Raw genomic sequence first — 56156 nt, forward strand, 5'->3', positions numbered from 1 at the left:
CGGCCGGGCAACCAGGAGCCCAGCGATGAACCGTCCGCAATACATCCTGCAGCCGGTCAACCCGTACTTCATCGTCTTCAGCCTCGCCGCCGCGTTCCTGCTGAACCTGATGCCGTGGGGCCGCCTGCCCGGCGTGCCCGATTTCGTCGCGCTCGTGCTGCTGTTCTGGAACATCCATCAGCCGCGCAAGGTCGGGATGGGCGTCGCGTTCGTGCTCGGCATCCTGATGGACGTGCACGACGCAGGGCTGCTCGGCGAGCACGCGCTCGCCTATACGCTGCTGTCGTACGGCGCGATCACGATCCACCGCCGCGTGCTGTGGATGCCGATCGGCGTGCAGGTGCTGTATGTCACGCCGCTGCTCGTCGTCGCGCAGCTGGTGCCCTTCGTGATCCGCCTCGTGATGGGCGCCGCGTTTCCCGGCTGGCGCTATCTGGTGGACGGCTTCGTCGAGGCCGCGCTGTGGCCGATCGCGAGCCACCTGCTGCTGATGCCGCAACGCCGCCCGGTCGACCCGGACGATACGCGCCCCATCTGAGCCGCACCGGGACCGACCTTGAACACCCACCGCCCCCACACCCGCCGCGCACCGCGCTCCGGGGCGGCCCCTCGCCCGCGCGCGCTCGCCGTGCGTGGGCCGGATCAAATGTAACCGCATGACCGAATTCAACGACACCCAACAGCAGCTCTCGAAGTTCCGCCTGCGCGTCGCGGCGGCGGGCGTGTTCGTGTTCGTCTGCTTCGGGCTGCTCGCGAGCCGCTTCTTCTACCTGCAGCTGATGCAGCATGGCAAATACGCGCTGCAGGCCGAGGAAAACCGCATCTCGGTCGCGCCGATCGTGCCGAACCGCGGGATCATCACCGACCGCAACGGCGTGGTCCTCGCGAAGAACTATTCGGCGTACACGCTCGAGATCACGCCGTCGAAGCTCGACGACACGCTCGACAACACGATCGACAAGCTGTCCGAGATCATCCCGATCGACGCACGCGACCGCCGCCGCTTCAAGAAGCTGCAGGAAGACTCGAAGAACTTCGAGAGCCTGCCGATCCGCACGCGCCTCACCGACGCGGAAGTCGCGCGCTTCACCGCGCAGCGCTTCCGCTTCCCCGGCGTCGACGTGCGCGCGCGACTGTTCCGCCAGTACCCGCTCGGCATGACGGCCGCGCACGTGATCGGCTACATCGGCCGGATCTCGAAGCGCGACCAGGATCGCATCGATGCGATGAGCGACGACAACGACAGCGATCAGGAACATTACGATCCGCGTCGCGACGCGAACAACTACAAGGGCACCGACTACATCGGCAAGATCGGCGTCGAGCAGAGCTACGAAGCCGAGCTGCATGGCCTCACGGGCTTCGAGGAAGTTGAGGTGACGGCCGGCGGCCGGCCCGTGCGCACGCTGTCGCGCACGCAGGCGACGCCCGGCAACAACCTGGTGCTGTCGCTCGACATCGGGCTGCAGCAGGTCGCCGAGCAGGCGTTCGCCGGCAAGCGCGGCGCGCTCGTCGCGATCGAGCCGAAGACGGGCGACGTGCTCGCGTTCGTGTCGTCGCCGAGCTTCGACCCGAACTCGTTCGTCGACGGCATCGACCAGCAGACCTGGGACGAGCTGAACAACTCGTCCGACAAACCGCTGCTGAACCGGCCGCTGCACGGCACCTACCCGCCCGGCTCGACGTACAAGCCGTTCATGGCGCTGGCCGGCCTGACGCTCGGCAAGCGCACGCCGGGCTGGGGCTTCCAGGATCCCGGCTACTTCACGTTCGGCGGCCACACGTTCCGCAACGACGTGCGCTCGGGCCAGGGCTGGGTCGACATGAACAAGGCGATCATGGTGTCGAACGACACCTACTTCTACATGCTCGCGCGCGACCTTGGCGTGAACGCGATCGCGAACTTCATGAAGCCGTTCGGTTTCGGCCAGATCACCGGCATCGACATCCAGGGCGAGGCGCGCGGGATCCTGCCGTCGACCGACTGGAAGAAGAAGGCGTTCAAGAAGGCCGCGCAGCAGAAGTGGTTCGACGGCGAGACAATCAGTCTCGGGATCGGCCAGGGCTACAACTCGTACACGATCCTGCAGCTCGCGCATGCCACCGCGACGCTCGCGAACAACGGCGTCGTGATGAAGCCCCACCTCGTGAAGGAAGTCGAGGATCCGATCTCGCGGGCACGCCACCTGACCGTGCCGAAGGAAAGCGAAGTGATCCCGCTCAAGCAGGGCGACATCGACGTCGTGAAGCGCGGGATGGAAAACGTGATCGAGAATCCGTCCGGCACCGCGTACAAGGTGTTCCGCGGCGCCTCGTACCTCGCGGCCGGCAAGACCGGTACCGCGCAGGTGTTCTCGCTGCAGGGCTCGAACTACAAGGGCCACCTGCTCGCCGAACACCTGCGCGACCACGCGCTGTTCATCGCGTACGCGCCGGTCGATCATCCGCAGATCGCCGTCGCGCTGGTCGTCGAGAACGGCGGCTGGGGCGCGCAAGCCGCGGGCCCGATCGCGCGCCGCGTGCTCGACTACTACCTCGTCGAACGTCAGAACCCGAAGAACGAGGCCGCGGCCGTGGCCGCCGCCGCGTCGGCGACCGAGCCGGTGAGCGTGCCCGTGGTCGGCGACGCATCGAAGCCCGCCGCCGTCGCGGCCGGCTTCACCGCGCTGCCGCAGCCGGTCGTGCCGACCGCGGCGAGTGCGGCGAGTGCGGCGAGTGCGGCGAGTGCGGCGAGTGCGGCGGACGCCGCGTCGGCGCCCGATGCATCGAGCGCGGCGCAGCCGTCCGACGCGAGCGCCGCGGCGCCGATGGCCGCCAGCCTGCCGCCGATCCGGCGCCCGCACCGGCCGCACCGGCCCGCGAGCGGCGCACAGCCGGTCGCCACCGCGCCGCGCGACGACAACTTCCGTGCCTCGGCCACCGCGAAAGCGGTGAACGCCGGCACCGCTCATTAACGGAGAAAGGCATGCAATTCGACAAGCGCGCCTGGCTCGACAAGATCAAGCAGATGTTCGCGGGTTTCGACCGCCCGCTCGCCCTCATCGTGTTCCTGCTGCTGTGCGTCGGCATCGTCACGCTGTACAGCGCGGCGATCGACATGCCGGGCCGCGTCGAGGACCAGCTACGCAACATCCTGCTGACGTTCGTGCTGATGTGGGTGATCGCCAACATCCCGCCGACGACGCTGATGCGCTTCGCGGTCCCGCTCTATACGTTCGGGGTCGCGCTGCTGGTCGCGGTCGCGCTGTTCGGGATGACCAAGAAGGGCGCGAAGCGCTGGCTGAACGTCGGCGTCGTGATCCAGCCGTCCGAAATCCTCAAGATCGCGACACCGCTGATGCTCGCGTGGTACTACCAGCGCCGCGAAGGCGGGCTGCGCTGGTACGACTTCGTCGTCGCGTTCGGGATCCTGCTCGTGCCGGTCGGCCTGATCGCGAAGCAGCCCGACCTCGGCACCGGCCTGCTCGTGTTCGCAGCCGGCCTCTTCGTGATCTACCTCGCCGGCCTGTCGTTCAAGCTGATCGTGCCGGTGCTCGTCGCGGGCGTGATCGCGGTCGGCTCGATCGCCGTGTTCGAGGAGCGCATCTGCCAGCCCGAAGTGCAGTGGCCGCTGATGCACGACTACCAGAAGCACCGCGTGTGCACGCTGCTCGACCCGACCTCCGACCCGCTCGGCAAGGGCTTCCACACGATCCAGGCCGTGATCGCGATCGGCTCGGGCGGCGTGCTCGGCAAGGGCTACCTGAAGGGCACGCAGGCCCACCTCGAATTCATTCCGGAGAAGCACACCGACTTCATCTTCGCGGTGTTCTCCGAAGAATGGGGGCTCGTCGGCGGCCTCGTGCTGCTGACGCTGTACATGGCGCTGATCGCGCGCGGGCTCTACATCGCCGCGCAGGGCGCGACGCTGTTCGGCCGGCTGCTCGCGGGCTCGCTCACGCTCGCGTTCTTCGTCTACGCGTTCGTCAACATCGGGATGGTGAGCGGCGTGCTGCCCGTCGTCGGCGTACCGTTGCCGTTCATGAGCTATGGCGGCACCGCGCTGGCGACGCTCGGCGTCGCGATCGGGATGATCATGAGCGTCGGGCGACAGCGGCGGCTGATGAAGAGCTGACGCTGCGGCATGGCACGCAGCTGCAAGCAGTCGCAGCAATGAAAAACGGCGCCGTGAGCGCCGTTTTTCGTTGGGCAGGCCGAATGCGGCGGATACCGCCGTCACTGCGGTGTCGCGCGTGGGCTCACGTGGTCCGCACCGGCGCCCGATGCCGGCTCCGGCGTCTTCAATCGCGCGCTCAGCTCCTTGAATTTCAGCTCGGCCGTCTCGTCGCCCTGCGCGGCCGCGGCCGCATAGTACGCGCGCGCGATGTTCAGGTTCTGCGTGACGCCGTCGCCGCCGCGCTCGTAGAACGACGCGGTCACGTACTGCGCGGTCGGCTCGCCCGCGTCGGCCGCCTGCTTGTACCACGCGAACGCCTGCCGGTTGTCGCGCGGTGTGCCGCGCCCGTCGAGGAACTGGTTCGCGAGCGACAGCGCGGCCTGCACGTGCCCCTGCTTCGCCGCGCGCATGAACCAGCGGTGCGCTTCGGCCGGATTGCGCGCGACGAATTCGCCGTCGTCGAACATCCGTCCGTACACGTACTGCGCATGCGACATGTTCGCGTCGGCCGCCCGCTTCAGCCAGCGCAGCCCTTCGTCGACGTTCGCGGTCACGCCGACGCCGGTGAGCAGCATCATCGCGTAGTTGAACTGCGCGAGCCGATCGCCGCGTTCGGCTGCGTCGTGGAACTGCACCAGCGCCGCGCGATAGTCGCCGGCGTTGTAGGCGGCCACCGCCGCTTGCGTCTCGTGTGCCGGGTCCGGTTTCGCGCGCGGCGCATTCTGCGCCGACGCCGCGACGCACACGACCCACAGCCCCAGCATCGCGCCGATCCGCCCGCGCGCACCGGTCGTGCGCCGCGCGCGGCCCGTCCCCGCGCCATCGCCGCCGTTCATGACCGCACCTCCTGCAGCGCCTGCCGCGTCGCGCGCAGCAGCCAGGTCACGTCGGCCGACAGCGTGACCATCCGGTAGCCGGCCTCGCGATACTGGCGTGCGATCGCTGTATCGCTCGCGAAGATGCCGACCGCGACGCCAGCCTGCTTGCCGGCCGCGAGCACGCGCGCCATCGCGGTCTCGACATCCGGGTGACGGCTGTCGCCGAGATGCCCGAGGCTCGCCGCCAGATCGGCCGGGCCGACAAACAGGCAGTCGACACCCGGCGTCGCGGCGATCCGCTCGACTTCGTCGATGCCGCGCGCCGATTCGATCTGCACGATCACCGCAATCTGGGCGTTCGCCGTCTGCAGGTAATCGCGGCGCATGCCGAACGCCGCCGCGCGCACCATGCCGGCCACGCCGCGCAGCCCGTCCGGGGAATCCGGCGACGGGAAGCGCGTGAGCCGCACCGCGTGCGCGGCCTCGTCGGCCGTCTCGATGCACGGGAACATCAGCGTGCGCGCGCCGGCGTCGAGCGCGCGCTTCACGAGCCACGGCTCGCGCCCCGGCACCCGCACGACGGGCTCGCTCGGCAGGTGCGCGGCGGCCAGCGCGCGCAGTTGCGACGCGACGTCCCGGCTGTCGTTCGGCGCGTGCTCCATGTCGATGCAGAGCCAGTCGTAGCCGGCGTGCGCGAGCGCTTCCGCGGCCGAATCGCAGCCGAGCGACAGCCACAGGCCGTATAGCGGCTCGTCGCCGTCATGCAGACGTTGTTTGAGGGAATTGGTGAGCGTGCTCATCGATACGGCCTCCTGGCGGACAGGCAATCGAACGGAACAGGCAACGGGGGACGGCCGGACGGCAGCAGCCCGATCGCGGGCGCGCAGGCTGCGCCACGCAACGATCATAGCGCGCCGTCGGGTGAAATGTGGGGAGACAGGCGAAGCGGGCCCGATCGGGCACCGCATGGCGGGCGACCGGCGGCGGGCGACCGGCGGCCGGCCGCCGAGCGCATGCTCGGGCCGGCAATGCCGCGTCAGCGGGCGGGATCGCGCTCGACGTCGGCCCAGCAGTTCGGCGTTTCGTACAGGCGCACGCGCTCCAGCCGCAGGTTCACGCCGTAGTGCGCGTCGTACACGTTCGCGAGGATGTCGAACGCGATCGCCGCGAGGTTCTCGACCGTGGGGATCCGGTCGAGCACGACTGTCTTGTGGTCGGCCATCTGCTCGAGGAACGAGCGCACGACTTCGTCGCGCGCGTAGACCAGGAACGCGTGGTCCCACTTGTTGACGAGGTGCTCGACCGCGAGCGCCTTCACGTCGGCGAAATCCATCACCATGCCGCGGTCCGGCGCCCCCTCGGTATCGACGAGATCGCCGCGCAGCGTGACTTCGAGCACGTAGCGATGGCCGTGCAGGTTCCGGCACTGGCTGCGGTGATCGGGAATGCGGTGGCCCGCGTCGAATTCGAGTTTTCGGGTAATCAGCACGATGTCAAAGGCCGTGGCTCAGGGAATGTTCAGGTATTTATGGGTTTGCATCGACAGCCGCCACTGCGGATGCCGCTTGCACCAGTCGATCGCGAGCTTCGTGTTGAGATCGCGCGACGGGCCGTCCATCGGCTGCACGAGAAAATACTCGAAATCGAGCTTCGCGTAGTCGGCAAGCCGCTGGTTGTCCTGCGGGATCACGACCTTCAGTTCGTTGCCCTTCGTGACGACGAGCGGCGCGTCGGCCTTCGGGCTTACGCAGATCCAGTCGATCGTCTCGAGCACCGGCAGCGAGCCGTTGGTCTCGATCGCGATTTCGAAGCCCGCCGCGTGCAGCGCGTCGACGAGCGGCTGGTCGAGCTGCAGCATCGGCTCGCCGCCCGTGCAGACGACGAAGCGATGCGCTTCGCCGTCCGGCCACAGGCCGGCGATCGTCGCGACGAGCGCTTCGGCGTCCTTGAACTTGCCGCCGTTCTCGCCGTCGGTGCCGACGAAGTCCGTATCGCAGAAGCGGCACACGGCCTCCGCACGATCCTCTTCGCGGCCCGACCACAGATTGCAGCCGGCGAACCGGCAGAACACGGCCGGACGGCCCGCGTTCGCGCCCTCGCCCTGCAACGTGTAGAAAATTTCCTTGACCGCGTAAGTCATCGTGCTTCGTCCGGCTCGCGCCGCTCGTTGTCGATCAGAATCCGTTATTCATCAAGCGCTGCCGGCGCACCCGCGTCACAGCGGCGCTTCGGTCACCCGCTCGCCCTTCAGGTAGGCCTCGTAGCCGCGCTTGCGCAGCTTGCAGGCCGGGCATTCGCCGCAGCCGAAGCCCCAGTCGTGCAGTTCCGCGCGCTCGCCCACGTAGCACGTGTGCGTCTCGACGCGGATCAGCTCGACGAGCGCGTCGCCGCCGAGTTGTTCGGCGAGCTGCCAGGTCTGCGCCTTGTCGAGCCACATCAGCGGCGTCTCGAGCACGATGCGCGTGTCCATCCCGAGGTTCAGCGCGACCTGCAGCGCCTTCATCGTGTCGTCGCGGCAGTCAGGGTAGCCCGAGAAATCGGTCTCGCACATCCCGCCGACCAGCACGCGCAGCCCGCGGCGATAGGCGATCGCGGCCGCGATCGTCATGAACAGCAGGTTGCGGCCCGGCACGAACGTGTTCGGCAAGCCATTCGCCGTGGTCTCGATCTCGATCGTGCGCGTCATCGCGGTATCGCTGATCGCGCCGAGCACCGACAGGTCGATCATGTGATCGTCGCCGAGGCGGCCGGCCCAGGCGGGAAACTGATGCTTCAGCGCGTCGCGCACGCCTTCGCGACATTCGAGTTCGACGCGGTGGCGCTGGCCGTAATCGAAGCCGAGCGTCTCGACCGTCTGGTAGCGTTCCAGGGCCCAGGCCACGCACGTGGCCGAGTCCTGCCCGCCGGAAAACAGCACGAGCGCGCCGTCTTTAGCGTCTGTCCGAATCACCGTGATACTCCGTGAATGTATAGGCTCGCGTCGCGCTGCGCCCCGGGGCCGGCTGCCGCCGGGCGGCCCGACACGTGCCGGCCTGCGCCGGCTCGACCAGTATAGGCAGCGCCGTCGTCCGCGAACGCGGCGGAGCGCTTATACCGCCCATCGCGCGGCATCGGTGCCGCGCGTCACGGCGGCGCCTGCGGGCAGCCCTGCCGTGCGCATGAAGCGATGCGCTAAGTCATTGAGCGGGCACGGATTTTATCACGCTCCGGCGAATGCTGCCGGCCGCACGCCGATGCCGCGCAAACCCACCACAAACGAAAAACCCCAAGAACCTTCCGATTCTTGGGGTTGGAACTGCTGGTGGCCTGGGACGGAATCGAACCATCGACACGCGGATTTTCAATCCGCTGCTCTACCAACTGAGCTACCGGGCCAACGAAGAAGAGAAAGTATATCCAGCCCTCTTACTTTGCGCAAGTAGTTTTCGCAAAATATTTTACGCGGCGCCTTCCGACGGCTTCTTGCCGAGCTCGACGCCCAGCTGCTTGAGCTTGCGATACAGGTGCGTGCGCTCGAGGCCCGTCTTCTCCGCGACGCGCGTCATGCTGCCGTTCTCGCGCGCGAGGTGATATTCGAAGTACGCGCGCTCGAACGCATCGCGCGCTTCGCGCAACGGGATGTCGAACGGAATCGCGGCCGTCTGGCCCGCGAGGCCGAGCGCCGCGGCCATGTCGTCGCCGAGCGTCGGCAACGCGGCCGCGGACGCGACCGCCGCCGGACCCGAAGCCTGGCCGCCGCCGGCCTTCGCCGCCGAGTTGACGGACACCGGTGCCGCGCCGCGCACGAGACCATGCTCGACCGACTTCAGCAGCTTCTGCAGCGCGATCGGCTTCTCGAGGAAATCGAGCGCGCCGATCTTCGTTGCCTCGACGGCCGTGTCGATCGTCGCGTGCCCGGACATCATGATCACGGGCATCGTCAACAGGCCCTGCGCCGCCCATTCCTTGAGCAACGTGACGCCGTCGGTATCGGGCATCCAGATATCGAGCAGCACGAGATCGGGCGCCTGATTCAGACGGTATTCCCGCGCGGCCTGCGCGTTCTCCGCCGCCTCGACGACATGTCCTTCATCGCTGAGGATTTCCGAGAGCAATTCCCGGATGCCCATTTCATCATCTACCACCAGGATGGTTGCCATTTACGCTGCCTTTGTCTGCACACTTGCTTTTGTCTTAGCGGGGGCCGTCCCGACCTGCGCGCCGGGTTCGGCGCCTGGCGTATCGCTCGCCATCTGCAGGAACAGGATCGACACCTGCGCACCCTCGACGGTCTCGCCGTGCATGCGATTGCGCAGATCGATCCGCGCGCCGTGCTCATCGACGATTTTCTTGACCATGGCCAATCCGAGCCCCGTGCCCTTCGCCTTCGTCGTCACGTAAGGCTCGAACGCACGGGTCAGGATGCGTGCCGGAAAACCGGGCCCGTTGTCGGACACGGTAAGACGTACCGCGACGCGCGTTTTGCCCTCGGCGTCGGGATCGCCATATTCTACTGTCTTGGTTTCGATCAACACACGCGGATGCGCGACTTCCGCAACCGAATCCTGCGCATTCTGCAGCAGGTTGTGGATCACCTGGCGCAGTTGCGTCGCGTCGCCGCGAATCACCGGCAGCGACGGCGCGAGTTCGGCGACGATCGCGCTCTTGCCCTCGCCGACACCATACAGCCCGAGCACCTCGCTCGCCAGTTCGTTCAACTGCAGGTTGCCAAGCACCGCCGGCGGCGTGCGCGCATATTCGCGGAAGTCGTCGACCATCCGCTTCATCGCGGCCACCTGGTTGACGATCATCGTCGCGCCGCGCTTGAGCACGTCCGCATCGGGCGGCGCGAGCTTGTCGGACAGCTTCATCTGCAGCCGCTCGGCCGACAGCTGGATCGGCGTCAGCGGGTTCTTGATCTCGTGCGCGAGCCGCCGCGCGACCTCGCCCCATGCGACCGAACGCTGCGCGGAAATCACGTCTGAGATGTCGTCGAACACGACGACATAGCCGGACGTCTGCGGATCGTCGGCCTCTCCCTCGACCGTCGACACGAGGCGCGTGCCGCGCACGAGCAAGGTCAGCGGATCGGCTTCGCCCGGCACTTCGACCGCGAACTGCTGCTGCCAGTGGCCGCGATCGCCGCTGGCGCCGTCGGAAGCCGCCTCGCGATCAGCGAATGCCTTGCGCACCATCGCGCCGAATTCCGCCACGACGTCGATCCGGTCGAGCGCCGTGCCGATCATCGCGCTGAACGGCTGCCGGAAGATCCGCTCGGCGCCGCGGTTGGCCGTCGTCAGCCGGAACTGGCGGTCGAGCACGAACACGCCGGCGGTCAGGTTCGCGAGGATGCTCTCGAGATACGTCTTCGAATGCTCGAGCGCGATCCGGTTCTTCTCGACCGCGAGCCGCGCCTCGGACAGCTGGCGCGTCATCGCGTTGAACGACTGCGTGAGGAAGCCGAGCTCATCGCGTGACTTGATCTCGCGCTTCGGCGTGTAGTCGCCTTCGGTGATCTCCTTCGTGCCCTGCGCGAGCAGGAACAGCGGCCGCGCGAGCTGCTGGCCGAGCGCGAGCGCGAGCATCATCGCGATGAAGGTCGCGAGGAACAGCGCGAGCGTCAGCGTGCCGATGTACATCTTGCGCAGCCCGGTGCGGCCGAGCGCTTTTTCCTGGTACTCGCGATACGCGCGCTGCACCGCGTCGGCGTTGTGCGCGAGCGTGGGCGGCACCGGCTGCGTGAGCTGCAGGAACCGCTCCGCCGGCTGCAGCAGCGACGTCGTCGCGTCGGGAATCGGCCGCACGACGCGCAGCCGCAACGCGCCCTTCGCGCCATGCGCGCGCGGGTCGCCGTCGACTTCGCCCTCGATCGCCGCGTATGCGCCATGTTCACGCGCCTGGCTCAGCATCAGCGGCGTCGGCAGGTCGTCCGGAATCAGCACGGCGAAATTGCCCGATGCCTGCGCAACGATGTGCAGGTCGGGCGCCGCACCCGAGCCGCCGCGGCTCGGCTCGACGATCGTCGCGTCCTGCACGCCGAACTGGTCGCGCAGGCGCAAGAGCGTGAGCGTCGTGCCGTTCGTGTTCGCATCGACGCTCGCGAGCTGGTCGGACATCAGGCGCGCCTTCGTCTGCAGGTCGGACAGCGACGCGTCGAGCATCCCGCGGCCGAGGTTCAGGCCGGCCGTCAGCGCAGTTTCGACGTTCACGTCGAACCACGACTCGATGCTGCGCGACACGAACTGGTACGACACGATGTAGATGATCCCGCCCGGCACCACGCCGACGAGCGCGAAGAACACCGCGAGCTTCGCGAGCAGCCGCGTGCCGAACTTGCCCTTCCTCAGGCGCACGACGATCATCCCGATCAGCCCGAGCACCACCAGCAGGAACACGAGCGCGACGATGATGTTCATCGCGTACAGCCACGAGTAGTAGCGGTCGAAGAACTCGGTGTTCGCGCTCGCGGCCGCGAGCAGCACGAGCAGCAGCAGCGCGGTGAGCGCGACGGTCGATACGATGACGCGAACGAGGAGGCTCTTCCCGCTGGCCGCGCGGCGCACTTTATTTAGCACGTTCGGTCACCGTGAAGTTGAAGCGCTTCCAGTCCGAGCCGAGCGTCCAGTCGCGGTTGTTCACCGCGTCGACCTGGAACGGCTTCGGCATCAGCGCCGTATCGAGCTGCATGCGCACCGAGGCCATGTAGGTTTCGCCGGCCCGCACCTGGTTGCGATCGATCACGTGCCACGACGTGATGTGCCGGACGACCGCGAGCGCGTCCCTCAGCGACGGGAAGCCGAGTTGCAGCCCGCCCGTCGACACGCGGTACTCGCGCGTGAGCGGCTGGAACGACAGGCGGATCGTCTGCGACACCGACACCGGCTGCTCGTCGAACCAGTACCAGCGCGCGCGGCTCAGTTCGAAGTCGGTCGTGAAGTAGAGCGGGATGCCCTTGTTGACGGCATCCTCGAGGTTCGGGTTCAGCTCGAAATCGAAGCGGGCATCGAGGCTCCAGCCGCTTCCGTCAGCCTGCAGCGAGGCGCGCTGCACGGCGATCGACTCGGCGCGCGCCGGCCGAACGACAGTCAGGCACAGCGCCAACGCGACCAGCAGGACGGCCGCGAGCCGAAGTGGAAAAAGGTGTTTGATCGTCACCGTTTCTGAAACCGCGCGTAGAAAAATCCGTCGTGATCGGTGTTCTGGTCGAGTGCGCCGGCCGCTCCGGCATGCACGCCGCCCGGCAGCAGTTGGCCGGGCGCGTCCAATCGTACCGCATCTTCACAGGCCGCTTCAAACCAGCGGGCCTGCAATTCGCCCTCCTCGGGAAAGATCGAACAGGTCACGTAGAGCAGTTCGCCGCCCGGCTTCACGAGCGGCCACAACGCCGTCAGGATGCGGCGTTGTTCCGCGACGAGTGCCGCGATGTCGGCTTCGCGGCGCAGCCAGCGGATGTCGGGATGACGGCGCACGATGCCCGACGCCGAGCACGGCACGTCGGCGAGGATGCGGTCGAACGGCCGGCCGTCGTACCACGCCTGCGGTGCGCCGGCATCGCCGACGCGCACGTCCGCCGCGAGCGACAGGCGCGCGAGGTTCTCGCCGATGCGCGCCGCGCGGGTCGCGTCGCTTTCGAGCGCAACGACCTCCGCGCCAGCCAGCTCGAGGATATGGCCGGTCTTGCCGCCCGGTGCCGCGCATGCGTCGAGCACGCGCATGCCGTCACGCGCGCCGAGCCATTCGGCGGCGAGCTGCGCGCCGGCATCCTGCACCGACACGACGCCGTCCGCAAAGCCCGGAATGCGATCGACCGGCAGCGCCGATGCGAGCCGCACCGCATGGCGGCCGATCGCGGTCGCGTCGATCCCGTTCGCGCGCAGCGTGTCGAGATACGCGTCGACGCTCGCGCGGCGCGCGTTCACGCGCAGCGTCAGCGGCCCCTGGCGCTCGCCGGCCGCGAGGATCGCCTGCCAGGTGTCCGGCCACGCGCGCTTCACCGCATCGATCCACCACGGACGGTAGTTCCAGCGGGCGACCGGATCGTCCTGCAGCGCCGCGACGAGCGCGTCGCGCTCACGCTGGAAACGGCGCAACACCGCGTTCACCAGCCCCTTCGCGAACGCGAATTCGCGCCGCGCGCCGATCACGGTCACGGCCTGGTCGACGATCGTGAACGCCGGATACGCGGCCGTCTCCTCCGGATCGAGCAGCAGCGCGAGCGCGCCGGCGAGTACTGCCTGCACGTGCGCGGGCGGCGCCTTGCCGACGAGCCGGCCGATCAGCCAGTCCGCACTGCCGAGGCGACGCATCGTCCTATATGCGACGTCCTGCGTCGCGCCGCGCGCCAGCGTCTGCGTGCCGGCCGGCATCTGCGCGAACACCGCGGCCAGTGCCGCCGGCAGCGCGGTGCCGTGCCGCACCGCATCGACTGCCTGCGCAGCCGCGTCGAGCGCGAAGCCCAGCGAATCGGGCGCGAGACGCAGCGCGGACAGGCGCGCAGGGCGGCCGGAGGAAGACGGAGCGGAGGAACGGGTTCGTGTCATCGGAGCAAAATCGGCAAACGGGCGCCGCGAGCGGCGGGAACCCTGCGGCCGTGCGCGGCCGCCGCGATTCCAAACCGCGCATTGTAGCGTGAGGCCATGCGGCCCCTTTATGGGACGCACAAATGAAACACCCCGCAGCGCGAGGCGTGCGGGGCGATGTGTCGAGCGCGACGCGACTTAGTCGAAGCGGCCGGTACGCGCCATCTCCATCAGGCGCGCGATGCGCTCCTCGGTCGCCGGGTGCGTGGAGAACAGGTTCTGCAGGCCGCCGCCGTGCAGCGGGTTCATGATCATCATCTGCGCGGTGGCCGGATGCGCTTCGGCCGCCTGGAACGGGATGCCCGCCGCATAGCGATGGATCTTGTCGAGCGCGGTGGCGAGCGACTGCGGATCGCCGGAGATCTGCGCGCCGCCGCGATCGGCCTCGAATTCGCGCGCCCGCGAGATCGCCATCTGGATCAGCGCGCCGGCGATCGGCGCGAGCAGCGCGACCGCAATCCCCGCGATCGGATTGGCCGGGCGGCCGTTTTCGTCGCGACCGCCGAAGAACATCGCGAAGTTGGCCAGCGCCGAGATCGCGCCCGCCATCGTCGCGGTGATCGTCGAGATCAGGATGTCGCGGTGCTTCACGTGCGCGAGCTCGTGCGCCATCACGCCGCGCATCTCACGCTCGGACAGCACGCGCAGGATGCCCGTCGTCGCTGCGACCGCCGCGTGTTCCGGGTTGCGGCCCGTGGCGAACGCGTTCGGCGCGTCCTCGTTGATCAGGTAGACGCGCGGCATCGGCAGGTTCGCGCGCGTGGCAAGCTCGCGCACCATCCGGTAGAACTGCGGCGCCGTGTTCTCGTCGACTTCCTGCGCGTTGTACATGCGCAGCACCATCTTGTCGGAGAACCAGTACGAGAAGAAATTCATGCCGAGCGCGAACAGCAGCGCGATCGTCATGCCGCGGGTGCCGCCGATCATGCCGCCGATCACGATGAACAGGGCCGTGATCCCGGCCATCAGCATCGCCGTTTTGACCCAATTGAACATACCCACTCCTTATCCGTCAGGGGACCCGTCGCGCATCACAGGGCGCGACGGAAAATTGTAAGCGATTTGTTAGATAAGGTCTTGTTCGAAAAATTCAATCTCAGCGTTGCGATGTTGCAAGCCGAAGGCCCAAGCCGACGAAAGCGCTGCCGACCGTACGGTCGAGCCACTTCTTGACGCCCGGCTTGCCGGAAAAGCGCTGCGTGACGCTACCCGCGACCCAGGCGACCAGACTGGTCCAGACCGTGCTCATCGCAACGAATACCGCACCGAGGGTCAGGAACGCCCAAGCCTTGTGCGGACTGTCGGCCGACACGAACTGCGGGAAGAACGACACGAAGAACAGCACGACCTTCGGATTCAGCACGTTGGTCCAGAAGCCCTGCATGAACAGCTGGCGCAGCGGCTTTGCGGCCGTGCCCTGCGCGGCTTCGGCGCCCGACGGCTCGGCGGCCTGCTTCGTGATGATCATCCGCGCGCCGAGGTAGATCAGGTAGGCGGCGCCGACCAGCTTGATCACCGTGAACGCGGTTGCCGATGCCGCCAGCAGCGCGGTCAGGCCGAATGCGCATGCGAGCGCGTGAACACAACAGCCGGCCGAAATGCCGAACGCCGACATCAGCCCTGCGCCGCGCCCCTGGGCGACGCTGCGGCCGACGATGTAGGCCGTATCGGGGCCGGGCGTGATGTTCAGCAGGAACACCGCGAACACGAAGAAGCCGAAATGGGTGATGCCAAGCATGAAGACCTCGAAACCGAACAGCGCGAGGAAATTCTACGCGCGCCTGCCGCGCCGTGCGACTCGGCCGTTCGGCCAATTGCGTGCGGCCGGCAGGTCGGGTCGAATGACGCTCAGGCCCCGTCGGGCAACGCGAAGCGCTGGCCTGCGGCGAGCGGCGAGCCGGCCAGGAATTCGCGCGCGGGCAACCGCTTGCCGCCCGGCTTCTGCAGTTGCGTGACGCGCAGCGCGCCGCTGCCGCACGCGACGATCACACCTTCCGGCGCAGCGTCGACGATCGTGCCGGGCGCCGCGTCGCCGCGCGCCGCCACGGGCTCGGCCGCCCAAAGCTTGATGGCCGCGCCGTCGAGCGTCGCGACGCCACCCGGGAACGGGTCGAACGCGCGCACCTGGCGCGCGAGCACGTCGGCCGGCTTGCGCCAGTCGAGCGCGGCCTCGTGCTTGCCGATCTTTTCCGCATAGGTCACGCCGTCGGCCGGCTGCGGGGTGGCGGGCAGCGCGCCGTCGCGCTCGAGCCGCACCAGCGCGTCGACGATCAGTCGCGCGCCGTCGGCGGCCAGCCGGTCGTGCAGGGTGGCGGTCGTATCGTCGGGCGCGATCGCGACGCGCGCTTCCTCGATCATCGCGCCGGTGTCGAGGCCGACGTCCATCTGCATCAGCGTGACGCCCGTCTCGGCGTCACCGGCCTCGATCGCGCGGTGGATCGGCGCGGCGCCGCGCCAGCGCGGCAGCAGCGACGCGTGGATGTTGATGCAGCCGGCGCGCGGAATGTCGAGCACTTCCTGCGGCAGCAGCAAGCCGTACGCGGCGACCACCATCACGTCGTGCGGGGTCGTGCGCAGCAGTTCGATCGCGTCGGCCGCCTCCGCCGGGTACTTGCCCGCACGGCGCAGCGACGGCGGCTGCGCGACGGGCATCCCGTGCTCGACGGCATAGCGCTTCACGGCGCTCGCCTGCAGCTTCATCCCGCGCCCGGCAGGGCGATCGGGCTGGGTGAGCACGAGCGGCACCGGAAAACCGGCCTCGTGGATCGCGGCGAGTGCGGCCGCGGCGAATTCCGGCGTGCCGGCAAAAATCACGCGCAACGTATGGGTCATGAAAGCGTTCGGGAGCGGGCTGGGCGAACGCGCGTCACATCGCGCGTTCGAGTTTCTTCATCTTCGTCTTGATGCGCGTCTGCTTCAGCGGTGACAGGTATTCGACGAAAACGCGCCCCATCAGGTGATCCATCTCGTGCTGCACGCACACGGCCAGCAGGCCCTCGCAGTCGAGCTCGAAGGTCTCGCCCTGCTCGTTGAGCGCCCGCACGCGCACGTGGTCCGGGCGCTCGACCTCGTCGTAGATCCCGGGCACCGACAGGCAACCCTCCTCGTAGACCTGCTTCTCGTCGCTCGACCAGATGATCTCGGGATTGATGAACGCGCGCAGCTCGTTCTTCTCTTCGGAGATGTCGATCACGATCACGCGCTCGTGCACGTCGACCTGCGTCGCCGCGAGGCCGATCCCCGGCGCTGCGTACATGGTCTCGGCCATGTCGGCGATGAGCTTGCGAATTCGGTCGTCGACCTTGTCGACGGGCTTGGCGACCTTGTGCAGCCGCTTGTCGGGGTAATGAAGAATGTTCAGCAATGCCATGGTGTTCGGTATTCGGTATTCGGTGGAGCGGCGGGCCGCATCGGCCATCCGGCCGGCTGGCGCCACTGCCGGGATGCAATGAAGATGAGGCGGACGCGCGGCATATCAACGCCGCAGGTCATGCCTCCTGCAAATGGCCGGACGCCGGTGGCGCGCGGCCCTGTCGAGTATTTCGGATGATGAAAATTTTATCATGGCGCCACGCTGTCCGCTGGCCGTCGCATTCGAGGGGAACCTCATGTCGCCGCAAGCGCTGACCCCTTCCGCGCTGCGCGCGTGGCTGCAGCTCGCGCATGCACCGGGCCTCGCGCCTGCCGTGCTGCACGCGCTGCTCGATGCATTCGGCTCGCCGGCGGCGCTGCTGTGCGCATCCGACCAGGCCATCAGCGCGGCGAGCAGCGCGGCCGCCGCGCGGGCGGTGCGCGCCAGCGAGCGGCACGACCTCGACGCGCGCACCGACGCCGCGCTCGCGTGGCTCGATGCACCGGGCAACGCGATCGTCACGCTCAACGATCCCGTCTATCCGCCTCGGCTGCGCGACCTGCACGATCCGCCGCCGCTGCTATATGTAAAGGGCCGGCTCGACCTGCTGCACGCACGCGGGCTGGCCGTCGTCGGCAGCCGCCACGCGACGCCGCAAGGGCTCGCCGACGCAACGCGCTTCGCGCATGCGCTGTCCGATGCGGGGCTCGCGATCGTCTCTGGCCTCGCGCTCGGCATCGACGGCGCCGCGCATCGCGGCGGGCTCGACGGCCGCGCCAGCACGATCGCGGTAATCGCGACGGGCGCCGATCTCGTCTATCCGGCGCGGCACCGCACGCTCGCGCACGAGATCGCCGCACGCGGCGCGATCCTGTCCGAATGGCCGCTCGGCACGCCCGCGCGGGCGTCGCATTTCCCGCAGCGCAACCGGCTGATCGCCGCACTCGCCCTCGGCGCGCTCGTTGTCGAAGCCGCGCCGCGCTCCGGCTCGCTGATCACCGCGCGGCTCGCGAACGAGCTGGGCCGCGACGTGTTCGCGATGCCGGGCTCGATCCACGCGCCGCTCGCACAGGGCTGCCACGCGCTGATCCGCGACGGCGCGAAGCTCACCGCTGCGCCGCTCGACGTGCTGGAGGAATACGGGCTGGGCGAACCGGCGGCTCACGCCATCCACGTCTCGGCGCATTCGCGATCGAGCCCTGATAACGTCGAAGCAGCGGGCACGGTGGGGCAACGCGCGGGCGAGCCTGCCGCGAAGGCCGGCTCCGCCGTTCCGGCCGCCGCATCCGCCGCAATCGGCGGCGCGCCACCCGATACCCCGGCCGAACGATCGGTGCTGGCCGCATTGGGATACGGCCCCGTTACCTACGAGTGGCTCGCCGAGCATAGCGGCCTGTCCGACGACGTGCTGCACCGCGCGCTGCTCGCGCTCGAACTGGCCGGCCGCGTCGCGAGCGTGCCCGGCGGACGCTTCGCGCGGCTTGACGCGGCGCCCACCCCGCCCCCGTGCGGCATGCTACATTCCCCCGGATAGGGGCGGCCGTGCCGCCGACGTTACCCAAGGAATTCCATGCCCGCGCTGAATCTCGACACCGATGCCGATCGGATCGCCGAGCGCCTCGCCGATCCCGACACGCTGCTGGTCGCCTGCCTGTGCGCCGAGTGGTGCGGCACCTGCCGCGACTACCGGACGGCCTTCGACCAGCTCGCCGACGCCCATCCCGACGCCTGCTTCGCGTGGATCGACATCGAAACCCATGCCGATCGGCTCGACGATCTCGACGTCGAGAATTTCCCGACGATCCTGATCGAGGATGCGAACACCGCGCGCTTCTTCGGCACGGTGCTGCCGCACGCTGCGATCGTCGAACGGATGTTGTCCGACCTGAGCGCGGTACCCGGCGCGCCGCACGCACCGAAATTGCGCACTATCCTGAACGTCGAGGCGTAAATCGCGCACCGGCCAGGCGGCTTCTCGCGACGTTGCGCGTGCCGTCGGGCCGGGCGCTTGCCGCCATTGCGCCCCCCCTCTATGATGAGCCGCTTTTTACACGCCGCGCCGCCGTCGCCGCGGCGTGTGCTATAAAGCCGTCGTAAAAGGGACCCACGCCGGCGAACCCGGTCTACCAACACACACCTGTCATGTCCAAAGCTCTGATCATTGCGGAAAAGCCTTCTGTCGCGAACGACATCGCGCGCGCTTTGGGCGGCTTTACCAAGCATGACGAATACTTCGAAAGCGACGAATTCGTCCTTTCGTCCGCGGTCGGCCACCTGCTGGAAATCGCCGCCCCGGAAGAGTACGAGGTCAAGCGCGGCAAATGGAGCTTCGCTCATCTGCCCGTCATCCCCCCGCATTTCGACCTCAACCCGATCGCAAAAAGCGAATCGCGCCTGAAGGTCCTTACCAAGCTGATGAAGCGCAAGGACGTCGACCGCCTGATCAACGCATGTGACGCGGGGCGCGAGGGCGAACTGATTTTCCGCCTGATCGTGCAGCATGCGAAGGCGAAGCAGCCGGTCCAGCGCCTGTGGCTGCAGTCGATGACGCCGCAGGCGATTCGCGACGGTTTCGCGCACCTGCGCAGCGACACCGACATGCAGCCGCTCGCCGACGCCGCACGCTGCCGCTCGGAAGCCGACTGGCTCGTCGGGATCAACGGCACGCGCGCGATGACCGCATTCAACAGCAAGGGTGGCGGCTTCTTCCTGACGACCGTCGGCCGCGTTCAGACGCCAACGCTGTCGATCGTCGTCGAACGTGAAGAGAAAATCCGCCGCTTCGTCCCGCGCGACTACTGGGAAGTGAAGGCCGCGTTCGCCTGCGCGGGCGGCTTCTATGAAGGCAAATGGTACGACCCGAAATTCAAGCGGGACGAGTTCGATCCGGAAAGGCGCGACTCCCGCCTGTGGAGCCTGCCGGCCGCCGAAACCATCGTCGCCGCATGCCGCGACCAGATCGGCACGGTGTCCGAGGAATCGAAGCCGTCGACCCAGCTGTCGCCGCTGCTGTTCGACCTGACGAGCCTGCAGCGCGAGGCGAACAGCCGCTTCGGCTTCTCCGCGAAGAACACGCTCGGTCTCGCGCAGGCGCTGTATGAAAAGCACAAGGTGCTGACGTACCCGCGTACCGACGCGCGCGCGCTGCCGGAAGACTACATTTCGACGGTGCAGTCCACGCTCGAGATGCTCAAGGAGAGCCACAACTACCTGCCGCATGCGAAGCGGGTGCTCGACCAGGGCTGGGTGAAGCCGAACAAGCGGATCTTCGACAACTCGAAGATCACCGACCACTTCGCCATCATCCCGACGCTGCAGGCGCCGAAGTCGCTGTCCGAGCCGGAGCAGAAGCTGTACGACATGGTCGTGAAGCGCTTCCTCGCGGTGTTCTTCCCGGCGGCCGAATTCCGTGTCACGACGCGGATCACCGAAGTCGCCGGCCATCACTTCAAGACCGAAGGCAAGGTGCTCGTCGAGCCGGGCTGGCTGCAGGTGTATGGCCGCGACGCCGAAGGCGCGGACGCGAACCTCGTGCCGGTGCAGAAGAACGAGAAGGTGAAGACCGACGAGATCGCCGCCGTGGCGCTCGTGACCAAGCCGCCCGCACGCTACTCCGAAGCGACACTGCTGTCCGCGATGGAAGGCGCCGGCAAGCTCGTCGAGGACGACGAGCTGCGCGAGGCGATGGCTGCGAAGGGCCTCGGCACGCCGGCAACGCGCGCGGCGATCATCGAAGGTCTGCTGGGCGAAAAGTATCTCGTCCGTGAAGGCCGCGAGTTGATCCCGACCGCGAAGGCATTCCAGCTGATGACGCTGCTGCGCGGGCTCGGCGTGAAGGAACTGACCGCGCCCGAGCTCACCGGCGAATGGGAATACAAGCTGTCGCAGATGGAGCGCGGCAACCTCGGGCGCGACGCGTTCATGCAGGAAATCGCCCGCATGACGCAGCAGATCGTCAAGCGCGCGAAGGAATACGATTCCGACACGATCCCCGGCGATTACGCGACGCTCGAGACGCCGTGCCCGAACTGCGGCGGCCAGGTGAAGGAAAACTACCGCCGCTTCGCGTGCACGAAGTGCGAGTTCTCGATCTCGAAGATTCCGGGCAGCCGGCAGTTCGAGATCGCGGAAGTCGAGGAGCTGCTGCAGCAGAAGACCATCGGTCCGCTGTCCGGTTTCCGCAGCAAGATGGGCCGTCCGTTCTCGGCGATCCTGAAGCTCTCGTTCGACGACGAAACGAAGAACTACAAGCTCGAGTTCGACTTCGGCCAGGACCAGGGCGGCGAGGAAGGCGAGGCACCCGACTTCTCCGAGCAGGAACCGGTCGGCGCGTGCCCGAAATGCAACGGCCGCGTGTTCGAGCACGGGATGAGCTATGTGTGCGAGCACTCGGTCGCGAATCCGAAGACCTGCGACTTCCGTTCGGGCAAGGTGATCCTGCAGCAGGAAATCACGCGCGAGCAGATGGCCAAGCTCCTCGCCGACGGCCGCACGGATCTGATGCCGAACTTCAAGTCGTCGCGCACGGGCCGCAACTTCAAGGCGTTCCTCGTGAAGCAGCCGGACGGCAAGATCGGTTTCGAGTTCGAAAAGAAGGAGCCGAAGGCTGCTGCCGCGAAGAAGACGGCAAAATCGGCGACGAAGGATGCCGAAACCGTGACGGAAGGCGCCGACGAGAAACCGGCACCGGCCCGCAAGACCGCCGCCCGCAAGACGACGGCGCGCAAGACGGGCTCGTAAGGACCCAGCCGCCGGGGGGCTCCCCCGGCGCATTGCACGCCGGTCAGCCGGTCAAACGGCGATAAAAAAACGCGGATCGATCGCTCGATCCGCGTTTTTTCTTTTGGCGCCGGCCGCGTCAGTGCGCGGCCGCCGCGCCGTTACAGCGGCGACGGCACCGCGACGCGCGGGCGCGCCGAGCGCGCAAGGCGCGGCTGCAGGTTCGGGTCGGTCGATTCGGGCTGCTCGGCACGCATCTCGACGCCGATCGGCGCAGGCATCGCACTCTGTGCGGCCCACTGTTCGCCAATCACCGCGTCGGTCGCGTGGCTGAAATATTCGACGAGGTGGTCGATGAACGTGCGCACCTTCGCGGGCAGATGGCGCCGGCTCGGGTAGGCAATGTTGATCTCGACCTGCGGCAGCCGGAAATCCGGCAGCAACCGCACCAGCGCGCCGCGCGCGATGTCGCCGCCGATCAGGTAGCTCGGCAGGATCGCGACGCCCATCCCGAGCAACGCGAACTGGCGCAGCATCGCGGTATTGTTCGCGACGATCACGTTGGTCGGGCGCACGCGCACCTCGCCATCGGGCCCCGTGAACACACGCTCGTCGCCCCAATATTCGGTCGGCAGGCTCAGCGCCGGGTGCTCGGCGAGCTGTTCCGGATGAGTCGGCACGCCATGCTTTTCCAGGTAGCTCGGCGTCGCGCACACGGTCATGCAGCCCGTGGTCAGCCGCCGCGTGACGATGCTCGCGCTGCGCATCTGGCGCGTGACGACGATGCCGACGTCGAAACCTTCCTCGACGAGATCGACCTGCCGGTCGACCAGCGTCAGATCCGGCACCACTTTCGGGAAATTCTCCGTGTACGACTGCAGGACGGGGGCGAGGTTATGCAGGCCGAACACGACCGGCGCGACGATGCGCAACGTGCCGACCGGCTCGTGATTGCGCGCGACGACCATCTGTTCGACATCCTCGAGCTCATCGAGAATCTGGCGCGCCCGCTCCAGATAGACCTGGCCCGACTCCGTCAGCGAAAGGCTGCGCGTGGTGCGGTTCAGCAACCGCGTGCCAAGCCGGCCCTCCAGATCGGCGACGTGACGCGTCGCGACTGCGTTGGAGATATCCATTGCACTCGCGGCCCGCGCAAAACTGCCGAGATCTGCAACCTTGACGAACACGCGCATCGACTGCAAATGATCCATAAACGACTCCTGCCGCTGTTACAACTTCAAAAAGTTGAAGCCTATGCGTAATTCTCCTACGACAACGGAAATGATGCAGAGTTGCTCAACAAGGCCCCGGTTGACGATAAAAATAGTCAAAAATCCTCACTCATCGCGAACGGATGATCCAATTATTCTGATCGAAGCAACAATTGGGTGAACCTCGTCGCGTAAACGTTCGAATCAGAAAGGACGTATTTGATGCGACACAACAGCGCACCCCGCCTCCCGCGCGAAAGCGGCGCCGGGTCAGGCCGGCGCGATTGCGGCGGAGCGTAACAACCTGTTAAAAAGACACCACGACGGACACCGACGTAGCATCATGTCGGCCCCGGCCGGGCGGACGGGTGCGCGACGTGCGCCGCCGCCACCGCCGCCGCTTCCAATGCGTGACTCCCGCTGATCATGAAAATTGCCATCCTCGACGACTACCAGGACGCCGTCCGCAAGCTGAACTGCTTCGAGATGCTCGCCGAGCACGACGTGAAGGTCTTCAACAACACGGTGCGCGGCCTGGGGCAGCTCGCGAGCCGTCTCGCGGAGGTCGAGGCGCTCGTGCTGATTCGCGAGCGCACGCCGATTTCGTCGCAACTGCTCGCCAAGCTGCCGAACCTGCGCATGATCAGCCAGACCGGCCGGATCTCGAGCCACATCGACCTCGAAGCGTGTACCGACCGCGGCATCGCGGTGCTCGAGGGCACGGGTTCGCCGGTCGCGCCGGCCGAACTGACCTGGGCACTCGTGATGGCCGCCCAGCGCCGCATTCCGCAATACGTCGCGAACCTGAAGCAGGGTGCGTGGCAGCAGTCGGGCTTGAAGACGTCGGCCATGCCGCCGAACTTCGGCCTGGGCCAGGTGCTGCGCGGCCAGACGCTCGGCATCTGGGGCTACGGCAAGATCGGCCGGCTGGTCGCCGGCTATGGCAAGGCGTTCGGGATGAACGTGCTGATCTGGGGCCGCGAGCACTCACTGGAGGCCGCGCGCGCCGACGGCTACACGGCCGCCGAGAGCCGCGAAGCGCTGTTCGAGCAGAGCGACGTGCTGTCGCTGCACTTGCGCATGCACGACGACACGCGCGGGATCGTCAAGCAGGAAGACCTGATGCGGATGAAGCCGACGTCGCTGCTCGTCAACACGAGCCGCGCGGAGCTGCTGGAGGAAAACGCGCTCGTGAACGCGCTGTCGCACAACCGCCCGGGGATGGTCGCGATCGACGTGTTCGAAAGCGAGCCGATCCTGCAGGGCTACAGCCTGCTGCGGATGGAAAACGTGATCTGCACGCCGCACATCGGCTACGTCGAACGCGAAAGCTACGAACTCTATTTCAGCGCGGCGTTCCGGAACATCCTCGCGTTCGATCAGGGCGACATGTCGAGCGTGGTCAACCCGGAAGCGCTGACGCCGCGCCGCGTGCGCTGACCGGCGCGGGCCGCGCTCGCCGCGCGGCCCCGTTTCTCCTTCCCCGCCTTCAGGCGGCCACGCGGCCGCCTGTCATCGCGTCGACGCGCGTGAGGAAATGCTCGCCGTCGCGCCGCCCGAGGTCGTACGCATGCCGCATCTGCGACGGACTCGTGTAATCCCAGCTCGAAATCGGCACCTTGCTCGACGGTTGTACATAGAGCCGCCGCTGCTCGCCGTGCGCGACCGTGAACATCTGCGGGCGCGGATACAGCCGCGTGACGAGCACCAGCACGTCGCCCGGCGAGGGGTCGAGCGCGCCGACCGGCACGTTGTCGACCATTCCGCCGTCGAGCACCGGCCGGCCGCCGCGACGCAGCACCGGCGTGAACGGCGGTGTGCACGACGACTGCAGGATCAGGTCGGCGAGTTCGTCGACGCTCGTGCAGGCCTGCGCGCGCACGAACTCGGGCCGGAAGCCGAGCGTGCGCCCGAGCGTCGGGTGCAGCGTCTTGCGCACGTACTTTTCGATGTTGTACGCGACGAGGCCCGCGGCGACCGCGCTACGCGCGCCGAGCCAGCGCGGCACGTGCGACACGCCGATGCGGATCTCCGGCGCGTCGGCGAGTTGCGCGAACGGCTCGCCATAGATGTCGAGCAGCGCCTGGCGGTAGATCCGGTAATGCGGAAACACGGGCTCGCGCCCGAACAGGTTGCCCCAGTACGCGTTCTTGCGGTTGTGGCGCAGCGCTTCCTCGTAATAGCGCATCACCCACGCGGCGTCGCGCGTATACAGCATGCAGGCGGTCGCCGCGCCGGCCGAGATGCCGGCGATCACGCGCGGGCGCAAGCCGAGCGCCGGCTGCGCGACATCCCAGAAGCCGGCCTGCCACCAGCAGCGATTGCCGCCTCCCGCGAAGACGATCTGGTCGAACATCGCGCCGCTCAGCTGACGAGCGCGTAGGTCGACGTCGCGTGGACGGCCATCTTGCCGTCCTCGTCGAACAGTTCGACTTCGCCGAATACCAGGTTGCGGCCCATCCGCAGCACGCGCGCGGTGACGAGCACGTCGCCCTTGCGCACCGGACGCATGAAGTTCGTGTTCAGCGATACGGTCGTCATCGGCCGGAATTCGCCGAGCGCGACCGAGATCGCGACCACCATCGCGGTGTCGGCGGCGGCCGTGAACACCTGGCCGCAGATGATGCCGCCCGAATGACGGAATTCGCCGGAAAACGGCAGGCGCATCGTCACGCTGTCGTCGCCGATCGATACGGGGACCAGACCGAGCGAGCGGACCCACGGGGCCAGCAGGCGATCCAGCAATTCGCGGACTGCGTTTTCGTCCATCTTCGAATGTCCAGAAAACGTTGCGCGACCGCCGCGCAACAGGTGTGGACGTCATCATACCGGGAGCGCGCCAACTGCGATGGCTCGCCACCGCGCCGACAGCCGCGGTCGGGGAGACGAAATATTTTCAGGAAATTCGCAGAAAGGTGTTGCAAAGACCGAAATATCCGTGCATAATCTTTCTTCTGTTGGGGGCGTTAGCTCAGTTGGTAGAGCAGCGGACTCTTAATCCGTAGGTCGAGTGTTCGAGTCACTCACGCCCCACCAGGAATTCCGAAGCCCGGTTAGCGAAAGCTAACCGGGCTTTTTCCATTTCCGGCGCCCGCCCGGCTCTCCCGCATCACGGCATGCGCATACATACATGCCCCGCTCCTGCGCTTTCCCGCTAGAATCGTCCGACAAATATCACACGACCGGCATGGTGATCGCCGTATCGCCACCGGCACTGAGAGAGCATGGGACGTCGAACATGGAATCATGTGAGCGAGACGCGACCATTCAGAGGGCATGGTCACGCCAATATCGGTGCGCACGTCGAGTCGCGCCCTCCACCCGATCGCATCCGGACGCATCGCACGACGCACGCAGCGGATCCGGTCATGCTGCGTAAGGACGCACTCGTCGCGTTCGCGCTCGGCATTGCGCTGCTCGTGGTCGCGGCCGCGCTCGCCGTCACCGCGGGCGGCGCGGCCGGCCATCTGGTCCGCACGCCGGGCACGGTCGTGCGCATCGTGCAGGACAGCGACGCGATGCGTGCATACCGCCCGATCGTCGCCTATCTCGCGAACGACGGCCGGCGCCGCGAAGTCGCCGGCAATACCGCATCGATGGTCCCGGCTTACGACATCGGCGAAAGCGTCGACGTCCTGGTCGACCCGGACCATCCGAACCGCCCCGCGCTGATCGACGATTTCGCGCAACGCTGGTTTCCCGTCGCGGTGCCCACCCTGCTCGCGGTCGCGTCGCTTGCGATCGGCAGCCTGCTGTACGTGAACGAGCGCCGCAACCGGCAAGCCGACGCGCTTTCCACACCGGCCGCCCGCAAGACGATCCGGCGCCGCTGGAACATCGCGATCGTGCTGATTCCGATTGCGATCGGCACCGGTTTCCTGGCCGGCGCCGGCGCTGTCGGGCTGCGCCAGTGGCAGATCGACCGCCATTACGCGCGCTCGACCGGCCATGTCGTCGAGATCGCCGAAACGGCCCACTCGCCCCCTGCCCGCACGTCGCTCTACTCCGTGAGCGTCGCGTTCACGACCGACAGCGGCCGCCAGGTCACGTTCGCGCAAGGCTCGGCGACATCGCAACCCGGGCTGTACGAAGGCGAGATCGTCAACGTGCTGTACGACCCCGTCACGCCCGAGCGCGCGGTCGTCGACCGGTTCTGGGATCGGTGGGCGCTCACGGCGATCCTGTTCGTGATCGGCGCGCCATTCCTGGCAGCAGGGTTGTTCGTTGCCGGGACCCTGTGGCCCGAGCATCGGCCGCACGAAATCGCTGAATGACCAACGACGGACCGGGCCGGCGACACCGCGGCCCCCGCCTCACCGCTCCCTGAACGCCTCCACCTTCGCGCGGTTCCCGCACGTACGCATGTCGCACCAGCGTCGCCCGACGCCGCGGCCGCGATCGATGAAGAACCACGTACAGCGGCCGCACTGCCGCACACGCGCGAAATCGTCACCGCGCAGCAGATGCTCGAACCCGAGCGCGGCCGCGTCGATCCAGCGCGACGCGGCGCGCGCATCGGGGCGCCACGCGAAACGGCCATCGACGGCGTCGAATGTGCTGCGCCCGATCGCCTCGCGAATCGCCACGGCGAGCCGGTCCGCCGCTCGCACGCCGGCGCTGCCGCCGTCGCCGGCCGTCAGGTGCGCGAGCGCCGCATACGCATCCTCGCGAAAGCCGTGCAGCGCAGCCAGTTCGTCGGCGCCGTCCTGCCGGGGATGACGCAGGAACCGCGTCAGGTCGGCCGCCGCCAGCAACCCGGACTTCCCGGCCCACGCGCGGACGGCCGGCCAGTCGACGAGTTTGTCCTCGTCGCGCGTCTTGCCCGTGTCGGCCACCGTGTTCAGAAAGTCGAGCGCCGGATGGCCGCCGACGAAATCAGCGGCGCTCCATGCGTGCGCCTGCCGCGCAGGCTCGTATCGAGTAACCATTTATTTGCACCTATCGGTTTCATGCCCGGACGAACCGGCGTAACCTGTTAACAACCAATATAGGTTAGCACGGAGGTACCGATGCTCGATCTCGCCAATCGCTTCATTTTCGAAGATCACCGGATCGCCTGGGGCTCGCTCGGCGAAGGGCCGCCGCTCGTGCTCGTGCACGGCACGCCGTTTTCATCGCAGGTGTGGCGCCGGATCGCGCCGTGGCTCGCGCGGCGCCATCGCGTGTTCTTCTACGACCTGCTTGGCTACGGTCAGTCGGACATGCCTGACGCGGACGTATCGCTCGGCCGGCAGAACGTGCTGTTCGGCGCGCTGCTCGACGAATGGAATATTTCGCGCCCGCGCGTGCTTGCGCACGACTACGGCGGCGCGACGGTGCTGCGCGCGCATTTCCTCGACGGCATCGCGTATTCGGACCTGACGCTCGTGAACCCGGTCGCGATCGCGCCGCAGGGCTCGCCGTTCGTGCGGCATGTCGCGCAGCACGAGGCCGCGTTCACCGGGTTGCCGGCCTATGCGCATCACGCGCTCGTGTCGGCCTATATCGGCAATGCGGTCGCGCAGCCGTTGAGCGACGACGTGCTGTCGATCTACCGCGCGCCATGGCTCACGCCCGCCGGCCAGGCCGCGTTCTATCGGCAAATCGCGCAGATGCGCCAGCGTTACATCGAGGAAGCGGAGGCCCGTTACGCGCCGCCGGACTTTCCGGTGCGCATCGTCTGGGGCGAGGACGACGGTTGGATTCCGCTCGAACAGGGGCAAGCGCTTGCCGATCGCATCGCGAACGGCAAGCTGATCAGGGTGCCGCGCGCGGGTCACCTGGTCCAGGAAGATGCGCCGGAGGCGATCGTCGTCGCCGTGCTCGACCGGTAGGCGCACCCGCGCGGGTAGAACGTGCAGGGCTGCTTACCAGGGCAGCGAATAGGTCTTCGTATTCGTGAAGCTCTTCATCGCTTCCTGCACGCCCTCCTTGTAGCCGAGGCCCGAATCCTTCACGCCGCCGAACGGCGTCAGTTCGAGCCGGTAGCCCGGCACTTCGCGCACGTTCACGCTGCCGACCTCGAGCTCCGTGATGAAGCGCGTGATGCTGTCGAAGCGGTTCGTGCAGACCGATGACGACAACGCATAGTCGGTGCTGTTCGACATCCGGATCGCCTCGTCGATGTCGCGAAAGCGCATGATCGGCGACACGGGGCCGAACGTTTCGTACTTCACAAGCGGCATGTCGGGCGTCACGCGATCGATGACGGTCGGCGAGTACAGCGCACCGTCGCGCAGGTTGCCGACCAGCAGGCGCGCCCCGCGCGCAATCGCGTCGTTCACCTGCTGCTCGCAGAACTTCGCGGCCGCTTCGTCGATCACCGTGCCCATGTCGACCGACGGATCGGCCGGGTTCCCGTACGCCCACGCACGGGTTTTCTCGACGACCAGCCCGGTGAAGCGATCGGCCACCGCCTCGTGTACGAGCATCCGCTTGATCGCGGTGCAGCGCTGCCCCGAGTTCTTGTACGAACCCGACACGGCGAGCGTGCTCGCCTCGTCGAGATCGGCATCCTCCATCACGATGATCGGATCGTTGCCGCCCAGCTCGAGCACCGCGCGCCGGTAGCCCATCCGCGACGCGATCGACTTGCCGATCGACACGCCGCCGGTAAACGTGATCAGGTCGATCGCCGGGTTCGTGATCAGCTCGCCCGCGATGTCCTTCGGGTCGCCGGTCAGCACCTGCAGCATCTGCGGCGGCAGGCCGGCTTCATACAGGATGTCCGCGAACAGGTAGCACGACAGCGGCACCTTCTCCGACGGCTTCACGACGATCCGGTTGTTGGTCGCGACCGACGGCACGACCTTGTGCGCGACCTGGTTCATCGGATGGTTGAACGGCGTGATCGCGGAAATCACGCCGAGCAGCGGCTCGCGCTGCGTGTACACGCGGCGCTTCTTGCCGTGCGGCGTCAGATCGCACGAGAAGATCTGCCCGTCGTCCTTCAGCACTTCGCCCGCGCCGAACGTGAGCACGTCGGCGACGCGCCCGGCTTCATACGTCGAATCCTTGAGACACAACCCGGCCTCGGCCGTGATCAGCGCCGCGATCTCGGCGGTGCGCGAGCGCACGATGTCGGCCGCGCGGCGCAGGATCGCCGCGCGCTCGTGGCGCGTGAGCGACGGCCGGTACGCACGCGCGACCGCAAACGCGCGCCGCACGTCGTCGAGCGTCGCCTTCGGCACGGTGCCGACGAGCGCGCCGTCGTATGGGTTGCGCACCTCGATCACCGCGTCGCGATGGATTCTTTCACCATCGATTCGCAGTGCTTCGCGATGAAGCGCGCGGACCTCCGTCGATGCTGCAATGGCGTTCATGAGTAACTCCCTGGCGGATGCGTCCGCGTCACTGCAGATGGTTGAGCGCGATGTCGATGATGTCGAAGTTACGCAGCCGCGCGCGGCCCGTGACGGCGGTCGCGACCGGCTTGCTGAAAATCAGCGGCACGATCTGCTCGGAGATCCCGCCGTGCGAGCGCAGCGGCACGTCGAGCCCCGACAGGTCGTGCTTGATGCGGCGCGTGCCGAGCACGACGTCCTGCTTCGAGATCACGATCAGGTCGCCCATCCGGTCGGGCGGCAGCTCGAAGCGCGCGCAGCCTTCGGCGCCCGTCAGCACGACCTCGATGCCGTCCACCGCGGCAAGCCGCGCGCGCAGCGCGTCGACCTGGGCGGAATCCGGCACGTAGACGGTCGCGAACGAGCCGAGCGCGCCGTGATGCACGACGTACGGATCGGTGATCGGCAGGATCACGCGCGCCGCGTCGTGGCCGAGCCACGCGTCGAACAGCTCCTGCAGGTAGATCACGTTCGGCTCGCCAGTTTCGTCGTCGTGCTTCGCGTTCATCCCGTGGTCGGCCGTGATCGCGACGATCGCGCCGAGCTCGTCGAGCCGCTTCAGATACGTGTCCATCATCTGGTAGAACGCGTTCGCGCCGTCGGTGCCGGGCGCGCACTTGTGCTGCACGTAGTCGGTCGTCGACAGGTACATTAGGTCGATCGGCCGGGTCTCGAGCAGGCGCACGCCGGCCGCGAACACGAATTCCGACAGGTCGGCGCTATACACGCTCGGCACCGGCTTGCCGACCAGCTCGAGCACGTTGTCGATGCCGTTTTCCGAGAGGCTCGCCTCGTCGGCCTTCTCCGACGAGAAGCAGATGCCCTTGAGCCCCTTGCCGAGCAGGCGGCGCAGCTTGTCCTTCGCGGTGACGACCGCGACGCGCGCGCCCCGCTCGGCGAAGGTAGCGAGCACGGTGGGCGCGACGAGGTACTTCGGATCGTTCATCAGCACCTCGGCGCCGGTGTCGCGATCGTAGAAGTAGTTGCCGCTTATCCCGTGGATCGCCGGCGGCACGCCGGTAACGATCGACAGGTTGTTCGGGTTCGTGAAGCTCGGCACCACGCACTCGCCCTTGAGCGCCGTGCCCGGCCTCAGCAGCGTGCGCAGGAACGGCGCGACGCCGGCCTCGGCCGCCATCTCGAGATATTCATACGCGCAGCCGTCGACGCAGACCACCACCACGGGGCGGCTCATCCAGTTGTAGCGACGGCCGTTCACTTCCACGGATACAGGCGTTTCACTCATGACGTTCATTCCTTTCGGTTCGAAGAGGGGTTGAGTCGTCGGCGCCCGCGCCGCGCCGATGGGGGTGTTCCATGCTTGACATTAAAATTGATGATTTGTAGATTGTCAACAATAGGCAGAGAACAGAAAGCAGGATGTGTCAGCACGACGAGGATCTGTACGACCAGTGGGTGTACAGCGCACGACGCAATGGCGCTTCACGGCGGCGCTCGACGCGGCCGTCGCGCAATACGTCGACGAAGGCGGCCTCGCCGCGCGCGGCGGACGGTTTTATCAGGAGGTCAAAAAGCGCGGCTACATTCTGTATCCGGGCAAGCTGACCGAAGTCGACACGTTCCGCGTCGGCTGCATCGGCCACTTCGGCGAAGCCGGCATTCCGGGCGCGGTCGCCGCGATCGCCGACACGCTGAAGGCGATGGGCGTGCGCCGCGTGTCCGCCGAAGCGGCAGCCTGACACGACGCACCCGGCCGCATCGCGGCGCGCGGCCCACCGCCGCGCGCCGCCGTGCGGCGGTTTCGCTTTCGTTTTCCCGCCGTGCGCGGCACGGCAACCCGACTCTTACCGGCACGACACCCGATGCGACCCTTCTGGATCGAACAAGCACTGTTCAACGACGGCGATCTCGCCCCCGCGCTGCAGGGCGCGACGCAGGCCGACGTCTGTATCGTCGGCGGTGGCTTCACCGGGCTCTGGACCGCGATCCAGGCGAAGCAGCAGAACCCGGCGCTCGACATCGCGATACTCGAGGCCGACCTGTGCGGCGCCGGCGCGAGCGGACGCAACGGCGGGTGCCTGCTCACGTGGTCCGCGAAATTCCTGACGCTGCGCCGGCTGTTCGGCGAAGCGGAAGCGATCCGGCTCGTGAAGGCGTCGGAGGCGGCCGTCCAGCACATCGCCGACTTCTGCCGCGCGCATCGCATCGATGCCGAACTGCGGCTCGACGGCACGCTGTACACGGCGACGTCGCGCGCGCAGATCGGCACGCTCGCGCCGGTGCTCGACGCGCTCGCCGCGTGCGGCATCCACAGCTACGAACCGCTGCCGGCCGCCGAAGTCGCGCGCCGCTCGGGCTCCTCCCGCAATCTCGACGGCGTGTACTCGCCGATCGCCGCGACCGTGCATCCGGGCAAGCTGGTACGCGGGCTGCGCCGCGTCGCGCTCGACATGGGGATCCGGATCCACGAGCGCACGCCGCTCGTCGACTTCACGCCGGGGCAGCCGGCCGTCGTGCGCACGCCGTCGGGCAGCGTGCGCGCGGGCAAGCTGGTCTTTGCGATCAACGCGTGGATGGCGAGCCGCTTCCCGCAGTTCGAACGCACGATCGCGGTCGTGTCGAGCGACATGGTCATCACCGAGAAATGCCCGGAACTGCTCGAGAAGACCGGGCTCGTGGACGGCGTGTCGGTGCTCGATTCGCGGATCTTCGTGTACTACTACCGCACGACGGCCGACGGTCGGCTGATGCTCGGCAAGGGCGGCAATACGTTCTCCTGGCGCAGCCGCATCGCGCCGGTGTTCGACCGGCGCTCGCCGTACGAGGCGCAGCTCACGCGGAGCCTGCGCGACTTCTTCCCGTCGCTCGCGGGCGTGCCGGTCATCGCGAGCTGGAACGGCCCGTCGGACCGCTCGGTGACGGGCTTCCCGTTCTTCGGCCGCCTCGACGACGCGCCGAACGTGTTCTACGGCTTCGGCTATTCGGGCAACGGCGTCGGGCCGACCTACATGGGCGGGCAGATCCTGTCGTCGCTGGTGCTCGGCCTCGACAACGCGTGGACGCGCAGCCCGATCGTGCGCGGCCCGCTCGGCCATTTCCCGCCGGAGCCGATCCGCTATGTCGGCGCGCACGTCGTGCGCAACGCGATCCGCCGCAAGGAGCGTGCGGAAGACGAGAGCCGGCGGCCGGCGGCCGTCGACACGTGGCTCGCGAAATTCGCGAGCGCGGCGGGGAAGGCGGACAAGGGGTGACGAAGCGTCGGCGTCACGCCGCGCCGATGCGATGACGCGACGCGCAAGAAAAAAGGGACGCTGCGAAGCGTCCCTTTGCTTTGGGTGCGGCGGCCTGTGCAGCCGCGTTACACGCGCTCGGCTTTCTCGCGCGCCGCCTTGCCCGTCGCGGGCAGCCCCTGCTCGTGCGTGCGGCGCATCCGCGCGAGGCCGTGCGCGACGTGCTCGCGCACGAGCGCGACCGCCTTCTCCTCGTCGCCGCTCGCGAGCGCCTGCACGATCTTGTCGTGCTCGGCCGCGGACACCGCGATGGCATCCTCTTCCGCCTCGATCGCGGCCTGGCGCAGCAGCCCGAGCTGGCGCACGAGCCGGCGATAGGTGTCGGTGAGGTGCGTATTGCCGACGCCGACCACCATCGCGTCGTGGAACTGCACGTTCAGCTCGGTGTAGCGCGTGACGTCGTGCGCCTTCGCGGCTTGCTTCATCGACTGGATGATGCCCTTCAGCACCTTCAGCGTGTCGGGCGAAATGCGCTTCGCGAGCGCACGCGCGACCGACTCGTCGAGCATCGCGCGCACTTCGTAGATTTCCTCGGCCTCGCGCAGCGGCACGACCCGCACCGTCACGCCGCGGTTCTTCTCGTTGCGCAGCAGCCCGGCCTGCTCGAGCGCGCGGAACGCTTCGCGCACGGGGCCGCGTGACACGTTCAGCTTGGTCGCGATATCGACTTCGTTAAGCTTCTCGCCCGGGGCGTATTCGCCGGACACGATCGCGCGCTCAAGCATGTCCTGCACGATCATCGCGAGCGACTGGCTTTGCAGGAGTTCGATGGCGTTGAGTGCGGTCGGGGCGATCATGGTCGGGCAGGCAACGAAGCGGCGGGTGAGAACGAAGGCGCCATATCGGCGAATGGTCCCTGTATACCCTCGGCCCGATATATTGTCAACAGTTTTCAGTTTCCAAAAACCAATCGCGCGGCCGGCGTGAATATGCCGGACCGCGCAATGTTAGCCCGCCGTCAGACTGTCTGCTTCACCGGCCCCGGGTCGCTCTGGCTCGGCCGGCCCGTCTCGACGTGGCCCGCGAAGCGGCGCACGACCTTGTCGTCGCCGCCGCGCAGCGTCGTCGCGGTGATCGTCAGATCGTACCAACCGTGGCTCGACGACAGCTCGAAGTGATCCTCGATGCGCGCGCCCGGCTCCAGCGTGTAGGTGCGCGCATGCGCGTGGCTGTACGCGTTGTCGACGACCACACGGCACGCCGCACGGCCGCTGTTGCGCAACTGGAGGTACACGTGGCGGTTGCGCACGTCGTAGCCGATCTTCGCTTCCGGGTTCGCGTGGCTGCCGTCTGCGGCCAGCCGCGTGTTGCCCTGGAACTCGCACAGATAGCCGTTCGGGCCATAGGCGGCGAGATGGTAGTCGCCGCGCGCGGCCGACGTGCTCCAGGTATCGGCGAAGCGGTCGTGCGAGGACACCGCGTAGCGGCGCGGCGGCGGCGCCGGATTGCGGCGGTCGTACACGTAGAACGCGGCACCCGCGTCACCCGAGTTCGCGAAATCGAGCGACACGCTGTCGTCGCGGCCGTTCACGCGGGCATGCACGAACAGCTCGTACGGCAGTGCGCGCGCCGGACGCGTGCCGGGCTCCTGCGCCGGCATCGACTGCTGCGCGGGCACTTGATACGCGTGGCCGGCGGTGGCGATGTGCTGCGGCACCGTGAAGCTCACCGTGCGCGTATCGGGGCGCGCGGAGAAATCGAACGCCGACGTGAGGTCGCCGCAGACCGACCGGCGCCACGCGCTGATGTTCGGCTCCTTCACGCCGAAGCGCGCTTCGAGGAAACGCAGCACCGACGTGTGATCGAACGTCTCCGAGCAGACCCAGCCGCCCTTCGTCCACGGCGAGATGATGATCAGCGGCACGCGCGGCCCGAGGCCGATCGGCTGAAGGCCGCCCGGGTCCGCGCCCGGCACCAGCGGGCTCATCTCGCCGGGGTACTTGTTCAGGTCGAGCAGTTCGTCGCCGAGGTTAGACAGCAGGTTCGACGACACGATGCCCTGGCCGCCCACGCCGCTCGTGACCGGCGGCACCGGCGGCACGACGTGGTCGAACAGCCCGTCGTTCTCGTCGTAGTTGAGGATGAACACCGTCTTCGCCCACACCTCGGGGTTCGACGTCAGCGCCTCGAGCACCATGTTGATGTAGAACGCGCCGTCGGTCGGCGACGCCTGCGGGTGCTCGCTGTACTTGTACGGCGACACGATCCACGATACCTGCGGCAGCCGGTTCGCCTGCACGTCGGCCTTCAGCTCGGCGAGCGTGTGGTCCGACGCGCCCTTGTCGACCAGCGGGCCGCTCGCGCCTTCCTTCACCTGGAAGCGCTTGAAGAACATCAGCGAATTGTCGGTGTAGTTGTCGGTCGGATCGCCCGGAATGCCGGTGCCGCCCTGGTACACCTTCCAGCTGATCTTCGCGTCCTCGAGGCGTTCGGCGTAGGTCGTCCACGTATAGCCGTTCACGTTGTTGCGCTCGCCGATGCCCGGGCCGTTCGGCTGGTTGCCGTAGATATTGCGCGGGTCGATCGTGCCGGTCCACAGGTAGATGCGGTTCGGCGCCGTGTCCGCGTGCGCGGAGCAGAAGTACGAGTCGCAGATCGTGAACGCGTCGGCGAGCGCGTAGTGGTACGTGAGGTCCTGACGCTTCAGGTAGCCCATCGTCAGCACGTCCTGCTTCTGGTTCACCCACTGGTCCCACTGGCCGTTGTTCCAGGACAGGTGGCCGCTGCTCCAGCCGTGGTTGGTGCCCGGCTGGAATTCGGTCGTCTGCTTCGGGTCGAGGTAGAACGGCAGCACGTACGGCGCGGCCGGGTCGAGGCCGCGCGAATGGTAGTTCTTCGTGAACACCGACGCCGGCGGCTGCTGCCACACCGGCGCACCGCTCGGCAGCAGGTGCGGACGCGGGTCGTTGAAGCCGCGCACGCCGCGCAGCCCGCCGAAGTAGTGGTCGAACGAGCGGTTTTCCTGCATGAAGATCACGACGTGTTCGACGTCGCGAATCGTGCCGGTGCGATATGCGGCCGGCATGGCCAGTGCGTTGCGGATCGCGGGCGGGAAGCCGGCGTAGGCGGCCATCGCGCCGGCCGACTGGGCGGCAAGGCGCAGGAAATCGCGTCGATTGTTGGCGGACATGAAGAGGATCCTGTGGGTCGGTAAGGGTGGCGCCGGTCGAGCGGGGCCGGCGGTCGTGCGTTGCCGCTATTAGTCCGCACCGGCATGTCCCGGCCGTGACCGGTTCCAACAGGTTTCTTGCGCTTACCCCCAGCTTTTTTTCGAAGCGGCGCACGACGCGCCTTTCATCCGGCCGACACATGCGTACGCTACGCTGACGCGCGATGAAGAGGGGGGAGAAGCCGAGTCGTGTTCGATCAGCTGAAGGCGTTCCACGCGACCGTCAGGCAGGGCAGCATCACGCGCGCCGCGCGCCATCTGGGCGTGAGCCAGCCGACGATCGCCGCGCAGATCCGGCAGGTCGAGCAGTTGTACGGCGTCGAGCTGTTCTACCGCAGCGGCCGCAAGCTCGAGGTCACCGAGACCGGGATCGAGCTGCTGCCGCTCGTCGAGAAAATGATCGCGCTCGAGGCGCAGGCCGACATCATGCTGCGCAACGTCGGCGGCCTGTTCGAAGGCCATCTGCGGATCGGCGCGACGGGGCCGTACTACATCATGGACGCGGTCGGCCGCTTCTCGCACGCGCATCCGTCGATCGCACTCACGTGCCGGATCGGCAATTCCGAGGAAATCCTGCTGGCGCTGCAGGAATTTCGCATCGACCTCGCGGTGTCGTCGCAGCGCAATGACGCGGACGGCCTCGAACGCAAGGTGATCTCCACCGATCCGCTCGTGCTCGTCGTGCATCGCGACCATCCGCTCGCGCGCTTCGACGCGATCGACGCCGCGCAGCTTGCCGATGTGCGGCTGCTGATCCGCGAGGAAGGGTCGGTCACGCGCCGCTGCACGGAGACGATCCTCGCGGCGGCCGGCGTCGCGGCCACGTCGGTCGCCGAGATCGGCAGCCGCGAAGCGATCCGCGAGGCGATCCTGCATGGCGTGGGCGGGAGCCTGTTTCCACGCGGCGAGGCCGAGCGCCATCCGGACCTGCGCGTCGTCGCGCTGCGGGGCGTCGACACGACGATCGACGAATACGTGTACTACCTGAAGGCGCGCCGCCAGAGCCCCGCGATCGATGCGTTCCTCGCGTGCATCCTGCGGGCGCAGCCCGCCACGCACGACGCGGCACGGCAGGTGAACGCGCGCTGAGCCGCCGCGCGTTCACCGGTTTCGCGTATTGCCTGTCGCACTTCCCTGCCCTTTCCGGCGCTTTTCCCGCGCCTTCCCTCGTTGTCGTCCTCGTGCCTTCGTTGTTGCTTCCTTGTTGCTTCCCGTCGCGCGTTATTTCGGCAGCGCAGGGATCATCCACGTCAGCACGTGCTGCTGCAGGAACACCAGCACGCCGAGCAGCAGCGTGAGGATCACGCTGTGCCAGAAGGTGCGCGCGAACACGACGCCTTCCTGCCCTTTCAGGTCGGTCGTCGACACGCCCGTCGCGATGTTCTGCGGCGAGATCATCTTGCCCATCACGCCGCCCGACGAGTTGGTCGCGGCCATCAGCACCGGATCGAAGCCGAGCTGGCGAGCGGCGACGACCTGCAGGTTGCCGAACAGCGCATTGCCGGACGTGTCGCTGCCGGACAGGAACACCGCGATCCAGCCGAGCGACGCCGACACGAGCGGGAACAACGCGCCGGTCGACGCGACGCCGGTGCCGAGCGTGTAGCTGATCCCCGAGTAGTTCAGCAGGTACGCGAGCCCGACGATCATCATCACCGTGACGATCGCGATCCACGTTTGCCGCCACGTCTTGACCACGCATTCGAAGAACGCGCCGATGCCGGTGCGCGTCAGCACGGCCGTGATGATCGCCGACAGGAGGATCGCGGTGCCGGTGCCGAGCGGCTGGAAGTCCCAGATCGCCGCATACGGCTTGTGGTACAGCGACACGAACACCGCGTTGTGCAGGCCCGGCCACTTGATCTTCACGTCGCCGATCGCCGCGATGTTCGCGTGCACCCAGACGATCACGACCACCGACACGACGAGCCACGGCAGCCAGCCGCCGAAGCCCGCGCGCGCGGCGCCGGCCGTGGCCGGCACGCTGCGCGCGAGCGCGTATTGCGGATCGGGTTGCGGCTTCCACACTTGCAGGAAGCCGATCGTGACGATCAGCGACGTGAGTGACGACAGCACGTCGGTGAGCTGGTACCCGAGGAAGTTCGACGTGACGAACTGTGCGATCGCGAAGCTGGCGCCCGACACGAGCAGCGCGGGCCACAGTTTCGAGATCGAGCGCAGGCCGCCGTATGCGCCGACCACGTAGAACGGCAGCAGCAGCGCGAAGAACGGCAGTTGCCGGCCGACCATCGCGCCGAGCGTCGCGGGCGGCAGCGACGTGACCGCGCCGAGCACGGTGATCGGCACGCCGAGCGCGCCGAACGCGACCGGGGCCGTGTTGAACAGCAGCGTGTAGGTGAGCGCTTCGAGCGCGGGGAAGCCGAGCGCGATCAGCAGCGCGCTGGTGATCGCGACCGGCGTGCCGAAGCCGGAGATCCCTTCGAGCAGACAGCCGAACGAGAATGCGACGACGAGCAGCACGAGGCGGCGGTCGTCGGGCAGGTTGTCGAGCATCCACTGCCGGAACTGGTCGAAGCGGCCTGACTTCACCGCGATGTTGTACAGCAGCAAGGCGTTGAACACGATCCACATCACCGGCACGAGCGCGAGCGCCATGCCGGCGCCGACCGCGTTGAACGCGAGGCCGACCGGCATGCCCCACGCACCGATCGCGACCGCGAGGCCGGCGACGAGCCCGGCCAGCGACGCCTGCCACGCCGGCCGGCGCAGCACGCCGAGCGCGATCAGCGCGACCGCGATCGGGATCACCGCGACGAGGAACGACAGGAGCAGCGAGTTGGCGATAGGCGTCAACGGCTGCGCGAACAGGATGCCGGGCGGCGGGGCTGCGGTGGGATTCATCGTGTCTCGTGTCTCCGTGTCGATAGGAGTTAGCGCTTCAGCGCTTACTCCTATCCCATGCTTCGCGGTCGACGGGAGTTAGCGCTTCAGCGCTTGCTCCTGTCCCATGCTTCGCGGTCGATAGGAGTTAGCGCTTCAGCGCTTGCTCCCGTCCCATGCTTCGCGATCGAAAGGAGTTAGCGCTTTAGCGCTTGCTCCCGTCCCATGCTTCGCGGTCGACCGCAGTAGGCGCCTCGCGCCCGCGCACACCCCGCCCCCGTATCAAACGCGCGTTCCACGGCGGCGAAGACGCCCGACGCTTGCGCATGCAACCATGCCGCGGCGCCGACCGATCGGTCGCTTAAAAAAGGTTAGGAGGCGCATCGCGCTTGTACAAGGAGGGCAAGCCCGATGCGCGCGGCGCCGATACACGGCGTCCCCCGCACGCTGACCGGCGGCCGGCGGCCCGCTGACACGTCCGCCAGCAAGCCGCCGGCGCAATGTTGCTCAACCGGCAAAGGTGACTGATGGCGGGCGGGGTGTTTCGTTTGGCGTCCGAAGCCTAGACTGGCCGCATCGATTCCGCCCGTGCCGACGACGGCGCGGCTCCGGAGACCTCACGGAGCAAACACGATGAAAACCATGAAACTCGCGGCCTGCACGTTGCTGCTGATCGGCTCGGCTGTCGCCGCCCAGGCCCACGCCGCGTCGACATTGACGCGTGCGGAAGTTCGCCAGGAACTCGTGGAACTGCAGGCCGCCGGCTACCGGACGAGTCTCGCCAGCAGTCCCGATTTTCCGCAAAACATGCAGGCGATCATGCGGCGTGCCGCCCAGGCGCGCGGCGACGCGGCCGGCTACGGCAGCGACGGCCATGCGAACGTGGAATCGGGGAAGCCAGCGCTGCCGCACGTGGTCGATCGCGACACGTACGCGCATCATTGAAGCGGGTGAACCGGGTCGCTCGCGTGAACACGCGACCATCCGGCCCGCAGCCGGCTACCCGCCGCGCGACGCGCAGCGGGTTGCTGCCATCAAACGCTGAAGCGGTTCAGCGTATACGCGCGATAGGCCGCGACGAACGCGTCGAATGATCCGGCCTCCTTCGCTTCCAGCTCGGCCTGCTCGGCCAGCGACTTCGCCGCGAGCGCCTGCTCGGCACGCATCGTCTCCGCCGTCGGCGGGTTCGCACGGAAATGCGCGGCATGCGCTTCGCTGTGCGCGAGCGCGAACGCGAGGAACGACTGCCCGTTCTCGCGCATCTCGCGCAGCACACGCGCCGACGGCGTGCGCTCCGGATCGGCAAGCTTCTCGCGCTGCGCGGCGATCGCACGCGCATGCTCGTCACCGCCGCGGATCTCGTCGAGACGGCGCCCGACGGTTTCGATATCGGTCATCAGGTCGTCGGCCCATGCCTGCAGCGTGACCGGCTGGCCGTCGCGCATCAGCGTGAGGCCCGGCTTGCGCCCGTCCATCGTCACGCTGGCGAAGTTCGCATTTGCTTCCTTGTACGCGTCGCAGTCGAGCGCGGGGCTCTCGTCGAGCGCGCACGCGAGCAGGAACGCATCGATGAAGCGGGCGGTCTCGAGCGCGATGCCGGTCGGCTCGAACGGATCGATGTCGAGGCAGCGCACTTCGATGTACTGCACGCCGCGCGACGCGAGCGCATGCAGCGGGCGCTCGCCCGAATACGTGATGCGCTTCGGACGGATCGTCGAATAGAACTCGTTCTCGATCTGCAGCACGTTCGTGTTGATCTGGATCCATTCGCCGTCGCGATGCGTGCCGATCGCCTCGTACGGCGGATACGGCTCGCTCACGGCCGTCGACAGCGCGTCGAGATAGCCGGACAGCGTGTTGTAGTCGACGTGCAGCGCGGCCTGCGCGGTCGTGTTCGAGTAACCGAGGTCGCTCATCCGCAGGCTCGTCGCATACGGCCGGTACAGCGTGTCGGCATCGAACGCATCGAGCTTGTGCGGCTTGCCGCGCAGGAATCTCGTGTCGAGCGCGGGCGATGCGCCGAACAGGTACATCAGCAGCCAGCTGCGACGGCGGAAGTTGCGGATCTGCGCGAGATAGCGCTCCGACTGGTAATCGACGAGCGTGGCCGTCGAGCCTTCATCCGCATGCAGGCGCCGCCACACTTCCTCATGCATCGAGTAGTTGTAGTGGATGCCGGCGATGCACTGCATCGTGCGGCCGTAGCGATGCGCGAGGCCACGGCGGTACACCGTCTTCAGGCGGCCGATGTTCGACGTGCCGTAGTCGGCGATCGGGATTTCATCGTCGGCCGGCAACAGGCCGGGCATCGATTCGTTCCACAGCATCTCGTCGCCGAGCGACGCATACACGTAGCGGTGCAGATCGTCGAGACGTTCGAGCGTGAGCGACGCGTCGGGTTCCGCCGGCGTGATCAGTTCGATCAGCGCTTCGGAATAGTCGGTCGTCAATGACGGATGCGTGAGGGCCGAGCCCAGCGCGCGCGGATGCGGCGTAAACGCGATCATCCCGTCGCGCGTCACGCGCAGGCTTTCCTTTTCGATGCCGCGCAGGCCGTCGGGCAGATGCTGCCGCGTCGGGCCCGAGCTCAGCGCTTCGAGACGATTCAGCAGCAGTTCGGACTGGCGGTGAGTCATGGTGTTCGACATGGAGGCGCAAGTGCGTGACGGCCGCGCGCAGAACGCCGCGCGCGGCCGGCTGGATTATTGGTCGCTTCGTTGGTAGCGGGCACTTTAACATCTCGCCGAAACACGCGCTTGAGGTGGCTCAGGGCGGTGCGCGCCCGCCGCAGCGGGCCGCCGGGCGGGCCGATGGCGACGATCGCCGCGTGCGCGCCCGAGGGCCATCGGCACCGCCGGACGCGGCGATCCCGTGAAATTCGTCGGACGGAACGCGAACGGTGCGAATGGCGCGCGAAGCCGCGCCGACAGGTGCAACCCGCGCAGCCGAATCCGCCGGGCGATATCGTCGAGGCTCGGTCGACCGTACGCCGCGGGCGACAGGCGGCGTAGCGGCTTGATCGCCGTCAGGCGTCGCAACCATGAGGACGACCGACCGATCGCTGTCGGACCCACGGCCGCCGCGAGTTGCATCGCGGCGTTGCCCGGTCGCCCCGCGGGCAGGCCACCGCGACCGTCATCCACCGCGCGCGCCGCCGGCCCGGTCCGCCACGTCGTTCCACAGATGAAGCGCCGCATACGCGCGCCATGGCCGCCAGCCTTCGGTACGGTGCTTCTGGCTCGCGAGCCGGTCGAGCGACGGATCGCGCGCGGTGATCGACTGCATCAACACGAGATCGGACGCCGGCCACGCGTCGGGGTCGCGCCACGCACGCATCGCGATGTATTCGACGGTCCACGGGCCGATGCCGGGCAGATCGAGCCACGCGCGGCGCAATGTCCCGAGGTCGGCCTGCGCGGGATCGAGCGGCACGTGGCCGGCCGCCACCGCGCGCGCCATGCCCGTCAGCGCCGCGGCTCGCTTGCCGGGCATGCCGATCTTCTCCAGATCGCACGAGGCGAGCACGTCCGGCGTCGGGAAACGCCAGGCCGGCGCGCCATCCGGCGTCGACATGCCGTCGTCGTGCACGACGCGCTCGCCGGCCCGCTGGACGAGCCGGCCGACGATCGTCGTGGCCGCCTTCACGCTCACCTGCTGGCCGACGATCGCGCGCACCGCGAGCTCGAACCCCGACCAAGCGCCCGGCACGCGCAGCCCCGGCGCGGCTTCGACGAGCGGCGCGAACCACGGATCGCGCGCGAGCCCGCCGCCGATCGCGGCCGGATCGGCGCCGAGATCGAACATCGACGCGACGCGGCGCGCGAACGCGTCGTCGACATGGCGCGCGGCCGCCCCTTCGACCGTCGCGATCAGGCAATGCCGGCGCGGATGCTTCGTGACGGTAAGGCGGCCCGCGTCGCCGTTCAGATCGACGATGCGGCGATACACGCCGTCGACGACCTGTTCGACACCCGGAATCGCACGTCCGCTGAAGAAGCGCAGCACGCGCGCCCAGTCGTACGGCGCCTTGAAGCGCAGCGCCATCTGCGTGGACAGCGGCACCTGGCCGCCGTTCGAGATCGACGTAATCGTGGTTGTTTCGATGCTCAAACTACGTTGCCCTCCGCAACGGCTTCGGTTTCATCGTCGCGCACACGGCGCGCCTCGGACGCGAGCAGCGTCGCCTTGCGGCGCACGCCCCAGCGATATCCGGCAAGCGCGCCGCCCTTCTGCACGACACGATGGCACGGAATCGCGAGCGCGACCGGGTTCGACGCGCAGGCCGATGCGACGGCGCGCACCGCACGCGGCGAGCCGAGCGCCTCGGCGATCTCCGAGTAGCTGCGCGTTTCGCCGTACGGGATGTGCGTCAGCGCTTCCCACACGCGCTGCTGGAACGCGGTCGGCGCGATGTCGAGCGGCAGGTCGAACGCGTGCCGCGTGCCGTCGAGGTACGCGCGGATCTGCGCGACGAACGGCGCGAGCCGCGACGGCGCTTCGACCAGCTCGGCGCGCGCGAACGCATCCTTCAGTTCATCGACGAGCGGCGCCGGTTCGTCGCCGAACGCGATCCGGCAGATGCCCTGTTCGGTCGCGGCGACGAGCACCGTGCCGAGCGGCGTCGACGCGGTCGCATAGTCGATCCGCAGGCCGGCGCCCTGACGACGGAACGCCGACGGCGCCATCCCCAGCTCGCGCGGCACCGATGCGTAGAGCCGCGACGGCGAATTGAAACCCGCGTCGACGGCCGCCTGCGTGACCGGCTGCCCGCTTTGCAGCGCCTCGCGCAGGGCGGCGCCGCGCTGCGCGGCCTGGTACTGTCGCGGCGACACGCCGACCACGCGCTTGAACAGCCGCTGCAGGTGGAATGGGCTCACGTGCACGGCATCGCTCAGCTGCTGCAGCGTGAGCCGCTCCGGATGCGCGTCGAGCACCGCGCATGCCCGATTGACGATTTCGAGCTCGCGCGGCAGCCCTTCCGGCTGGCAGCGCTTGCACGGGCGAAAGCCTGCCGCGCGCGCCGCGGCCGGATCGGTGAAGAAGGACACATGCTCGCGCCGCGGCAGCCGCGACGCGCAGCTCGGGCGGCAGAACACGCCGGTGGTACGCACGCCATAGAAGAACGCGCCGTCCGCATGCGGATCGCGGGCGGTCACGGCGCCCCAGCGGGCATCGTCGGTCGGATAGGCGGTTTTCATCTGAACCTCGCACTCTCTAGTGTAGATGGTGCCTACTCTAGACATCGGCATGGGCCGTCGCGCCCTGAATCTTGCTCTGTGATTCGCATTGGCAAAACCGGGGACGCATCCAAATCGATCAATCGGACGAAAAGCCGCGCGAGCGCTGCCCGGACGCCGCTTTGGTCATCTTCCCGTCACCCTTTTGCTGCAGTGCGGCTGCGACAAATCGCCGTCCTGACCATTTTTTACACTCGGAATATTGCAACGCACCATCGCCGTGTGTATAGTTGGAACTGTCTCCTCCATGTCTCCTCCTGATATGGATTAAGCCCGTTCCGCTCTGCGTGAACGGGCTTTTTTTCGTCCGTCGATCGGTGACGCGTTCCGGCATCCCGCGCCGGCGGTCTACACTCGGGGCACGCCATCCATGAAGGAGTGCCTGCTCATGAAACCGACCATCCGCGCGATCGATCACGTCGTGCTGCGCGTGACCGACATGGCTGCGATGACGCGCTTTTACTGCGACGCCGTCGGCTGCCACGTGGAGAAGGAACAACCCGACCTGGGCCTCGTGCAGCTGCGCGCCGGCGACGCGCTGATCGACCTGCTGTCGGTCGGCGGCCCGATCGACCGTCCCGACAGCGGCCCGCCCGGCACCGGCCGCAATCTCGACCATCTCTGCCTGCGCGTCGAGCCGTTCGACCCCGACGCGCTGATCGAGCATTGCGCCGCGCACGGCGCGCGCCCGGGCGCCCCCGCCGAGCGCTACGGCGCCGGCGGCTACGGGCCGTCGATCTATCTGTTCGATCCCGAAGGGAACATGCTGGAATTCAAGGGACCGCCCGCCGCGCTCGGCTGAGCGTCGGCCGTCACGCGCCGGCGCGCGCCTTCAGCACGGTCCATTCGACTGCAACCGGATCGTGGTCGGCGCTCGAGATCCACGCGGCGCCGTCCTGCACCGTGCATTGCAGACGCATCGTGCGCTCGGCGAGGCGCCCGAGCGCGGCCGCGACGCCGTCGGCCAGCGACAGCACCTGCACGTTGCGCAGCCGCTCCACCTTGCTGCGCACGCCCTGCCACCAGATGTCCGAGGCCTTGCCGCCGTATGCGATCACCGTGACTTGCCCGGCGCGGCCGGCCGCCTTCGAGATGCGCCGTTCGTCGGGCTGGCCAGCCTCGATCCATACGTCGATCGCGCCCGTCAGGTCCTTTTGCCACAGGTCTGGCTCGTCGACGTCCGACAGCCCCTTGGAGAATTCGAGACGCTCGTGCGCGAACAGCGCGAACGCGACGATGCGCACCATCATCCGGTCGTCGGTTTCCGACGGGTGACGGGCGACCGTCAATGCGTGATCGGCGTAGTAGTGCCGATCCATGTCGGCGATTTGCAGCTCGGCTTTGTAGATCGTGGATTTCAGCGCCATGCGGATACGGCCCGGGCGGGCATTCGGTTCGGTGGGTCGTGATGATACCGAATGCACGCCGCCCGGCACGCGACGGGCGCTCCACAGCACGACGGCCCGGCATCGGCCGGGCCGCGTTTTGGCCGCGCCGCCGGCGAATCGGGCCGGCGCGCGGGGGCGCGAGAGGTGCGCGTGCGGTTACTGCTTGACGAAGCGCGAATCGGTCCAGAGACCTTGCTGGTCGCTGTTGTCGGCGCTGACGAACTGAACGTCGCCCTGGTCGACCGACACCACGCGGAAGCGCTGGCCTTCCGGCACCGACAGGCAACGGTAGTCGTCGAAGTACTGCTGCTTCGCCTGCGACTTGCCGTCACGCTCGTGGTTCAGTACGGAGTCCAGATTGTCTTTCGACAGACAACCCCATGCATTCTTCGTCAGCTGGATTTCCTGCTTCGGCTGGACAGCCGCATCGCCGCCTGCCTGGGCGATCGACACCACGGAAAATGCACCGACAAGGGCAAAAAGGACACCGGTTCGCTTCATCATGTTTTTTGTCTCCAGGCTTGCGGGCACCAGGCTGGGTTAGCTATGTGTTTAAAGGTGATCGTGAACCCGCGTTTTTCACTTTAGAAGACCGGCAAGCGATAGCAAGCACATTTGTTGTGCGATCGCAATAGCGGCGAATTGTCGCACCCTGCGCGCACCCGGTTTTTCGCGTGTCACGCATGGGCGCCGATGTCTGCCGGCCCGCGGCCCGGTGCGCATCGCCGGGCGCAAAGCGTTATGGAGCAAGGCTTTCAGCAAAGTTACAATGGAGCGATTGAACGGTTTGGATAATTCATTTCGATATCCGGATTATTTTGGTGCGCCGCACACAAAGTCATCCGAAACAATATGAATTTACCGCAGTGCGGGATCGCATTTACCTGATACAAGAAAAATGCCAGGTATAAGCGCGTTCGTATTTACCCGTATTTTTCGAGTGGGCCGGGCGCCCGCGGCAGCGGGGCCGCGGGGGTTTTCACTCGTGTTTTTACCCGGCGTTATTCAGGCCGATTGTGGGCGCTCGAAATAATCGCGCTGGAAAATGCACATGCGATATGCGTTGTGATAGGCGCCGTTGCCGAAAAATTCTTCCTTCAATTCCGCCTCGTGCTGGAATCCGCATTTCTCGTACACATGGATGGCCGCCGCATTCGACGTATCGACGATCAGGTACAGCTTGCGCATGTTCAGCACCTTGAACGCATATTCGATCGCGAGGCGCGTCGCCTGCCCCGCATAGCCGCGCCCCTGGCGTTGGGGCGCGATGATGATCTGAAACTCGCCGCGACGATGGATGTAGTCGAGCTCGATCAGCTCGACGAGGCCGACCAGTTCGTCCTGCGGATCGACCGCGACGAAGCGGCGCTCGCGCTGGTCGTGCACGTGACGGTCATACAGTTGCGACAGCTCGGAGAAGGTTTCGTATGGTTCCTCGAACCAGTAGCGCATGATCTTCGCGTCGTTGTTCAGCTCGTGAACGAAGCGCAGGTCCTGGCGCTCCAGCGGCCGCAATGCAAGCGTGTGCTTATCGTTCTGGAGTTGCATGTTGGTGTCCTTTTTGATGCCCGCGCGTGCGTGAAACACCCGTGACGCGCTACCGCGAACAGGGGTATTCCGCGGTGCAAGAAGTTGACCGCGGGCGAAGTTCAGAGCCTAGAATGGGAGCAAGGGTTCCTGCCACCGCAAGGAGGCTATCGTGATCGAGCAAGTCATACTCGGCATCTTCCTCGTGCTGCCACTCGTGATCGTGGCTGCGCTGTTCTCCGACGAACTGTGGCAGGAACATCGGCGCCAGCATCCGCGTGACGAAAACGCACCGCATATTGACTGGAAGCATCCGTGGCGCCGCGTGCGGCGCGGGCACTGAGTCGATCGCCTTCCCCGCAGTGCAGCCGTCCGGGCGGGTCGCCCCGAACGGTGCCGCCTTCCGCTACGAACCGATTCCCGCTCAACCAGCGAGACGCCGACGTGAACGACAAACCCGCTCTCCCTCCGCACGATATCCCCGGCGAAGCGATCGACCTGCAGATCGCCGACGTGCTGGCCGCCGTCCGCTACCCCGCGAACAAGGATGCGATCGTCGACGCCGCGCGCGATGCGGGCGCGAGCAACGAAGTGCTGTCGATGCTCGACGGCCTGCCCGAACAGGACTACGCGGACGTCAATGCCGTCACGCGCTGGATCGCCGGCAACTTCGGCCCCGGCCTCGGTATTTGAGCGCACGCCAATAACGAGATAGGATCGGGCCGCACCGATCGCGTCGCGGCCGGATGCATGTCGCCCGGCGCCAAGACCGGGCGTTTCCGCATAAGCGCCCGGGGGAATCCATGGAAGGAATTCTGATCCAGCACACGACGCGTCGTCAGCTGTGGTTCGGCGCGCTGACGGCACTCGTCATCGTGCTCGCGCTCGGGATCGCCGCGCCACACGCGAACGTCGCGCTGCCGGCCGTCGAGCCGTTCATGCCGATGTGCGCGCTGACCGTGTTCACCACCGCGAGCATCGCCGCATTCTTCCTTGGTGCGCAGTTCACCGTGACGCGCCAGCCCGTGCTCGGCGCGCTCGGCGGCGCCTATGCGTTCACCGCGCTCGCCGTCGCGCTGCAGCTGCTGACCTTTCCCGGCGTCTTTGCGCCACATGGGCTGTTCGGCGCACAACCGCAAAGCGCCGCGTGGATGTGGATCTTCTGGCATGCGGGTTTCCCTGGTTTCGTCATGGTTGCGCTGCTCGCGCGCGCTCGGCTGGCGCGCGCGCCGATCGGCGCCCGGCAAACGCGCTGGTGGGCGCTCGCGCTGGTCGGCGGCCCCGCTGTCGCCGCCGGCGTGCTGTGCCTGTTCGCGCTGAACGTGTCGCTGCCGCCCGCGTTTCATCCGCCGGGCAATGCGGCCGTGCTGCCCGTCAACGGCGTCGCGCTCGTCGTGTGGATGCTCAATGCGCTGGCGCTCGTCGCCGTGCTGGCCTCCGGCCGGCTGCGCACGACCCTCGACCTCTGGCTCGCGATCGCGGTGCTCGCGTGCCTCACCGATACGACACTGAACCTGTTGAGCACCAATCGTTTCACGATCGGCTGGTATCTCGCACGCGTGTTCAGCATGTTCACGCCGGGCGTGCTCGTGTGCGTGCTCGCCTGGGAAGTGACGATGCTGTATCAGCGGCTGTTCGAGGCGCATGCGATGCTGATCCGTTCGTCCGCGCGCGACGGGCTGACGGGCGCGTTCAACCGTAGCCACTTCAACGATCACTTTCACACGCTGTTCCTGCAGGCGCGGCGACAGGGCGAACCGCTGTCGCTGCTGATGGTCGACGTCGATCACTTCAAGGCATACAACGACGCGTTCGGTCACGTGAAGGGCGATGCGTGCCTGATCGCGGTCGCGAATGCGCTGGCCGGTGCGGTGCGGCGGCCGGCGGATATCGTCGCGCGCTACGGCGGCGAGGAGTTTGCGATCGTGCTGCCGAACACCGGCGCACGCGGTGCGCGGCTCGTTGCCGAGGAAGCGCGCGAAGCCGTGCTGCGGCTCGATCTCGCGATGCATTCGTCGCCGGCAGGACGCGTGAGCGTCAGCGTCGGCTGCGCGACCGTGTCGGCCGACGAGCTGTCGACGCCCGATGCGTTGATCGAAGCCGCCGATGCCGCGCTGTACCGCGCGAAGGATGCGGGGCGAAACCGCGTCGTCGTGGCGTGAAAACGTCTGCGGATTGGGAATTTGTTACGGTCATTGTGACCGGAATAATCCGCCGTTACCGAATCCGGCACGGGGAAACGATCGCTTACACGCCGTGTTGAGCGCGCTCGCTATGCTCGGTTCATCTCGAATCCGAGCAGGTGAACGCGATGAAGAAAACTCTTTTGCTGATTGCCGGTGTGGCCGTGCTGTTGAGCGGCTGCATCGTGGTGCCGGATGGCGGCGGGTATTACGGTGGTGGCGGGTATTACCATCATCATCGGCATTGGGATTGATGACGGTAACGGGTTCGGACGCGTTGACATGCAAGGTGTAGCGAGCAGCATCGACGGTCCGGGCCACAACCCGATCAAGCCGGCTTGATCGGCTCCGCATGCATCAGAAATACCTGTACCTGTAGCGCAGCGAGCGTTTCGCCATGAAGACGTTCGAGCCGCGCATTCTTGCTAGCGTCCTTGACGGGATTACAGGACGAACAGGGAATGTCCCGCACCGTGGGGCTGTCGTATGAGCATGCGCTCACTTCGATACAGAACCTAGCAACTTCCTCAGACCTTATGCACATCAAGGCCCAGGCAATCTGACGTGGCCTTTGTGTACCGTAGTGTGTACCAAAAAAGCTGACTGTCTAAGGGCGCTACGGTAACATTCCCGGCATGAGCGCACTATTGAACGAGGGACGGATTCGGAAGTTGCTTAGCAAGCATCTGCGGGACGCGGGGCTTGCTAAGGGCGCAGCATTGATTTCCGAATTATGCATAGCAGACTTCGGTCGTAGAGCTGACTTGGTACTCGCCAACGGCAAACTTTCCGCCTTCGAGATCAAAAGCGACATCGATGATCTGTCTCGATTGGACGGTCAAATTGACACGTTCGTCAAATATTTCGAGTCCGTGACGATCGTTTGCGCCCCAAGGCATACCGCTAACGTGCTCACTCGCGTGCCTTCCACGGTCGGAGTTTGGGAGGTAACGAACGCCGCGCTCGTTGAAGTCCAGCACGCCGGCACCAATGAGATCACCGACAAGGCAGTGTGGCTAAGTTATCTCCCTGTAACCGAGCTACGAGCCGTTCTTAAGCAACATGCGATCCGCCCCATCGGTCTACGCCCCGATTTGGTCGAGCAAGCTCAACAGATCTCCGTGTCTGACTTGCGATCCTACGTGCTGAACTATTTCAAGCGTCGCAAAAGGGTCATCGCGAAACGTGTGGATCAACGCGCTCTTAGGCCGATGGCCGAGAACCCAATCGAGACGCATCGTCGCCAAATCGATATATTCATTGCTGGTTGTGGCTTCGTTCCAGGCACGCCAGCCATTCCGAGGCGTACCTGATTGAGCGTACGACTACTCGGACTGATCCTCGTAATCGCCGTCTGCGCCACCAGCAATGCGTTCCGAGAAATCGATTTGCCTCGTTAGGTGGAGATTCACACGTACCGCGATCCACGATTGTGGCGCCGCGCCATGCGGTGTCCCGGATGCCGCGTCGACAATCATTCGATCCCCCCATACGTCTGATGCACGAACCTCTGGCATCAAGTCCACCATTGCATTGGCAATGGCAACATAGCCTTGAGTCGCGTCTTGCACCCCTGGGCGCCGCTCAAAGTACCACTCGAGCTCCAAGGGATAATCGATTCGAGGCGACCACCGCATAATCGGCTGATCATCGTAGACGACAGCGTGGATCGAGCTGTAATCGCCATATGTACTGACCGCAGAGCCACCAAGGGATTGGTGGAAAGTTCGCTCGAGAATATCGATGCGACCGCGCTGCTGACTCGAGTCGGCAAACGTCGTAGGAGATGCAGGGAAGCTGCTCGCGAGTACTGAGATGAAGGACGCTGGATGCTGTTCGCGAATAGCGTTGATGGTTGCCGTTGCAGCAGCCTCATAGGCACTGACAGCCGGACGGATGTACTGTGTGTCGACAAAGACGATAGCGTTGTTGATGTCGTCCAGACTGCTCAGCGCCGCAATTACCAGACCCGTTTCGGCGTTAAAGTCGCGAATCCGGAAAGCGAGCTTGCCTCGTGTGCGCTCGAAGTGGCGAGCTTGTTGAATGACATCGCGCTGCGGTGCCCGATCTCCAAATTGGACTACGGGAACTGCGAGAGGACGCTCGTCGAGAAATGCTCGCCAAGAACCAAACGCGTCGGCGGGATTTGTAAGCGCCCTACTAGACTCGGTGTGATGACGCCCGTCGCTGGGCAGATCCAGGAAATAATAGCGCCCCCCCATAGCCTCGGCAGCCTTTTCCGCAGAGCGAGAAAAATCCTCCGCACGAGGCCATTTCCCCAACGTGATCAAGGGAAGAATCCGAGCCTTTCGTGCGTCGTCCAGCATCGAAAGCCCTTTCAGCTCCGCGACTCGTGTGCGCAGTGCCGGGAAATAGTTGAAGCTGCCAAAGTCGACTTGAATCATTTGTATTAATCCTCTTGGTCGTCATCGCGGTCTTGAAGAGCTTCCTGTGGCTGTGCCGTCTGCCTCGGGGTAACACGCGTCCCGATTAACAATCCCGATAAGTAATCGAGAGTAGCGTGCCGTCGCTCTATCTCTATATGCAAATCTTCAACGCGTGTTTCTAAGCGTCCAATAGTTAACCCGTCCGCCCGGGCCCGACTCCTCGATACCCCAACCTCTCTTGAGAACTGCTTCGACATATGAATCAGAAATACAGCCAGAAAAATTGCTGCAACCCAACCACTGGCCAGCAAGAGCCACTGGGCAACGTCGGCGGATTGCTTTATGGCGACCACGATCCCGATGAAGCTGGGAACAACACTTAACACGCCATAGGTATGCGTCAGTGAGTTCGCATGATTTGATGTCGACTGATCCCCGTCAGATTCTGGTTCTTGTTTTTTCATGGGCTTGCCCACCCGGTGAAGATTATCTAGTGTCGTATAAAGCGGTCTCAACACAACCATAGCATAGGTGGCCGAAATGGCCCGACAGGGATTCGTTGCATGAACGTCTACTTCGACAACAACACCTTGGCCAATCTGGTTCAAGCCCGCATCGATCCTGTCGCCGCGCTGGCAGGTAGCGAGTTCACTCTTGCGATGACACCGGACCTCGCCACGGAGTACCAGCAGGGCATCCAGAGCGGCAACACAACAACAGCTGAGAAGGATCTGTGCCGGCAACTTCTCGCCGCAGCGACGGAGCGCGGCATCTTCGGCTTTGCCGGTCCGGATGGATCAAGCAATGGCTACTCAGGCTTCGATCAGGGCTACTGGGCAGATGAAGGCACGTTCCAGACGCTACAGTCGATCAAGGTCACCGAGCGGCCCGGCAAAGCAATCCCGAAGAACCGCACGGACGCGTTCCTGGTCGCACTATCGGAAGGTGCTGTCGTAATCACCAACAATTTGAACGACAGCCACTTCAAACGTGCTCGGGCAGCAGGACGGCACGTCTATACCTGGCCTGAAGTCTCCGGCGTTGTCGAAGCCCCCTCCGAGGCAGCGCGAAGACTGTCCACCCTTCTCGGGCTCGCGTCCCAGCTCCCTAGCCAAACAAACTCCGATGATCCAGATCATCCTTGACTCAAACATCTACGATCGCCTCGAGCAGGATGCGGAGAGTGTCGAGTTGTTGCGCAACCTGATAGCTCAACAAGCAGTCGAGGTTCTGATGCCGCGTCAAGTAGCTGGCGAGCTACATAAGCGCAAGGCCGGCCTCCCCGATCTATTCCCCGTCAAACACATCGGCCACGCCGTCGCGCGCGCAGGCGTGATGTGTGCCGGCGACTACCTCGGGTCCGGTAGCACCTTCGATAAACACAAAGGTGCCTCGAACAAGGATGCTGATGCCTTCATCGTAGATGTCGCGGCAATGGTCGCTGACTGGTTCGTATCAGAGGACGGACGCTGCCTACGGCACTTTCCCGGCGAAAGTCGATGCATCCCCATGCGCTACGGCGACTTCTGCGAGAAACTTCGGAATTTCGAGTGAAACGTGGTAGCGCATGATTGTTTTCGCGCGATGGCCACTGTACGTCATCGCGCTCGCGGTACGATCGCACTCCCGATGTTAATTCAACGTAGGATGTGCTGTGACCGCAACCTCCAAGACAAACAAACCGATTCTGGCAAAGACTTTGGCTGTCCTCGCTGCGATCTTTGCCGTTACCGGCATCGTCGACGGTTTCTATTTGCTCTGGCAGAACCAGACAGCAAACGCCTCACTTTCCTTCACGGTCGGTATATTGCTGCTGCTTTTTAGTCAATTCGAACGATTCGAATCTGTCAAAGGCTTTGGTATCGAGGCCAAGGTTCATCAGCTGAACGACAAGATTCAAGAGGCCGATCGAATCAACGAATCCTTGAGAAGTCTTACCGCGACTTTGGCTCAACTGACGTTCGAAACGATGTCTCGGATTGGCCGACTTAGCGGCCCCATCGGACGTAAGGAAAGCCTCGAAATCGAGGATGCGGTGCTCGAGCTAATGCGTGACGCTCAAATAGCAGAAGAAGAGATCAACCGGGTAGTTCGCCCAGTACGATCGATGACAAGTTTCGATATTCTGCGGCCTGCCTTCCGGGAACTGGACGATAAGTTCCAGACCTGGAACAAGGAAAGGCAAACACGGCACCAGCAGGTCCAATCCCCCATCAATCCGTCCGACCCGATGTACATCGCGGTGCAGGAGGAAAAGGAACGATTCGATGCCCTTCATTTGCGGCGTCGAAGAATTCCAGAATTAGGCTTCGGCGTTGAAATCAATAACCAACTTCGCCAGCTCGCGATGGACATGCAGCAAGTACCGGAATTGAAGACCTTCACCGTTTCTCACGAATTCCAAGAGGCTGTTGACGATCACATGCACTACGTCAGCACGGGGAACCACCGCGATCGTACACGATGGACATCAAGCGAACTTGAGTGAGCGATTTCGACCCGCCATGTCGACGGTTTTCGGCATGGTTGGTACACATCGATTGGGACACAACGTCCATGTGTACCTAAATGTGTGCCATCAAAGGCTGGATGTTAATAGACAACCTTGAAAACACTAGGCGACCAGTCCTAGTGTTTTCATGGGTTTGATAGGGGAGGCTAGACGACCTTGGACAACCTTGGGCGACTAGTTATTTCCCGATACAGAACCGGCTAAAGATAACCCCCAGCAGATCATCGGAAGTGAATTCCCCGGTAATCGCATTGAGCTGCTCCTGCGCGAGCCGCAGCTCCTCCGCGAACAGATCGAGCGACTGAGCGCGCTGCTCCGCATGATCCGCCGCCTGCGCAAGATGCTCCTGCGCGGCCCGCAATGCGATCAGATGCCGCTCGCGCGCGAGATACACCCCTTCGGCCCCTGCCTGCCACCCGGCGATCCGCAGCAGCTCCGCGCGCAGCATGTCGATCCCGTCGCCGCGCTTCGCCGACAGATGCACCTCGGTCAGATCGCCTTTCGCCGCCGGATGCTCGACGCACGCCGGCACGCCGGTGAGGTCCGTCTTGTTCAGCACGCGCACCACGGGCACGCCGCCCGGAAACCGCGCGGCGATCACTTCGTCATCCGCCGTCATCCCCGTGCGCGAATCGAGCAGATGCAGCACGACGTCCGCGCGCTCGATCTCGCTCCAGGTGCGCGCGATCCCGATCCGCTCGACTTCGTCCTCCGTCTCCCGCAGCCCGGCCGTATCGATGATGTGCAGCGGAATCCCCTCGACCTGGATCGTCTGCGCGACCTTGTCGCGCGTCGTGCCCGCGATCGGCGTGACGATCGCCAGCTCCGCGCCGGCGAGCGCATTGAGCAGCGACGACTTGCCGACGTTCGGCTGCCCCGCCAGCACGACCGACAGCCCCTCGCGCAGCAGCGCACCCTGCCGCGCGTCGCCGAGCACGTGCGCGAGCTGCTCGCGGATCTTCGCGAGCTTGCCGCGCGCATCGGCCGCTTCCAGGAAGTCGATTTCCTCTTCCGGGAAATCGAGCGTCGCCTCGACCAGCATCCGCAGCGTGATCACGTCCTCGACCAACGCATGAATCTGCCGCGAGAACGCACCATCGAGCGAGCGCCCGGCCGAGCGCGCCGCCGCTTCGGTGCTCGCCTCGATCAGGTCGGCGACAGCCTCGGCCTGCGCGAGATCGAGCTTGTCGTTCAGGAACGCGCGCCGCGTGAACTCGCCCGGCTGCGCGAGCCGCAGCCCGAAGCCGCGCCCTGCATCCAGGCAGCGCTGCAGCAGCAGCTGCATCACGATCGGTCCGCCATGCCCCTGCAGTTCCAGCACGTGCTCGCCGGTGTACGAATGCGGCGCGGGGAAATACAGCGCGATCCCGCGGTCGAGCGGCGCGCCGTGCTCGTCGAGGAACGGCACGTAGCTCGCATGGCGCGGCGCTAGCCGCTGCCCGCACAACGCGTCGATCAGCGGCAGCGCGGCCGCCTCGCCGCCGCGCCCGAACGACACGCGGACGACGCCAATGCCGCCCCGGCC

At 66.3% G+C, this 56156-nt stretch carries 53 protein-coding genes, 2 tRNA genes and 1 pseudogene (2 of these 56 cut by a window edge); 24 read left to right on the forward strand and 32 right to left on the reverse strand.

The features are described from left to right. From mreC to rodA, 4 genes are all read left to right on the forward strand, one after another. Positions 1–29, forward strand: partial view of a rod shape-determining protein MreC gene (mreC, locus tag LMA02_RS16115; RefSeq protein ID WP_228906218.1) — the end only. The gene continues 1039 nt to the left of window position 1, outside the view; 29 of the gene's 1068 nt are visible here — the last part of the coding sequence; its start codon lies off the left edge, out of view; its stop codon occupies positions 27–29. After that, positions 26–538, forward strand: a complete 513-nt coding sequence (gene mreD / locus LMA02_RS16120) for a rod shape-determining protein MreD (RefSeq protein ID WP_006755847.1) — start codon at positions 26–28, stop codon at positions 536–538. Before mreC ends, mreD begins: the two co-directional genes overlap by 4 nt. A 118-nt stretch (positions 539–656) precedes the next feature. Further along, positions 657–2954 (forward strand): penicillin-binding protein 2, encoded by a 2298-nt coding sequence (gene mrdA, locus LMA02_RS16125; protein ID WP_228906219.1) that lies wholly within the window; start codon positions 657–659, stop codon positions 2952–2954. Positions 2955–2965: 11 nt separating this feature from the next. Then, a complete protein-coding gene (gene rodA / locus LMA02_RS16130; RefSeq protein WP_228906221.1) occupies positions 2966–4114 on the forward strand; it encodes a rod shape-determining protein RodA in 1149 nt (382 codons plus the stop codon). A gap of 101 nt (positions 4115–4215) precedes the next feature. On the opposite strand, the gene LMA02_RS16135 is transcribed toward rodA, so the two are convergent. The 14 genes from LMA02_RS16135 to def form a co-directional block, all read right to left on the reverse strand. Next, a complete protein-coding gene (locus tag LMA02_RS16135) occupies positions 4216–4992 on the reverse strand; it encodes a tetratricopeptide repeat protein (RefSeq protein WP_228906222.1) in 777 nt (258 codons plus the stop codon). Further along, the gene (locus LMA02_RS16140) at positions 4989–5774 is read right to left on the reverse strand and encodes an HpcH/HpaI aldolase family protein (RefSeq protein WP_228906225.1); all 786 of its coding nucleotides are present in this window, start codon (positions 5772–5774) and stop codon (positions 4989–4991) included. Before LMA02_RS16140 ends, LMA02_RS16135 begins: the two co-directional genes overlap by 4 nt. A 236-nt stretch (positions 5775–6010) precedes the next feature. Then, positions 6011–6463, reverse strand: coding sequence for a 6-carboxytetrahydropterin synthase QueD (gene queD / locus LMA02_RS16145; protein WP_006755431.1), 453 nt, complete (start codon positions 6461–6463; stop codon positions 6011–6013). An 18-nt stretch (positions 6464–6481) separates the two neighbouring features. Beyond that, on the reverse strand, positions 6482–7114 hold the full coding sequence (queE, locus tag LMA02_RS16150) for a 7-carboxy-7-deazaguanine synthase (protein ID WP_006755430.1): 633 nt from the start codon (positions 7112–7114) through the stop codon (positions 6482–6484). A 75-nt stretch (positions 7115–7189) separates the two neighbouring features. Continuing rightward, entirely contained in the window at positions 7190–7924 is a 735-nt protein-coding gene (gene queC / locus LMA02_RS16155; RefSeq protein ID WP_105834806.1) for a 7-cyano-7-deazaguanine synthase QueC, read from the reverse strand. Between the two features lie 349 nt (positions 7925–8273). Continuing rightward, a tRNA-Phe gene (locus LMA02_RS16160) sits at positions 8274–8349 on the reverse strand. Between the two features lie 62 nt (positions 8350–8411). Next, positions 8412–9113: a response regulator transcription factor EsaR gene (esaR, locus tag LMA02_RS16165; protein WP_228906227.1), complete on the reverse strand. Its 702-nt coding sequence runs from the start codon at positions 9111–9113 to the stop codon at positions 8412–8414. Continuing rightward, the gene (gene esaS, locus LMA02_RS16170) at positions 9114–11528 is read right to left on the reverse strand and encodes a sensor histidine kinase EsaS (protein WP_228906228.1); all 2415 of its coding nucleotides are present in this window, start codon (positions 11526–11528) and stop codon (positions 9114–9116) included. Further along, a complete protein-coding gene (locus tag LMA02_RS16175) occupies positions 11518–12108 on the reverse strand; it encodes a DUF4390 domain-containing protein (protein ID WP_166725952.1) in 591 nt (196 codons plus the stop codon). Before LMA02_RS16175 ends, esaS begins: the two co-directional genes overlap by 11 nt. Next, a complete protein-coding gene (gene rsmB / locus LMA02_RS16180) occupies positions 12105–13493 on the reverse strand; it encodes a 16S rRNA (cytosine(967)-C(5))-methyltransferase RsmB (protein WP_228906230.1) in 1389 nt (462 codons plus the stop codon). Before rsmB ends, LMA02_RS16175 begins: the two co-directional genes overlap by 4 nt. Before the next feature lie 177 nt (positions 13494–13670). Continuing rightward, positions 13671–14528 (reverse strand): zinc metalloprotease HtpX, encoded by an 858-nt coding sequence (gene htpX / locus LMA02_RS16185; protein WP_006759751.1) that lies wholly within the window; start codon positions 14526–14528, stop codon positions 13671–13673. 100 nt (positions 14529–14628) lie between these two features. Beyond that, entirely contained in the window at positions 14629–15270 is a 642-nt protein-coding gene (locus LMA02_RS16190) for a LysE family translocator (protein WP_228906232.1), read from the reverse strand. A gap of 110 nt (positions 15271–15380) precedes the next feature. Beyond that, positions 15381–16364, reverse strand: a complete 984-nt coding sequence (gene fmt / locus LMA02_RS16195) for a methionyl-tRNA formyltransferase (protein WP_175715563.1) — start codon at positions 16362–16364, stop codon at positions 15381–15383. Between the two features lie 34 nt (positions 16365–16398). After that, entirely contained in the window at positions 16399–16902 is a 504-nt protein-coding gene (gene def / locus LMA02_RS16200) for a peptide deformylase (protein WP_228906234.1), read from the reverse strand. Positions 16903–17095: 193 nt separating this feature from the next. Here def and dprA point away from each other — a divergent pair, with 193 nt between their 5' ends. The 3 genes from dprA to LMA02_RS16215 all read left to right on the forward strand — a co-directional run bounded on the left by dprA (position 17096) and on the right by LMA02_RS16215 (position 21624). Next, complete coding sequence (gene dprA, locus LMA02_RS16205) at positions 17096–18418, forward strand: DNA-processing protein DprA (protein ID WP_228906236.1); 1323 nt, start codon at positions 17096–17098, stop codon at positions 18416–18418. Positions 18419–18454: 36 nt separating this feature from the next. After that, complete coding sequence (locus LMA02_RS16210) at positions 18455–18835, forward strand: thioredoxin family protein (RefSeq protein WP_166724475.1); 381 nt, start codon at positions 18455–18457, stop codon at positions 18833–18835. Between the two features lie 191 nt (positions 18836–19026). Continuing rightward, the gene (locus tag LMA02_RS16215) at positions 19027–21624 is read left to right on the forward strand and encodes a DNA topoisomerase III (protein WP_228906238.1); all 2598 of its coding nucleotides are present in this window, start codon (positions 19027–19029) and stop codon (positions 21622–21624) included. 140 nt (positions 21625–21764) lie between these two features. Here LMA02_RS16215 and LMA02_RS16220 read toward each other — a convergent pair whose 3' ends face one another. Further along, positions 21765–22814 (reverse strand): LysR family transcriptional regulator, encoded by a 1050-nt coding sequence (locus tag LMA02_RS16220; protein ID WP_166724473.1) that lies wholly within the window; start codon positions 22812–22814, stop codon positions 21765–21767. A gap of 426 nt (positions 22815–23240) precedes the next feature. Between LMA02_RS16220 and LMA02_RS16225 the strand changes: the two genes are divergently transcribed. Beyond that, a complete protein-coding gene (locus LMA02_RS16225; protein WP_006750081.1) occupies positions 23241–24254 on the forward strand; it encodes a D-2-hydroxyacid dehydrogenase family protein in 1014 nt (337 codons plus the stop codon). A 49-nt stretch (positions 24255–24303) separates the two neighbouring features. Here LMA02_RS16225 and LMA02_RS16230 read toward each other — a convergent pair whose 3' ends face one another. Continuing rightward, a complete protein-coding gene (locus tag LMA02_RS16230) occupies positions 24304–25170 on the reverse strand; it encodes a patatin-like phospholipase family protein (RefSeq protein ID WP_175704167.1) in 867 nt (288 codons plus the stop codon). An 8-nt stretch (positions 25171–25178) separates the two neighbouring features. Beyond that, positions 25179–25583, reverse strand: coding sequence for a PaaI family thioesterase (locus LMA02_RS16235; RefSeq protein ID WP_040142566.1), 405 nt, complete (start codon positions 25581–25583; stop codon positions 25179–25181). Positions 25584–25774: 191 nt separating this feature from the next. Here LMA02_RS16235 and LMA02_RS16240 point away from each other — a divergent pair. Together LMA02_RS16240 and LMA02_RS16245 are read left to right on the forward strand one after the other, a co-directional pair. Beyond that, positions 25775–25850, forward strand: a tRNA-Lys gene (locus LMA02_RS16240). A gap of 188 nt (positions 25851–26038) precedes the next feature. Further along, positions 26039–27088, forward strand: coding sequence for a DUF3592 domain-containing protein (locus tag LMA02_RS16245; protein WP_228906240.1), 1050 nt, complete (start codon positions 26039–26041; stop codon positions 27086–27088). Positions 27089–27127: 39 nt separating this feature from the next. Here the strand turns inward: LMA02_RS16245 and LMA02_RS16250 are convergent, their stop codons facing one another. Continuing rightward, a complete protein-coding gene (locus LMA02_RS16250) occupies positions 27128–27742 on the reverse strand; it encodes a CGNR zinc finger domain-containing protein (RefSeq protein ID WP_228906242.1) in 615 nt (204 codons plus the stop codon). A gap of 81 nt (positions 27743–27823) precedes the next feature. Between LMA02_RS16250 and LMA02_RS16255 the strand changes: the two genes are divergently transcribed. Further along, positions 27824–28627, forward strand: a complete 804-nt coding sequence (locus LMA02_RS16255) for an alpha/beta fold hydrolase (RefSeq protein ID WP_228906244.1) — start codon at positions 27824–27826, stop codon at positions 28625–28627. A 33-nt stretch (positions 28628–28660) separates the two neighbouring features. On the opposite strand, the gene phnY is transcribed toward LMA02_RS16255, so the two are convergent. Both phnY and phnA read right to left on the reverse strand, forming a co-directional pair. Next, a complete protein-coding gene (gene phnY, locus LMA02_RS16260; RefSeq protein ID WP_228906245.1) occupies positions 28661–30115 on the reverse strand; it encodes a phosphonoacetaldehyde dehydrogenase in 1455 nt (484 codons plus the stop codon). 28 nt (positions 30116–30143) lie between these two features. Next, a complete protein-coding gene (gene phnA / locus LMA02_RS16265) occupies positions 30144–31382 on the reverse strand; it encodes a phosphonoacetate hydrolase (RefSeq protein WP_228906251.1) in 1239 nt (412 codons plus the stop codon). Between the two features lie 152 nt (positions 31383–31534). On the opposite strand from phnA, the pseudogene LMA02_RS16270 reads away from it, so the two are divergent. Both LMA02_RS16270 and LMA02_RS16275 read left to right on the forward strand, forming a co-directional pair. Beyond that, positions 31535–31836: pseudogene (locus LMA02_RS16270) on the forward strand (2-aminoethylphosphonate--pyruvate aminotransferase); the annotation flags it as partial. A 123-nt stretch (positions 31837–31959) separates the two neighbouring features. Further along, the gene (locus LMA02_RS16275; RefSeq protein WP_228906252.1) at positions 31960–33348 is read left to right on the forward strand and encodes an FAD-dependent oxidoreductase; all 1389 of its coding nucleotides are present in this window, start codon (positions 31960–31962) and stop codon (positions 33346–33348) included. Positions 33349–33455: 107 nt separating this feature from the next. Here LMA02_RS16275 and LMA02_RS16280 read toward each other — a convergent pair whose 3' ends face one another. Both LMA02_RS16280 and LMA02_RS16285 read right to left on the reverse strand, forming a co-directional pair. Next, complete coding sequence (locus LMA02_RS16280; protein ID WP_228906254.1) at positions 33456–34184, reverse strand: phosphonate utilization associated transcriptional regulator; 729 nt, start codon at positions 34182–34184, stop codon at positions 33456–33458. A 161-nt stretch (positions 34185–34345) separates the two neighbouring features. Beyond that, the gene (locus tag LMA02_RS16285; RefSeq protein WP_228906255.1) at positions 34346–36517 is read right to left on the reverse strand and encodes a phosphocholine-specific phospholipase C; all 2172 of its coding nucleotides are present in this window, start codon (positions 36515–36517) and stop codon (positions 34346–34348) included. A gap of 228 nt (positions 36518–36745) precedes the next feature. Between LMA02_RS16285 and LMA02_RS16290 the strand changes: the two genes are divergently transcribed. Then, the gene (locus LMA02_RS16290) at positions 36746–37645 is read left to right on the forward strand and encodes a LysR family transcriptional regulator (protein WP_228906257.1); all 900 of its coding nucleotides are present in this window, start codon (positions 36746–36748) and stop codon (positions 37643–37645) included. Between the two features lie 132 nt (positions 37646–37777). Here the strand turns inward: LMA02_RS16290 and LMA02_RS16295 are convergent, their stop codons facing one another. Next, positions 37778–39418 carry an L-lactate permease gene (locus tag LMA02_RS16295; protein WP_228906259.1) on the reverse strand — a complete coding sequence of 547 codons (1641 nt, stop codon included), beginning with the start codon at positions 39416–39418 and terminating at the stop codon, positions 37778–37780. Positions 39419–40030: 612 nt separating this feature from the next. Here LMA02_RS16295 and LMA02_RS16300 point away from each other — a divergent pair. Continuing rightward, on the forward strand, positions 40031–40342 hold the full coding sequence (locus LMA02_RS16300; RefSeq protein ID WP_228906260.1) for a DUF4148 domain-containing protein: 312 nt from the start codon (positions 40031–40033) through the stop codon (positions 40340–40342). 89 nt (positions 40343–40431) lie between these two features. Here the strand turns inward: LMA02_RS16300 and gshA are convergent, their stop codons facing one another. The 3 genes from gshA to ada form a co-directional block, all read right to left on the reverse strand. Further along, positions 40432–42045, reverse strand: a complete 1614-nt coding sequence (gene gshA / locus LMA02_RS16305) for a glutamate--cysteine ligase (protein WP_228906261.1) — start codon at positions 42043–42045, stop codon at positions 40432–40434. Between the two features lie 487 nt (positions 42046–42532). Next, positions 42533–43507: a DNA-3-methyladenine glycosylase family protein gene (locus tag LMA02_RS16310; protein ID WP_228906262.1), complete on the reverse strand. Its 975-nt coding sequence runs from the start codon at positions 43505–43507 to the stop codon at positions 42533–42535. Continuing rightward, a complete protein-coding gene (gene ada / locus LMA02_RS16315; protein WP_165752253.1) occupies positions 43504–44595 on the reverse strand; it encodes a bifunctional DNA-binding transcriptional regulator/O6-methylguanine-DNA methyltransferase Ada in 1092 nt (363 codons plus the stop codon). Before ada ends, LMA02_RS16310 begins: the two co-directional genes overlap by 4 nt. 427 nt (positions 44596–45022) lie before the next feature. Here ada and LMA02_RS16320 point away from each other — a divergent pair, with 427 nt between their 5' ends. Next, positions 45023–45436, forward strand: coding sequence for a VOC family protein (locus LMA02_RS16320; protein WP_228906263.1), 414 nt, complete (start codon positions 45023–45025; stop codon positions 45434–45436). A gap of 10 nt (positions 45437–45446) precedes the next feature. Here the strand turns inward: LMA02_RS16320 and LMA02_RS16325 are convergent, their stop codons facing one another. The 3 genes from LMA02_RS16325 to speG all read right to left on the reverse strand — a co-directional run bounded on the left by LMA02_RS16325 (position 45447) and on the right by speG (position 47570). Further along, positions 45447–46001, reverse strand: coding sequence for a YaeQ family protein (locus tag LMA02_RS16325; RefSeq protein ID WP_006756945.1), 555 nt, complete (start codon positions 45999–46001; stop codon positions 45447–45449). Positions 46002–46178: 177 nt separating this feature from the next. Beyond that, complete coding sequence (gene sap1 / locus LMA02_RS16330) at positions 46179–46526, reverse strand: surface attachment protein Sap1 (protein ID WP_175657142.1); 348 nt, start codon at positions 46524–46526, stop codon at positions 46179–46181. 501 nt (positions 46527–47027) lie between these two features. Beyond that, on the reverse strand, positions 47028–47570 hold the full coding sequence (speG, locus tag LMA02_RS16335) for a spermidine N1-acetyltransferase (protein WP_006756943.1): 543 nt from the start codon (positions 47568–47570) through the stop codon (positions 47028–47030). A 151-nt stretch (positions 47571–47721) separates the two neighbouring features. Here speG and LMA02_RS16340 point away from each other — a divergent pair, with 151 nt between their 5' ends. The 5 genes from LMA02_RS16340 (at position 47722) to LMA02_RS16355 (ending at position 51045) form a co-directional block, all read left to right on the forward strand. Beyond that, positions 47722–47892: a hypothetical protein gene (locus LMA02_RS16340; protein WP_006489933.1), complete on the forward strand. Its 171-nt coding sequence runs from the start codon at positions 47722–47724 to the stop codon at positions 47890–47892. 101 nt (positions 47893–47993) lie between these two features. Continuing rightward, positions 47994–48242, forward strand: coding sequence for a DUF2795 domain-containing protein (locus LMA02_RS16345; protein WP_228906264.1), 249 nt, complete (start codon positions 47994–47996; stop codon positions 48240–48242). Positions 48243–48352: 110 nt separating this feature from the next. Next, entirely contained in the window at positions 48353–49711 is a 1359-nt protein-coding gene (locus LMA02_RS16350) for a GGDEF domain-containing protein (protein ID WP_228906266.1), read from the forward strand. A gap of 149 nt (positions 49712–49860) precedes the next feature. Continuing rightward, complete coding sequence (locus tag LMA02_RS35290) at positions 49861–49986, forward strand: hypothetical protein (RefSeq protein WP_006750105.1); 126 nt, start codon at positions 49861–49863, stop codon at positions 49984–49986. A 381-nt stretch (positions 49987–50367) separates the two neighbouring features. After that, positions 50368–51045: a sce7726 family protein gene (locus tag LMA02_RS16355; protein ID WP_228906268.1), complete on the forward strand. Its 678-nt coding sequence runs from the start codon at positions 50368–50370 to the stop codon at positions 51043–51045. A 12-nt stretch (positions 51046–51057) separates the two neighbouring features. Here LMA02_RS16355 and LMA02_RS16360 read toward each other — a convergent pair whose 3' ends face one another. Beyond that, positions 51058–52137 carry a beta family protein gene (locus LMA02_RS16360; RefSeq protein ID WP_175665866.1) on the reverse strand — a complete coding sequence of 360 codons (1080 nt, stop codon included), beginning with the start codon at positions 52135–52137 and terminating at the stop codon, positions 51058–51060. Between the two features lie 5 nt (positions 52138–52142). Next, positions 52143–52583, reverse strand: a complete 441-nt coding sequence (locus LMA02_RS16365; RefSeq protein WP_175665865.1) for a hypothetical protein — start codon at positions 52581–52583, stop codon at positions 52143–52145. A 99-nt stretch (positions 52584–52682) separates the two neighbouring features. Between LMA02_RS16365 and LMA02_RS16370 the strand changes: the two genes are divergently transcribed. From LMA02_RS16370 to LMA02_RS16380, 3 genes are all read left to right on the forward strand, one after another. Beyond that, complete coding sequence (locus LMA02_RS16370; RefSeq protein WP_228906270.1) at positions 52683–53264, forward strand: hypothetical protein; 582 nt, start codon at positions 52683–52685, stop codon at positions 53262–53264. Further along, on the forward strand, positions 53245–53673 hold the full coding sequence (locus LMA02_RS16375; protein WP_175665863.1) for a hypothetical protein: 429 nt from the start codon (positions 53245–53247) through the stop codon (positions 53671–53673). Before LMA02_RS16370 ends, LMA02_RS16375 begins: the two co-directional genes overlap by 20 nt. Positions 53674–53773: 100 nt before the next feature. After that, positions 53774–54607 carry a hypothetical protein gene (locus LMA02_RS16380; RefSeq protein ID WP_228906272.1) on the forward strand — a complete coding sequence of 278 codons (834 nt, stop codon included), beginning with the start codon at positions 53774–53776 and terminating at the stop codon, positions 54605–54607. Positions 54608–54809: 202 nt separating this feature from the next. Here the strand turns inward: LMA02_RS16380 and mnmE are convergent, their stop codons facing one another. Next, positions 54810–56156 carry the 3' portion of a tRNA uridine-5-carboxymethylaminomethyl(34) synthesis GTPase MnmE gene (gene mnmE, locus LMA02_RS16385; RefSeq protein ID WP_228906274.1) on the reverse strand. Its footprint extends 48 nt past the window's final position, so 1347 of the gene's 1395 nt are visible here — the last part of the coding sequence; its start codon lies beyond the right edge, outside the window; the stop codon is at positions 54810–54812.

The organism is Burkholderia sp. B21-005 (assembly GCF_020843965.1).
GTDB classification, from domain to species: Bacteria; Pseudomonadota; Gammaproteobacteria; order Burkholderiales; family Burkholderiaceae; genus Burkholderia; species Burkholderia ambifaria.

What these genes read in the sequence shown, in the direction of transcription:
- ada (WP_165752253.1), bottom strand. Translation starts at nt 44,595, where the DNA reads ATGAAAACCGCCTATCCGACCGACGATGCCCGCTGGGGCGCCGTGACC.
- LMA02_RS16280 (WP_228906254.1), bottom strand. Translation starts at nt 34,184, where the DNA reads ATGATCGCCCCGACCGCACTCAACGCCATCGAACTCCTGCAAAGCCAG.
- LMA02_RS16215 (WP_228906238.1), top strand. Translation starts at nt 19,027, where the DNA reads ATGTCCAAAGCTCTGATCATTGCGGAAAAGCCTTCTGTCGCGAACGAC.
- rodA (WP_228906221.1), top strand. Translation starts at nt 2,966, where the DNA reads ATGCAATTCGACAAGCGCGCCTGGCTCGACAAGATCAAGCAGATGTTC.
- LMA02_RS16320 (WP_228906263.1), top strand. Translation starts at nt 45,023, where the DNA reads ATGAAACCGACCATCCGCGCGATCGATCACGTCGTGCTGCGCGTGACC.
- LMA02_RS16245 (WP_228906240.1), top strand. Translation starts at nt 26,039, where the DNA reads ATGGGACGTCGAACATGGAATCATGTGAGCGAGACGCGACCATTCAGA.
- LMA02_RS16250 (WP_228906242.1), bottom strand. Translation starts at nt 27,742, where the DNA reads ATGGTTACTCGATACGAGCCTGCGCGGCAGGCGCACGCATGGAGCGCC.
- LMA02_RS16140 (WP_228906225.1), bottom strand. Translation starts at nt 5,774, where the DNA reads ATGAGCACGCTCACCAATTCCCTCAAACAACGTCTGCATGACGGCGAC.
- LMA02_RS16350 (WP_228906266.1), top strand. Translation starts at nt 48,353, where the DNA reads ATGGAAGGAATTCTGATCCAGCACACGACGCGTCGTCAGCTGTGGTTC.
- dprA (WP_228906236.1), top strand. Translation starts at nt 17,096, where the DNA reads ATGGCGCCACGCTGTCCGCTGGCCGTCGCATTCGAGGGGAACCTCATG.
- phnA (WP_228906251.1), bottom strand. Translation starts at nt 31,382, where the DNA reads ATGAGTGAAACGCCTGTATCCGTGGAAGTGAACGGCCGTCGCTACAAC.
- gshA (WP_228906261.1), bottom strand. Translation starts at nt 42,045, where the DNA reads ATGTCGAACACCATGACTCACCGCCAGTCCGAACTGCTGCTGAATCGT.
- LMA02_RS16275 (WP_228906252.1), top strand. Translation starts at nt 31,960, where the DNA reads ATGCGACCCTTCTGGATCGAACAAGCACTGTTCAACGACGGCGATCTC.
- LMA02_RS16325 (WP_006756945.1), bottom strand. Translation starts at nt 46,001, where the DNA reads ATGGCGCTGAAATCCACGATCTACAAAGCCGAGCTGCAAATCGCCGAC.
- LMA02_RS16135 (WP_228906222.1), bottom strand. Translation starts at nt 4,992, where the DNA reads ATGAACGGCGGCGATGGCGCGGGGACGGGCCGCGCGCGGCGCACGACC.
- LMA02_RS16370 (WP_228906270.1), top strand. Translation starts at nt 52,683, where the DNA reads ATGAACGTCTACTTCGACAACAACACCTTGGCCAATCTGGTTCAAGCC.
- LMA02_RS16375 (WP_175665863.1), top strand. Translation starts at nt 53,245, where the DNA reads ATGATCCAGATCATCCTTGACTCAAACATCTACGATCGCCTCGAGCAG.
- mreD (WP_006755847.1), top strand. Translation starts at nt 26, where the DNA reads ATGAACCGTCCGCAATACATCCTGCAGCCGGTCAACCCGTACTTCATC.
- LMA02_RS16230 (WP_175704167.1), bottom strand. Translation starts at nt 25,170, where the DNA reads ATGTTCGACCAGATCGTCTTCGCGGGAGGCGGCAATCGCTGCTGGTGG.
- LMA02_RS16360 (WP_175665866.1), bottom strand. Translation starts at nt 52,137, where the DNA reads ATGATTCAAGTCGACTTTGGCAGCTTCAACTATTTCCCGGCACTGCGC.
- LMA02_RS16365 (WP_175665865.1), bottom strand. Translation starts at nt 52,583, where the DNA reads ATGAAAAAACAAGAACCAGAATCTGACGGGGATCAGTCGACATCAAAT.
- queE (WP_006755430.1), bottom strand. Translation starts at nt 7,114, where the DNA reads ATGACTTACGCGGTCAAGGAAATTTTCTACACGTTGCAGGGCGAGGGC.
- mrdA (WP_228906219.1), top strand. Translation starts at nt 657, where the DNA reads ATGACCGAATTCAACGACACCCAACAGCAGCTCTCGAAGTTCCGCCTG.
- htpX (WP_006759751.1), bottom strand. Translation starts at nt 14,528, where the DNA reads ATGTTCAATTGGGTCAAAACGGCGATGCTGATGGCCGGGATCACGGCC.
- LMA02_RS35290 (WP_006750105.1), top strand. Translation starts at nt 49,861, where the DNA reads ATGAAGAAAACTCTTTTGCTGATTGCCGGTGTGGCCGTGCTGTTGAGC.
- fmt (WP_175715563.1), bottom strand. Translation starts at nt 16,364, where the DNA reads ATGACCCATACGTTGCGCGTGATTTTTGCCGGCACGCCGGAATTCGCC.
- LMA02_RS16225 (WP_006750081.1), top strand. Translation starts at nt 23,241, where the DNA reads ATGAAAATTGCCATCCTCGACGACTACCAGGACGCCGTCCGCAAGCTG.
- LMA02_RS16190 (WP_228906232.1), bottom strand. Translation starts at nt 15,270, where the DNA reads ATGCTTGGCATCACCCATTTCGGCTTCTTCGTGTTCGCGGTGTTCCTG.
- esaR (WP_228906227.1), bottom strand. Translation starts at nt 9,113, where the DNA reads ATGGCAACCATCCTGGTGGTAGATGATGAAATGGGCATCCGGGAATTG.
- LMA02_RS16300 (WP_228906260.1), top strand. Translation starts at nt 40,031, where the DNA reads ATGAAAACCATGAAACTCGCGGCCTGCACGTTGCTGCTGATCGGCTCG.
- LMA02_RS16210 (WP_166724475.1), top strand. Translation starts at nt 18,455, where the DNA reads ATGCCCGCGCTGAATCTCGACACCGATGCCGATCGGATCGCCGAGCGC.
- LMA02_RS16295 (WP_228906259.1), bottom strand. Translation starts at nt 39,418, where the DNA reads ATGAATCCCACCGCAGCCCCGCCGCCCGGCATCCTGTTCGCGCAGCCG.
- LMA02_RS16285 (WP_228906255.1), bottom strand. Translation starts at nt 36,517, where the DNA reads ATGTCCGCCAACAATCGACGCGATTTCCTGCGCCTTGCCGCCCAGTCG.
- LMA02_RS16220 (WP_166724473.1), bottom strand. Translation starts at nt 22,814, where the DNA reads ATGGATCATTTGCAGTCGATGCGCGTGTTCGTCAAGGTTGCAGATCTC.
- sap1 (WP_175657142.1), bottom strand. Translation starts at nt 46,526, where the DNA reads ATGATGAAGCGAACCGGTGTCCTTTTTGCCCTTGTCGGTGCATTTTCC.
- speG (WP_006756943.1), bottom strand. Translation starts at nt 47,570, where the DNA reads ATGCAACTCCAGAACGATAAGCACACGCTTGCATTGCGGCCGCTGGAG.
- def (WP_228906234.1), bottom strand. Translation starts at nt 16,902, where the DNA reads ATGGCATTGCTGAACATTCTTCATTACCCCGACAAGCGGCTGCACAAG.
- rsmB (WP_228906230.1), bottom strand. Translation starts at nt 13,493, where the DNA reads ATGACACGAACCCGTTCCTCCGCTCCGTCTTCCTCCGGCCGCCCTGCG.
- LMA02_RS16355 (WP_228906268.1), top strand. Translation starts at nt 50,368, where the DNA reads ATGAGCGCACTATTGAACGAGGGACGGATTCGGAAGTTGCTTAGCAAG.
- LMA02_RS16255 (WP_228906244.1), top strand. Translation starts at nt 27,824, where the DNA reads ATGCTCGATCTCGCCAATCGCTTCATTTTCGAAGATCACCGGATCGCC.
- LMA02_RS16235 (WP_040142566.1), bottom strand. Translation starts at nt 25,583, where the DNA reads ATGGACGAAAACGCAGTCCGCGAATTGCTGGATCGCCTGCTGGCCCCG.
- phnY (WP_228906245.1), bottom strand. Translation starts at nt 30,115, where the DNA reads ATGAACGCCATTGCAGCATCGACGGAGGTCCGCGCGCTTCATCGCGAA.